29 protein-coding genes, 1 pseudogene and 1 riboswitch are annotated in these 40,477 nt (G+C 73.6%); of the genes and pseudogenes, 18 read left to right on the top strand and 12 right to left on the bottom strand.

From position 1 onward, the window contains the following. The first annotated feature begins 690 nt into the window (after positions 1-690). Entirely contained in the window at positions 691-1,221 is a 531-nt protein-coding gene (locus ACZ4NT_RS30950) for a DoxX family protein (RefSeq protein ID WP_121405561.1), read from the top strand. On the opposite strand, the gene ACZ4NT_RS30945 is transcribed toward ACZ4NT_RS30950, so the two are convergent. Together ACZ4NT_RS30945 and ACZ4NT_RS30940 are read right to left on the bottom strand one after the other, a co-directional pair. Further along, entirely contained in the window at positions 1,218-1,448 is a 231-nt protein-coding gene (locus tag ACZ4NT_RS30945) for a hypothetical protein (protein WP_121405562.1), read from the bottom strand. The two genes, ACZ4NT_RS30950 and ACZ4NT_RS30945, sit on opposite strands and share 4 nt — an antisense overlap. Continuing rightward, positions 1,435-2,808 carry a PspC domain-containing protein gene (locus ACZ4NT_RS30940; protein ID WP_121405563.1) on the bottom strand — a complete coding sequence of 458 codons (1,374 nt, stop codon included), beginning with the start codon at positions 2,806-2,808 and terminating at the stop codon, positions 1,435-1,437. Before ACZ4NT_RS30940 ends, ACZ4NT_RS30945 begins: the two co-directional genes overlap by 14 nt. A gap of 143 nt (positions 2,809-2,951) precedes the next feature. Between ACZ4NT_RS30940 and ACZ4NT_RS30935 the strand changes: the two genes are divergently transcribed. After that, on the top strand, positions 2,952-4,277 hold the full coding sequence (locus ACZ4NT_RS30935; RefSeq protein WP_121405564.1) for an ATP-binding protein: 1,326 nt from the start codon (positions 2,952-2,954) through the stop codon (positions 4,275-4,277). Positions 4,278-4,282: 5 nt separating this feature from the next. Then, positions 4,283-5,044, top strand: a complete 762-nt coding sequence (locus ACZ4NT_RS30930) for a response regulator transcription factor (protein ID WP_121406387.1) — start codon at positions 4,283-4,285, stop codon at positions 5,042-5,044. Between the two features lie 16 nt (positions 5,045-5,060). On the opposite strand, the gene ACZ4NT_RS30925 is transcribed toward ACZ4NT_RS30930, so the two are convergent. Together ACZ4NT_RS30925 and ACZ4NT_RS30920 are read right to left on the bottom strand one after the other, a co-directional pair. Further along, entirely contained in the window at positions 5,061-5,693 is a 633-nt protein-coding gene (locus ACZ4NT_RS30925; protein ID WP_121405565.1) for a hypothetical protein, read from the bottom strand. A 145-nt stretch (positions 5,694-5,838) separates the two neighbouring features. Continuing rightward, complete coding sequence (locus tag ACZ4NT_RS30920) at positions 5,839-6,915, bottom strand: C40 family peptidase (protein WP_121406388.1); 1,077 nt, start codon at positions 6,913-6,915, stop codon at positions 5,839-5,841. A gap of 490 nt (positions 6,916-7,405) precedes the next feature. Between ACZ4NT_RS30920 and ACZ4NT_RS30915 the strand changes: the two genes are divergently transcribed. Beyond that, positions 7,406-7,759 (top strand): hypothetical protein, encoded by a 354-nt coding sequence (locus ACZ4NT_RS30915; RefSeq protein ID WP_121405566.1) that lies wholly within the window; start codon positions 7,406-7,408, stop codon positions 7,757-7,759. 139 nt (positions 7,760-7,898) lie between these two features. Here the strand turns inward: ACZ4NT_RS30915 and ACZ4NT_RS30910 are convergent, their stop codons facing one another. After that, the gene (locus tag ACZ4NT_RS30910; RefSeq protein ID WP_121405567.1) at positions 7,899-9,050 is read right to left on the bottom strand and encodes an NlpC/P60 family protein; all 1,152 of its coding nucleotides are present in this window, start codon (positions 9,048-9,050) and stop codon (positions 7,899-7,901) included. Between the two features lie 8 nt (positions 9,051-9,058). Further along, positions 9,059-9,230: riboswitch (cyclic di-AMP (ydaO/yuaA leader) on the bottom strand. Positions 9,231-9,611: 381 nt separating this feature from the next. On the opposite strand from ACZ4NT_RS30910, the gene pcrA reads away from it, so the two are divergent. Further along, on the top strand, positions 9,612-12,095 hold the full coding sequence (gene pcrA / locus ACZ4NT_RS30905) for a DNA helicase PcrA (protein ID WP_467728458.1): 2,484 nt from the start codon (positions 9,612-9,614) through the stop codon (positions 12,093-12,095). A gap of 181 nt (positions 12,096-12,276) precedes the next feature. Here the strand turns inward: pcrA and ACZ4NT_RS30900 are convergent, their stop codons facing one another. Both ACZ4NT_RS30900 and ACZ4NT_RS30895 read right to left on the bottom strand, forming a co-directional pair. Then, positions 12,277-13,887, bottom strand: a complete 1,611-nt coding sequence (locus ACZ4NT_RS30900; protein WP_467728457.1) for a M23 family metallopeptidase — start codon at positions 13,885-13,887, stop codon at positions 12,277-12,279. A gap of 373 nt (positions 13,888-14,260) precedes the next feature. Beyond that, on the bottom strand, positions 14,261-15,121 hold the full coding sequence (locus ACZ4NT_RS30895) for an alpha/beta fold hydrolase (RefSeq protein WP_121405570.1): 861 nt from the start codon (positions 15,119-15,121) through the stop codon (positions 14,261-14,263). Between the two features lie 507 nt (positions 15,122-15,628). On the opposite strand from ACZ4NT_RS30895, the gene ACZ4NT_RS30890 reads away from it, so the two are divergent. Then, a complete protein-coding gene (locus ACZ4NT_RS30890; protein ID WP_121405571.1) occupies positions 15,629-16,045 on the top strand; it encodes a cobalamin B12-binding domain-containing protein in 417 nt (138 codons plus the stop codon). Between the two features lie 356 nt (positions 16,046-16,401). On the opposite strand, the gene ACZ4NT_RS30885 is transcribed toward ACZ4NT_RS30890, so the two are convergent. Together ACZ4NT_RS30885 and ACZ4NT_RS30880 are read right to left on the bottom strand one after the other, a co-directional pair. Continuing rightward, complete coding sequence (locus ACZ4NT_RS30885) at positions 16,402-18,030, bottom strand: DUF5691 domain-containing protein (RefSeq protein WP_467728456.1); 1,629 nt, start codon at positions 18,028-18,030, stop codon at positions 16,402-16,404. Positions 18,031-18,076: 46 nt separating this feature from the next. Then, positions 18,077-19,429, bottom strand: a complete 1,353-nt coding sequence (locus ACZ4NT_RS30880; protein WP_467728455.1) for an SWIM zinc finger family protein — start codon at positions 19,427-19,429, stop codon at positions 18,077-18,079. A gap of 130 nt (positions 19,430-19,559) precedes the next feature. Here ACZ4NT_RS30880 and ACZ4NT_RS30875 point away from each other — a divergent pair, with 130 nt between their 5' ends. From ACZ4NT_RS30875 to sucD, 6 genes and pseudogenes are all read left to right on the top strand, one after another. Next, positions 19,560-20,723, top strand: a complete 1,164-nt coding sequence (locus tag ACZ4NT_RS30875) for an ATP-binding protein (RefSeq protein ID WP_467728454.1) — start codon at positions 19,560-19,562, stop codon at positions 20,721-20,723. Between the two features lie 173 nt (positions 20,724-20,896). Continuing rightward, positions 20,897-23,257, top strand: a pseudogene (locus ACZ4NT_RS30870) (DUF5682 family protein); the annotation flags it as partial. A gap of 233 nt (positions 23,258-23,490) precedes the next feature. Next, a complete protein-coding gene (locus ACZ4NT_RS30865; RefSeq protein ID WP_467728453.1) occupies positions 23,491-24,696 on the top strand; it encodes a vWA domain-containing protein in 1,206 nt (401 codons plus the stop codon). Positions 24,697-24,911: 215 nt separating this feature from the next. Beyond that, positions 24,912-26,141 (top strand): hypothetical protein, encoded by a 1,230-nt coding sequence (locus ACZ4NT_RS30860; RefSeq protein WP_467728452.1) that lies wholly within the window; start codon positions 24,912-24,914, stop codon positions 26,139-26,141. 797 nt (positions 26,142-26,938) lie between these two features. Next, a complete protein-coding gene (sucC, locus tag ACZ4NT_RS30855) occupies positions 26,939-28,117 on the top strand; it encodes an ADP-forming succinate--CoA ligase subunit beta (RefSeq protein ID WP_121405576.1) in 1,179 nt (392 codons plus the stop codon). Positions 28,118-28,138: 21 nt separating this feature from the next. Then, positions 28,139-29,023 (top strand): succinate--CoA ligase subunit alpha, encoded by an 885-nt coding sequence (sucD, locus tag ACZ4NT_RS30850; RefSeq protein WP_121405577.1) that lies wholly within the window; start codon positions 28,139-28,141, stop codon positions 29,021-29,023. Positions 29,024-29,139: 116 nt separating this feature from the next. Here the strand turns inward: sucD and ACZ4NT_RS30845 are convergent, their stop codons facing one another. After that, positions 29,140-30,468, bottom strand: a complete 1,329-nt coding sequence (locus ACZ4NT_RS30845) for a helix-turn-helix domain-containing protein (protein ID WP_121405578.1) — start codon at positions 30,466-30,468, stop codon at positions 29,140-29,142. Between the two features lie 96 nt (positions 30,469-30,564). On the opposite strand from ACZ4NT_RS30845, the gene ACZ4NT_RS30840 reads away from it, so the two are divergent. Further along, complete coding sequence (locus ACZ4NT_RS30840) at positions 30,565-32,685, top strand: cell division protein PerM (RefSeq protein WP_467728451.1); 2,121 nt, start codon at positions 30,565-30,567, stop codon at positions 32,683-32,685. A gap of 141 nt (positions 32,686-32,826) precedes the next feature. On the opposite strand, the gene ACZ4NT_RS30835 is transcribed toward ACZ4NT_RS30840, so the two are convergent. Further along, positions 32,827-33,684 (bottom strand): hypothetical protein, encoded by an 858-nt coding sequence (locus tag ACZ4NT_RS30835; protein WP_121405580.1) that lies wholly within the window; start codon positions 33,682-33,684, stop codon positions 32,827-32,829. A 614-nt stretch (positions 33,685-34,298) separates the two neighbouring features. On the opposite strand from ACZ4NT_RS30835, the gene purN reads away from it, so the two are divergent. Next, positions 34,299-34,919 carry a phosphoribosylglycinamide formyltransferase gene (purN, locus tag ACZ4NT_RS30830; RefSeq protein ID WP_121405581.1) on the top strand — a complete coding sequence of 207 codons (621 nt, stop codon included), beginning with the start codon at positions 34,299-34,301 and terminating at the stop codon, positions 34,917-34,919. Next, entirely contained in the window at positions 34,916-36,478 is a 1,563-nt protein-coding gene (gene purH / locus ACZ4NT_RS30825; RefSeq protein WP_467728450.1) for a bifunctional phosphoribosylaminoimidazolecarboxamide formyltransferase/IMP cyclohydrolase, read from the top strand. The genes purN and purH overlap by 4 nt, the downstream gene beginning before the upstream one ends. A 183-nt stretch (positions 36,479-36,661) precedes the next feature. On the opposite strand, the gene ACZ4NT_RS30820 is transcribed toward purH, so the two are convergent. Further along, positions 36,662-37,261, bottom strand: coding sequence for a hypothetical protein (locus tag ACZ4NT_RS30820; protein WP_121405583.1), 600 nt, complete (start codon positions 37,259-37,261; stop codon positions 36,662-36,664). A 270-nt stretch (positions 37,262-37,531) separates the two neighbouring features. Here ACZ4NT_RS30820 and ACZ4NT_RS30815 point away from each other — a divergent pair, with 270 nt between their 5' ends. The 3 genes from ACZ4NT_RS30815 to ACZ4NT_RS30805 form a co-directional block, all read left to right on the top strand. Next, the gene (locus ACZ4NT_RS30815) at positions 37,532-38,386 is read left to right on the top strand and encodes a bifunctional methylenetetrahydrofolate dehydrogenase/methenyltetrahydrofolate cyclohydrolase (RefSeq protein WP_121405584.1); all 855 of its coding nucleotides are present in this window, start codon (positions 37,532-37,534) and stop codon (positions 38,384-38,386) included. Positions 38,387-38,630: 244 nt separating this feature from the next. Then, a complete protein-coding gene (locus tag ACZ4NT_RS30810; RefSeq protein ID WP_467728464.1) occupies positions 38,631-39,098 on the top strand; it encodes a DUF3017 domain-containing protein in 468 nt (155 codons plus the stop codon). Positions 39,099-39,847: 749 nt separating this feature from the next. Further along, a partial coding sequence (locus ACZ4NT_RS30805; RefSeq protein WP_467728463.1) for a helix-turn-helix domain-containing protein occupies positions 39,848-40,477 on the top strand: 630 nt, incomplete at its 3' end.

Genomic DNA, 40,477 nt, shown 5'->3' with positions numbered 1-40,477 from the left:
CGGGGCCGTGCCGGTACATCCGCCCGTCGCTGGTCGGGCACCTCTGTCCGTCACCAGCGTTCCTCGGTGGGGTGTGGCCCCGTCTCGACGGGCATGTGATGTACCGGCACGGCCCCTTCCGCCGGAGGGCGGCTGCAGGCTCGTGCCCATTGCCCTGCGGGCCGCCCTAGCTGCGGGCAGGCGGCGCGGGGTGGGGGCTCGGTCGGCCGCTTCAGCTGCGGGCGGGCGTGCGGGAGTGGGGTGGCGCCCGGTCGGCCCTAGCTGCGGGCAGGCGTGCCGCAAGGGGCGGCACGGGTGGGCGCAGGCGGCACCCCGTCGGCGCCGGGCTCGCCGTCCCACCACGGCGCCAGCCGGGATACGGGGTGCTGGTGGGCGCGGGGAGTGGGCCCACCCGGGCGGCTCCCCGTCGGCGTCGGGTTCGCCGTCCCACCCCGGGGCCGGCCGGGATACGAGGTGTTGGTGGGAGTGGGGGAGTGGGCCCACCCGGGCGGGCTCACCAGTGGGGCCGGGTTCGCCGTCCTGCCCCGGCGCGGGCCGGGACGCCGAGGGTCGGGGAACTTGGGGGAGTGGGTTCACCCGGCGGTGGACCCTTGGCGCGCGGCCGCGTCGGACCGCTGAGCGTGACGACCCCGCCGTGCGTATGGTCTGTTGAGAGGTCAACGGCACGGCGGGCGAGAGGCGGCGGCAGCGATGACTCACGGCATTCGCACGGACACGCACGGCACGTACACCGACGGAGGCCGGGGCTGGCGGGACACCGCCACCCGATACGCCCTGCTCCCCCTGCGCGTCTTCCTGGGCGTCACCTTCATCTACGCCGGCCTGGACAAGCTCACCGACAGCGCGTTCATGAAGGACGCCGGAGCCGGTTCCATCGGCGACATGATGCGCTCCGCCCGGAGCTCGTCGGCCATCCCCGCGCTCATCGACCTGGCCCTGAAGAACCCCGTCGGCTTCGGCTACGCCATCGCCCTCGGTGAGCTGGCCGTCGGCATCGGCACCCTCCTCGGTCTGTTCGCCCGGCTGGCCGCACTCGGCGGCGCACTGATCTCCCTCAGCCTGTGGCTGACGGTGAGCTGGGCCTCCGATCCGTACTACTACGGCAACGACCTCGCGTATCTGATGGCCTGGCTGCCCCTCGTCCTCGCCGGCGCCTCGGTCCTTTCCCTGGACGCCGCCCTGCGCGCCCGGCGCCGCCGACGCGGGGGCGGCTACCGCTAGGCGCTCCGGGAACGGCCCGCGTCCGCCCGGGCCGATCTGCGGTGGCGCACCGCATGGGTCAGGAACGCCACCGCGCCCGCCAGACACAGGCCGCCCACGACGATCGGGATCACCGCGAACCACGGGGTCTCCCAGAGCCCGCCCGCGTCACCCGCGTACAGGACGCCCGCGAGGACGAGGAAGCAGCCCGCGACCAGCTTTCCCGGCTGGAACTCATGACGCAGCACGGGCCACCTCCGCCTGTCCGACGCCGACTTCCAGCCGGAGGTCGAACGTGCCGCCGTTCTTGCCGCCGCCCGCCGGCGGCAGGGTCAGATGTCTCGTCCTGCCCGGCTGCACGTCCACGTCCTTGCTGTCCTCGCCCGGCAACTGAATGTCCCCGACGCCCACTTCGATGTCCAGCCGTACGGTCGCGTCCTTGGGGACCACCACCTTGAGCCTGCCGACCCCGACCTCGGCGTGCGTCGACACCTGCTGGTCCTTGCCGAGGTCGACGCGCGTGAGGTCCAGAGTGCCGACGCCCGTACCGAGGTCGTAGGTCGGCCTCACGTCGGAGACCGCCGCCGGGGTCCACCGGGTGCGGACCCAGTGGGTTCCGACGTTGTCGGGGAGAGCCGCGGAACAGGCCAGCAGCCCGGCGGTGACGACGGCCAGGAAGACCGAGCCCGCGCCCGTACGCCCGAGGAAGGCGCTGAGCGCGATGCCGACGCCGAAGACCACGAGCGCGCAGGCGAGCCCGGTCTGCGCGCTGGCGCCGAGAGCGTGGTCGTCCCACGTCAGGCCCGTGCCGAGGGCGCCCGCCGCCAGCGCCGCGAGGAACACCCAGCCGCCGATCCAGCGGGGGCCGCGCGGCTGCGGCTCGACGGCGGCGCGCATGTCCCCGCGGGCGGTGCCGCGGGCGATGTTCACCGCTGCCGCCACGTCCCGGTCCCGGGAGCTCGGGGGACCCCAGAGATACCCGGTGCCGCCGACGTGCGTGCCGTCCTTGACGATCGGGTCGCGCCACCAGGAGGGAGAGGAGTACGGGACGGGCGGCGGCTTGGCCTCGGGCGGGGCGTCGGCCACGGCCTGCGCTGCGAGCGGGTCCGGGTCGGGGGCGCCGCGCTGCTGAGACCAGTACCCGGCACCGGCCAGGAGCAGCGACAGTATGCCGGCGAAGGCGAGCACCCCTCCGTTGTTCAGCATCGAGAGGAAGACTCCGCAGCCGACCAGGGCGAAGAGGACCGCTGCCAGCGCCTGGCCGTCCACCCGGCCGGTCAGCAGCTTGCGGACCTCGTTCTCCTCGTCGTCGTCGAACGGGACGAACAGCCAGGCGAAGCCGTAGAAGATGAGGCCGAGCCCGCCGGTCGCGGCGAGCACCGCGAGCACGATCCGGAAGATCACCGGGTCCATCTCGCACTGCCGCCCCAGCCCGGCGCATACTCCGCCCAGCATCTTCTGCCGCCGGTCGCGCCGGAACCTGTGCGGGGCCCCGGGCACGCCGGACGGGGCCGCGCCCCCGTGCGCCTCGTGCGCGCGCGGCCCGGCACCGGCGGCCGGGCCCCGCCCGGGGTCCGGCTCCGCCGCCGCGTGCTGCTGATCTGTCATGCGTCCATGGTGACGGGCGAGGACGCGTGTGGGGAGCCGGGATGACCCTGGCCCGACCCTGAGATCGTCCCCGAGGCGGCCGGGGGAGCCCCGGCAAAGTAACGCCCCGTCGAAGATCAGGGGACTCTCGGGGGTCGACCCTGATGCTCCGCTCCGCCGGGCGTGTGACCATCGATGGCATGCCGGAAGCCGCAGCAGTGCCCCTCGACGTTCCGCGGCCGCCGCGCAAGCTCTACCGCAGCAGCGACGGCCGCTGGCTCGGGGGTGTCGCGCGGGGGCTCGCCGGGCATCTCGGGCTGCCCGTGGTGTGGGTGCGGCTGGTGTTCGTCGGCCTGTTCATGGCGGACGGGCTGGGGGCGCTGCTGTACGCCGCGTTCTGGTTCTTCGTGCCGCTGGGGGTCGGCGGCGTCGACGCCGGGCGCCCGCCCTCCGTCAGCACCGAGTCCGCGCCCGACGGCCGCCGCAGACTCGTGGCCCGCAAGCCCGACCGCGGCCAGATCGTCGCACTGCTGCTCATGGTCGTCGTGGCCATGGTCTTCGTCGGCAACGTGAATCTCGGCGGGGGAGCCAAGGCCTACCTCTGGCCGACCGTGCTCGTCGGCGCGGGCGTCGCCCTGGTCTGGCGCCAGGCGGACAACGCGCGGCGCGCCCGCTGGATGGAAGTGGGCCGCCGCAGACGCACGCTCACCCTGCTGCGCTCGGCGGCGGGCGTCCTGCTGGTCACCGCGGGCGTCTCGGGCATCTTCGTGCTCCAGGGCTCCGCGGCCCATCTCGGTTCCGTCCTCCAGGCGGCGCTCGCGGTCCTGGTCGGCATAGCGCTCCTCGCCGGCCCGTATCTCGTCCGCATGACCCAGGACCTGTCCGAGGAGCGGCTGATGCGCATCCGCGCCCAGGAGCGGGCGGAGGTCGCCGCCCACGTCCACGACTCGGTGCTGCACACCCTGACCCTGATCCAGCGCAACGCGGAGAACGCGGGCGAGGTCAGGCGCCTGGCCCGCGCCCAGGAGCGGGACCTGCGCGCCTGGCTCTACAAGCCGGAGGGCACCGGCAAGGACGAGGCCGAGGAACCGGACACCCTCGCCGAGGCGGTCCGGCGCAACGCGGCCGAGGTCGAGGACAAGCACGGCGTCCCCATCGAGGTCGTCGTGGTCGGGGACTGCCCGCTCGACGAGGGGCTCGGCGCACAGATGCAGGCCGCGAGGGAAGCGATGGTGAACGCCGCCAAGTACGGTGGCGAGGGCGGCGCCGTACAGGTCTTCGCCGAAGTCGAGGGCAGGACGGTCTTCGTGTCCGTCCGCGACCGCGGCCCCGGCTTCGACCTCGACGCGATACCCGCCGACCGCATGGGCGTCAGAGAATCGATCATCGGCCGCATGGAGCGCAACGGCGGCACGGCGCGACTGCGTGCGGTGCCGGACGGCGGCACGGAGGTCGAGCTGGAGATGGAGAGGGCGGAGAGTACGTCATGAGCGACGTGAGCGGGCCGGACGAGGCCAAGGGGCCCGCAGGGCCCGGAAGTTCTGCCGAAGCGGGCGAACCGGCCGCGGGCGGGCCCACCGAACCGGCCGCGGGTGGGCGCCGGGCGCGGGTCGTCCTCGTCGACGACCACCGCATGTTCCGTACGGGCGTGCAGGCCGAGATCGGGGAGACCGCGCGGACCGGTGTCGAGGTGGTCGGCGAGGCCGCGGACGTCGACCAGGCCGTCACGGTGATCACCGCCACCCGGCCCGAGGTGGTGCTCCTCGACGTCCACCTGCCGGGTGGCGGCGGCGTCGAAGTGCTGCGCCGCTGCGCGCCGTTGATGGCCGACCCCGAGCAGCCGGTGCGCTTCCTCGCGCTCTCCGTCTCGGACGCCGCCGAGGACGTGATCGGGGTGATCCGCGGCGGTGCCCGTGGCTACGTCACCAAGACCATCACCGGCACCGACCTGGTCGACTCCATCTTCCGCGTCCAGGACGGCGACGCGGTCTTCTCGCCCCGCCTGGCCGGCTTCGTCCTCGACGCCTTCGCCTCGACCGACGCCCCGCCCGTCGACGAGGACCTCGACCGGCTCACCCAGCGCGAGCGCGAGGTGCTGCGCCTCATCGCCCGCGGCTATGCGTACAAGGAGATCGCCAAGCAGCTGTTCATCTCCGTCAAGACGGTCGAGTCCCACGTCTCGGCGGTGCTGCGCAAGCTGCAGCTGTCCAACCGCCACGAGCTGACCCGCTGGGCCACGGCACGCCGGCTGGTGTGAGGGGCCGGCCGGCGGTTCACCGGGGCACCCCGGCCGCCGCCGGCCCCAGCACCCGCAGCGCCCACCGGTAGTGACGCACGGCCTTCGCGATCCCGAGCAGACCGGTCAGCCACAGGATCAGACCGGTGCCCAGCCCGAGGACGACGTCGCTGTGGGCGTGGCGGCCGGGTTCGGCCCCGGCCACCGCCGCGAGTGACGCCCACAGACCGATCGCACAGACGCCGGCCGAGGAGAGCAGCCAGAAGAGGCTGAGGCCGGGGGACCGCAGACGGGCGTCCGTCGGCGGATGGCTGTCCAGCACCAGCCAGGCGTCCAGGAGCTGCTGGATCTGCCGGTCGCGGCGCACGGCGACGGCGACCGCCGCGACGGACGGGGCGAGCGAGGCCAGCCCGAGCAGCGCGAAGATCGGCCCCAGGACGACCCCGGTGGGATCCCCCTGCTCGAACTGCTGCAGCGGCAGCACCAGCAGCGCCCAGCCGATGATCGCCACCAGCGACAGCAGCCACAGCAGCATGACCCGGTGCACCCCGAGGCTTCGCGCCCGCAACTCCTCCAGCGCCTGCCCGCGCTCGGCCAGCAGCGCCGTCCGGTCCGGCCAGGTCCGGATCTGCCAGGGCGGCGGAAGCTGCGGGAACAGGGAGGGGGACATCGGGACCTCTCGAACGGCGACGGGCGATGGTGCGGGGCGACGACGGGCGGTACGCGACTGTCGTCGACGCTACCGCGCGAACGTGCCCATGCCATCAGCGCGTACCCGGGTCCGGCCGGAATCCTTCACCTGCCGTACGGGGTCCTCACACCACCCGCGTAGCCCCCGCAAACGGCATCTGGTCGATCGGTGCCAGCCGCACGGGCGCCGACGGGTTGGGGGCGTGGATCATCTGGCCGTGCCCCACATAGATCCCCACATGGCTGATTCCGGAGTAGAAGAAGACCAGGTCCCCCGGCAGGAGTTCGGACCGGGAGACCCGTCGTCCGGTGCCGATCTGGGCGTACGTCGTGCGCGGCAGCGAGACGCCCGCGGCGCGGTACGCGGCCAGGGTGAGCCCCGAGCAGTCGAAGGCGTTGGGGCCGGTGGCGCCCCAGACGTAGGGACTGCCGAGCTTCTGGTAGGCGTACGCGACCGCGGCCGCCGCGCGGGAGTTGGGGGCCGTGGCCGCGGAGGCGCCCGTGGCGGGGCCGGCCTGCAGGGCAGCCGCGTCCCGCGCCGAGGAGCGGGACGCGTGCCCGGTGCCGCCGTCCGCCGAGAGCCGCGCACGCTGCTCGTCGGTGAGCCGGGACAGCAGCTGCCGCGCCTCGCCCAGCTTCCCGTTGATCTTCTTCTTCTGCCGCTTCAGCTCCGCCTGCCGGGACTTGAGGGAGGCGAGCTCGACATGGGCGGCCCCGCGCAGCTGCTCGATCTCCCGCAGCTGCTTGCGCACCCGCGCCACCGCCGACGCCTGCCGGCTCCCGGCGCGTTCGGCGAACGCGGCACCGTCCAGATAGCGGTCGGGGTCGTCGGAGAGTGCGAGCTGCACCGCCGGGTCGAGACCGCCGGTGCGGTACTGCGCGGCGGCGATCGCACCGAGCGCGTCCCGGGCCGAGTTGAGACGGTCGGTCCTGCGGGCCGCCTCGTCGCGCAGTGTCCTGAGCCGCCGTTCCCCCTTGTCGGCCTTCTCCTTCGCCCCGTTGTACTTCTCGGTGGCGACCTCCGCCTCCTGGTACAGCCGGTCGACCTTGGCCCTGACCTGCGCCGGGGACAGCTGGGGCTCGGCGTGGCCCGTTCCCTCGAACGCCGTGGCCGTCGCCGCGCCCGCGAGGGCGAGGGTGGCGGCGGTGCGGGCCGTCTGGCCGCCGAACGAGCGTGGTCCGGGCTTGCGGTGCGATGCCACGAGGGCACACATCCTTTCGCGACGACTCCTCCCGCACGGCCGCCCGAGCGAAAGGCGGTGACGCGTCCGACGGCGCCCGCGCAGGGGGAGCGGGACGCCGCCGGACCTTTCGGCGGAGGTGTCCGGCTGCCGCCCCTGGCCCGGGCGGCGGTGGAGAGCCGGTCACCTGGGGGAGGACGCTAAACCTGGTTGTGACCGGACCGTGACCCCATGTGCGGAAGTGACGCGAGAGGACCGCGAGGTGACCGTATGCGACCGGGATCGTGGCCCGCGGACGTCGGCTTGGCTCGGAGTGCTGACCGATGCGGCGGTTCTCCGGGCGGGGCCCGGGACGCCGGTGCTATGAGCCCACCGACCCGACCCGACCCGACCCGACCCGACCGACCCGGCCTGGTCCGACCTGACCCGTGCTGAACCGGCCCGGGCGGGCGGGCTCGGGGGTGGGGGCGGTGCAGGGGCGCGGCGGGGCCCCCGATTAGGCTCCGGCCCCATGGACGTACTCATCCATCTCTTCGTCGGCCTGCACATCATCGGGATCGCCGCGCTCCTCGGCGGCTTTCTCACCCAGATGAAGGCGATGGGCCGGGGCACGGCCCGGTTCGTCCCCGCGATGCTGCACGGCGCGCTCACCATGCTGGTCACGGGCGTCGTACTGGTCGGCCTCAATCAGGCCGACGACAACTCGCTCGACAACATCAAGATCGGCGTGAAGCTCGCCCTGCTGATCGTGATCCTGGGGCTCGTCTACGTGAAGCGCGACGAGGAGAAGGTCGGGAAGGGCGCCTTCGCCACGGTGGGCCTGCTGACCACGGCGAACATCTTCATCGCGGTGCTCTGGACCTGACCGCCGACCGCCGACCGCCGACCGCCGGTCCCGTTCGCCGGGCCCGGCCTCCGGCTTCGCACCGGACCGGGGCCCGGGCCCGGCGTGACCGTCGGGTCACGCCGGACACGGCCGCGGCGGCCCGCCCGCGGATCCGCCCTCAGGCGGGGCGCACCACGCTGTGGATCGACGACTCGCCGTCGTAGTAGATCGACTCCTCGCGGACGTACGCGCCCGGCTTCGGGGCGTGGATCATCATCCCGTTGCCGACGTACAGCCCGACGTGGCTGATGTCGTCGTAGAAGAAGACCAGGTCACCGGGCTTGATGTCGGAGAGCGGGACCGTGGTGCCCGCGTCGACCTGGTCCCAGGTGGTGCGCGGCAGGGAGACCCCGGCGGCCTTCCAGGCGGCCTGGGTGAGACCGGAGCAGTCGTACGAGTCCGGGCCCGTCGCGCCCCAGACGTACGGCTTGCCGATCTGCGCCCGGGCGAACGCGAGCGCCTTGTCGGCCTTGGTGGCGTACGACGCGTCGTCCGCCGTGCCGCCCGTACTGCCCGCCGTCGACCCCTGGTCCTGCGGGGCGGCCTCCTGGCGCTGCTTCTCCTCCGCGGCCTGCTGCCGGGCCAGTTCCTCGGCCTTGCGCTCGGCCTCGGCCCGCTTCTTCTCCTCGATCGCCGCGAGCCGCGCCTTCTCCTCGGCCGTGAGCTTCGAGAGCAGTCCGCGGGCGTCGGCGAGCTTGCGCTGCACCTCCGCCTTGGTCGACTTCAGCGTCCGCTGCGAGGTGGTCAGCTTCTCCAGGCTCTCGGAGGCCTCCGCCCGCTTCTTCGTCGTGGCCGCCTGCTCGGTGACGTAGTCGTCGACGGCCTCCTTCTGGCGAGTCGTCAGGCGGCTCATCAGCTGGGTCTGGTCGAAGTAGTCCTGCGGGTCGTCCGCGAGCAGGAGGGTCGCGGTGTCGGGGGCGGCGGCTCCCGTGCGGTACTGGGCGGCGGCGTACGAACCCAGTTCCTCGCGCGCGGTGTTGAGCTTCTCGGTGCGCTTGGCCACGTCGTCGAGGAGGGTGTCCACGCGACGGCGCTGCTTGGAGCTCTTCTCCTTGGCCGCGTTGTACTTCTGGGTGGCCGTCTCGGCCTGGTGGTAGAGGTCGTCCACCTTCTTCTGGACTTCCTCCAGGCTCGGCTTGGGCTCGGCCGGCGCGGCGTTCGCCGTCTGCGACAGCAGGGCCACGGAGGTGAGGGCGGCCGTGGCGAGACCCGGGGCCCGTACGCCCGCTACGCGCGTACCCGCGGGACGCCATTTGCGATGCGACGCCAAGAGAGGCGACTCCTTCCATGATCCGCCTACCGAGTTAGCTGTCGGGTTCGGGCGGGTGGTTCGGAAGGGTTGCCCTACGGTCCGCGCCCGACAAGGCGGTCGGACCGATTCACCCCAAAGGTCGGTGGGTCCCCGGCTCCGGCTGGCGCACAGGCGCGCCGGACTCGGCGGAGGCCGCGCGGCCCGGCGACGTTCGCCGGTGGGGGTCGGGCGGCCTGACCGGCACGCTAGCCAACGCGTGTGGCTTCTGTGAAGGTTGATGTTCGATATGCCCGATACATTTCCGTGACCTTTTTCGCGGAGGCCGAGACGAGCCGCCGGTCCGGATCGTTTTCCGGTACTTGTCCCGAATCATCCGGCGTGTTGTGCGTCTCGTTCACGCCATCACCGGAGGTGACAGCGCGGTTCCGGAGGGCGAGAGGGGTGCCGTCCCGCGGCCTCCGTACGCGGGTCCGCCGGCCCGGCGGGGAGCCCCTGCCCGGCCCGCCCTGCTCCCGGAAACCGGCCGAGTTCCGGAGGTGGCCGCGGGGTGTCAGTGGGGCGGCCTAGACTCGGAAGGCGATGAGCAGCCTCTTTGACGACAGCTTCCTGGCGGACCTCAAGCCCTCCGGGGCCCACGAGGGAGAGCCCCCGCCGCCGCCCGAGGACGGGACGCCCGAGCAGCTTCCGGACGACCTGTTCGGCGGCCGCTTCGACGTGCCCCCGAGCCGGGACGGCTACTACCGCGACGGCGCCGTCCGCCCCGCGGTGGACCCGGCGGCGCTGCTCGACGGTCTGAACGAGAACCAGCGCGCGGCCGTGGTGCACGCCGGCTCGCCCCTGCTCATCGTGGCCGGAGCCGGCTCCGGCAAGACCCGCGTGCTCACGCACCGCATCGCCCATCTGCTGGGCGAGCGCCATGTGCACCCCGGCCAGATCCTCGCGATCACCTTCACGAACAAGGCCGCGGGCGAGATGAAGGAGCGCGTCGAGCAGCTCGTCGGCCCCCGCGCGAACGCGATGTGGGTGATGACCTTCCACAGCGCGTGCGTCCGCATCCTGCGCCGCGAGTCGAAGAGGCTCGGCTTCACCTCCTCCTTCTCCATCTACGACGCCGCCGACTCCAAGCGCCTCATGGCCCTGGTCTGCCGCGACCTGGACCTCGACCCCAAGCGCTTCCCGCCCAAGTCCTTCAGCGCCAAGATCTCGAACCTGAAGAACGAGCTGATCGACGAGGAGGACTTCGCCGCCCAGGCCACCGACGGCTTCGAGAAGACCCTCGCCCAGGCCTACGCCATGTACCAGTCGCGCCTGCGCGAGGCCAACGCCCTCGACTTCGACGACCTGATCATGACGACGGTCAATCTGCTGCGCGCCTTCCCCGACGTGGCCGAGCACTACCGCCGCCGCTTCCGCCACGTGCTCGTCGACGAGTACCAGGACACCAACCACGCGCAGTACGCCCTCGTCCGCGAGCTCGTCGGCACCGGCGAGCACCCCGTGGACGTGCCCCCGGCCGAGGGTGACCTGCCGCCCGCCGAGCTGTGCGTCGTCGGTGACGCCGACCAGTCGATCTACGCGTTCCGCGGAGCGACGATCCGCAACATCCTCCAGTTCGAGGAGGACTACCCGGACGCGACCACAATCCTCCTGGAGCAGAACTACCGCTCCACGCAGACGATCCTGAGCGCCGCGAACGCCGTCATCGAGCGCAACGAGAGCCGCCGCCCCAAGAACCTGTGGACCAACGCCGGCGCCGGCGCCCGCATCACCGGCTACGTCGCCGACACCGAGCACGACGAGGCGCAGTTCGTCGCCGACGAGATAGACCGCCTCACCGACGCGGGCGAGGCCAAGGCCGGCGACGTCGCCGTCTTCTACCGGACGAACGCCCAGTCCCGTGTCTTCGAAGAGGTCTTCATCCGCGTCGGCCTGCCGTACAAGGTCGTCGGCGGCGTCCGCTTCTACGAGCGCAAGGAGGTCCGGGACGTCCTCGCGTATCTGCGCGTGCTGTCGAACCCGGAGGACTCGGTCCCGCTGCGCCGCATCATGAACGTGCCCAAGCGCGGCATCGGCGACCGCGCGGAGGCCATGATCGACGCCCTCGCCCAGCGGGAGAAGATCAGCTTCCCGCAGGCGCTGCGCCGCGTCGACGAGGCGTACGGCATGGCCGCCCGCTCGACCAACGCCGTCAAGCGGTTCAACACGCTGATGGAGGACCTGCGGACAATCGTCGAGTCGGGCGCCGGTCCGGCGACCGTCCTGGAAGCCGTCCTCGAACGCACCGGTTATCTGGCCGAGTTGCAGGCCTCGACCGATCCGCAGGACGAGACCCGCATCGAGAACCTCCAGGAACTCGCCGCCGTGGCCCTGGAGTTCGAGCAGGAGGCCGGTGAGGGAGAGGCGGCCGGCAGTCTCTCCGAGTTCCTGGAGCGGGTCGCGCTCGTCGCCGACTCCGACCAGATCCCCGACGAGGAGGACGGCAACGGAGTCATCACCCTGATGACCCTGCACACCGCCAAGGGCCTCGAGTTCCCGGTCGTCTTCCTGACCGGCATGGAGGACGGCGTCTTCCCGCACATGCGCGCACTCGGCCAGCCCAAGGAGCTGGAGGAGGAGCGCCGCCTGGCGTACGTGGGCATCACCCGCGCGCGGGAGCGGCTGTACCTGACGCGTTCCTCCATGCGCAGCGCCTGGGGCCAGCCCTCGTACAACCCGCCGTCCCGCTTCCTGGAGGAGATCCCGGACGCGCACCTGGACTGGAAGCGCACGGGCTCCATGGGCCCGGTGAAGTCGGGTCCGGTCTCGGGTGTGGCGGCCTCGCTCTCCTCGTCCCGCTCGCGTTCCGCGGCCTCGGGGGCGTCCGGTTTCGCGACGCGCCGCGGTGCGGCCGAGAAGCCGGTGGTCTCGCTGGCCGTCGGCGACCGGGTCACCCACGACCAGTTCGGTCTCGGCACGGTGGTCGGCGTGAAGGGCACGGGCGCCAACGCCGAGGCGACGGTCGACTTCGGGGAGCCCAAGCCCAAGCGGCTGCTCCTGCGGTACGCGCCTGTCGAGAAGCTGTAGGAAGGCCCGGTCCGGCGATCACCGCCGGGCCGCCCTCCGGCCCCCGGGCCGCCCGGAAACCGCCGCTCGCGCGCGGAGCCGACGCCGAAGCCGGAGCCCGTGCGGCTCAGTCGGGTTCGCGATGGGGTCGATGAGGGAGCCGGAGCTGCTCAGGTGGAGGCGATGCCGGAGTCGGAGCGGCTCAGGTGGGGTCGATGCCGTGGCTGCGCAGCCAGGGCAGCGGGTCGATCGCCGAGCCGCCGGCCGGCCGGACCTCGAAGTGCAGGTGCGGGCCGGTCGAGTTGCCGGAGTTCCCGGAGAACGCGATCGGGTCCCCGGCCTTCACGGCCGTCCCCGACGCGACCTTGTACGTGGAGAGGTGGCAGTACCACGTCTCCGTACCGTCCTTGGCGGTCACGATCGCCATGTTCCCGTACGCGCTGTTCCACTGCGTCCGTACGGTGCCGTCCGTCGCGGCCATCACCGTCGTGCCGTAGGAGACCGGGAAGTCGATGCCCGTGTGCACGGACATCCAGTTGACACCGGACTGCCCGTAGTAGGCGCTGAGCCCCTTCTGGGCGACCGGAAGGGCGAACTTGGGGCGCAGCCGCTCCTTGCGGGCCGCCTCCTCCGCCGCCTTCTTCTTCTCGGCCTCCTGCTCGGCCTTGAGGTCGATCCGCTCCTGGGTCCGGCTCGCCCGGTCGGCGAAGTCGTCGGCATCGGCGGAGAGGTTCGCGAGCTGGGTGTCCAGCTTGTTGTTGGCGGCGGACGGCTTCACGGAGGCCGTCTTCTCCGGAGCGGCGGCCGTGGTCTCGGTGTTGTCGTCCGCACTCACGCTCACGACGGACGCGGCGGCGATCCCGGCGACCCCCATCACGCACGCGGAGGGCACGGCCACCGTCAGCAGAGCGGACCGTCTTGCCGGGGCGCGGCGCCGGGAACGGTTGCCGGCGCGCGACGCCGCACGCGAACCCGGGACCGCGGCCGGCGTCGCGGTGATCTCCTCGACTCCGTCGAGCAGTATCGGCTCCGGTTCCTGCGCACTGTCCCCGCCGTCTCCGTCGGCGGGGACGAACTCGTCGTCCTGACCGTCGAGTTCGCCCTGCTGCACCTGCTCGAAGGTGGCGGTGGCCTGCTGGTCGAAGGGAACGGCCTGCGGCTGGTCGTACGCCTCGGACGACGAGGCGGCCGAGTCGTACGTCTCGTACGTGTCCTGGCCGCCGTCGGAGTTCCACTGGGTGGCGTCGTACGCACCCGTGTCGAGCACCTGCGTGCCCCACTGCCGGGTGTGGTCGCCGTGGTCGAGCGGGTTGGTCTGCTCGGCCTGGTTCCAGGCGGTCGCGTCCCACTGTCCGGTGGCGTCCTGGCCCTGCGACTGCCCGGGGATTCCGGCGAGTTGCTGGTAGCCGGCGGCCCAGGTGGTGGTGTCGTAAGCACCGGTGTCGTACGCGGCGTGGTGCTGAGCCGCGTACGGGTCGTAACCCGGCGTCTGCCCGTCGGCCGGGGCGGGTGATTGGTGGTGGCCGCCGGCCGAGGCGTGATCGCCGCCAGGGGACCACTGCGTGGTGTCGTACGAACCGGTGGACGCGCCCATGTCGGTGCCGGGCATGTCGCCGAAGAGCGGGTCGGTCGCGAAGCTCGCGGTCCCGTAACTGCCGCCGCCTGATTCAAATCCGGTGGCGGGGTACCCGTCATACGTGGTGAAGTCGCCGTACGGGGCGCCCTGCTGGCCATACGGCGCGTAGTGCGCCGGGGCGGCATCGGGAGCCGGAGCCGGGGGAGTAACGGTCCCCGACGGGTGACGGTCGTTCACCAACTTCTCTTTCGCCTCGACAACAGGGGCTGGCAGAGCAGTGCGGCGACTGTACCCGGCGGTACGCGGGCGCGACAATCTTCGGCAGGTTTCGTGCTGGCGGGAAACGGGCATTCGGCCGTGTTTCGGGGGACTGCGGGCACGACCTTGGCCTGGCGTTCGATGAATGTTCGATATTGGACGACCGTCCGAGGGGTGTCCGGCGGGCGTTCAAGGGCGGTCGGGCCGCCTTCAAGCGCCGTCGAACCGCTGCCGGACCGCCGCCGCGTCACCGCGGGACCGCTGCCGGGGAGCCATCACGTCGCGGGCGGGTTGCCGTCGGATCGCCGTGCCCCGGCGGTCGGGTTGCCGCCGGACCGCTGTCGGATCGCCGTCAGGCCACCGTGAGGCCGCCGCTCCGGGCGACCGCCTGGGCTCCCCTCTCCTCGACGTCGAGCGCCTGGCGTATCCCGGTCGCGACCGCCGGATGGACCGGCAGAGCCAGGTGTCCGATGCCGCTCACCTGCACGTTCTCCACGAGCAGGTCCGGGTGGTCGACGCAGGCGGTCTCCAGGGGGTCCATCAGTTTGTCCAGATCGCTCCAGAAACTGACGAACTGCGTGCGGCAGCCCGGCGCGGGAAGCCGCAGTTCCTCGATCACGGGCGAGTCGGGGCGCATCTGCCGGACGATCGGATGGGCGTTCATCAACGGCGCGACCCGGGTGCCCGAGTGCGGCGTACCGAGCGTGACGAGCGTGCGCACACGGTGGTCCCCGCCGAGGCGCTGCACGTAGTAGCGGGCGATCAGCCCCCCGAGGCTGTGACCGACGACGTCCACCTGCTCGTGGCCCGTGCGCTCGCAGATCTCCTCCAGGTGCCGCCCGAGCAGCTCGGCGGCGGTGCGGATGTCGCACGTCAGCGGGGAGTAGTTGAGCGACTCGACGCGCTGCCTGCCGTGCTGGGCGAGGCTGCGGCGCAGCAGGACGAAGACCGAGCGGTTGTCGATGAAGCCGTGCAGCAGCACCACGGGGGGTTTTGCGTCGGTGGGCAGGGTGGCCGCGTCCGGTGAGGGGAGCGGCGGGGCGACCCGGCGCTCCTGGACGATGCCGGACGGGTAGAGGATCAGATGTCCGGCGAGGATCGTGATCTCCAGGGCGGTCGCCTTCAGGAGGGCGATCGACAGTCCGGCCAGTCTGCCGGGGAGCAGGCGCTGGCAGAGCGGTAGAAGGGGTTGCAGTGCCCAGGTGACCTTCACGGCCGACCTCCCGTCGGCACGCCGGAGGACGCCTCTGTCCCCCGTGTGCCCTCATGGAAAGCCGCGATGCGGTGAGTCGGTGGTGTGTGAGGGTCCCCGCCGCCAGGGCGCCCGGCTCGCGGCGCGCTGGTGCGGCAACTCGAAGCGGCTCTCCTTTGCGCACGCCCCGCTGCGGTGGCTGCCGCAGGTCCGTCGAGGCCCGAGCGGCGGGTGTGCCGCAGGATCTCGGAGACGTGCGCGGCGAACGTGTCCCATCGTGTGATTTCCCCCTCGGTCTCCACCGTGAAACTGCCGGGTGCGGGATGCTGGCGATAACGTTCGTTCACTTCCCCGGTCCGTGCGGCGCGGGGCGCCGTGCCGCAGGTGCATCCGGTGTGGTGAGCGGCGGTGTGTGCGATATCTGCCTGTATCTGCTGCTACGGGTTGTGCGGTGCGCTTTTCTCCGTGCAGGTTGTTGGATACAGGTTGTCCGGTTTCAGATTGTGTAGTCGGTTCATGGAGGCAGTGATGGGTGTGGCAGCCGGTCCGATCCGCGTGGTGGTGGCCAAGCCGGGGCTCGACGGCCACGATCGCGGGGCCAAGGTGATCGCGCGGGCGCTGCGCGACGCCGGTATGGAGGTCATCTACACGGGCCTGCACCAGACCCCTGAGCAGATCGTGGACACCGCGATCCAGGAGGACGCCGACGCGATCGGCCTCTCCATCCTCTCCGGCGCCCACAACACGCTCTTCGCGGCCGTGATCTCCCTGCTCAAGGAGCGCGACGCCGAGGACATCAAGGTCTTCGGCGGCGGCATCATCCCCGAGGCGGACATCGCGCCCCTCAAGGAGAAGGGTGTCGCCGAGATCTTCACGCCCGGCGCGACGACGGCGTCGATCGTGGACTGGGTCCGGGCGAACGTGCGACAGCCCGCGGGGGCATAGCTCTTCGGGCGGGACGCGCCTCCGACGGGGCGCTGCTCCGGCGGTACGACTCCGGCGGAGGGTGCCGTTCGGCGGGGCGAGTCCCCGGCGGGGCGCGCCGCTGGGGGCGCTGAGGCCGCAGGGGGCGGGCGCGCGTCGCCCTCGTTCCGGCGCAGCCCGGCGCCGGGGGGAGTGCGGGCGCGGGCGACTCCTCGTAGGCGCCGTGCCGGTCGAAGGTCCGGTGGTCGTCCTCGCCGGGTCCGCCGTCCCACCCCCAGTCCAGGTGTGCCGGTGTGCCGCGCCGGGGCGGGAACCCGCCAGCCGCGTGCCGGTCGCCGGGCCGCCCGCCGCAGGCACCGGTGCGGCGCGGGGGCCGGTCACGGGGCCGGTTCCCCGAGTTCCGCGGACATGGCCGCTCTGAGGCGCAGGGTCGTCGTCAGGCGCTGGAAGGCCTCGGCCCAGTAGCCGCCGGCTCCCGGCGAGGCGTCCTCCGGCTCGTCCGGAACCGCGGTGAGGCCCTCCAGCCGCCCGGCCTCCTCGGGATCCAGGCAACGCTCCGCCAGCCCCATCACCCCGCTGAAACTCCACGGATAGCTCCCCGCGTCCCGCGCGATGTTGAGCGCGTCCACGACGGCCCGTCCCAGGGGTTCGCTCCATGGCACGGCGCACACCCCGAGCAGCTGAAACGCCTCGGACAGTCCGTGCGTGGCGATGAACCGGGCCACCCACTCGGCCCGCTCGGCCGGGCCCAGCGTCGCGAGCAGCTTCGCCCGCTCGGCCAGTGACACCGCACCCGGCCCCCCGGCCTCCGGAGCGGACGGCGCGCCGAGCAGGGCCCGGGACCAGCCGGCGTCCCGCTGCCGCACCGCCGCCCGGCACCAGGCGGCATGCAGCTCCGCCTGCCAGTCGTCGGCCACCGGCAACGCCACGATCTCCTCCGGTGACCGTCCCCCCAGCCGCCGGGACCAGGTCCCGAGCGGGGCCGCCTCCACCAACTGGCCCAGCCACCAGGACCGTTCACCCCGGCCCGCCGGGGGCTTCGGGATCACGCCGTCGCGCTCCATGCCCGCGTCGCACTGGTGGGGCGCCTCGACGACGATCGCCGGTGCACTGCGCATGCGGTCCACGGCGACGCACGAGGCGGCCCGGTCCGCCATCCGCGCGGCGAGCGCCGAACCGGGCAGCGCGGACAGCAACTCCGCGGCCGTCGCCCGCACATTGCGGCTCCGGTCGGCCAGCGCGCGCTCCAGGAACGGCTCGTCCGCCGCGTCCAGTCCCGTGCGCAGCGAGTCGAGGAACATCAGGCGGTCCTCCGCCCGCTCCGTCGTCCACGTCGTCGACAGCAACTCGCGTGCGCTCGCCGGATCCCGGGCCCGGATCGACGAGAGGAGCGCGACCCGTTCGGCGAACAGTCCCTCCTCCCACAACTCCCTTGTCCGCTCCGGCTCCCCGGGCCCGGGGAGGGACGCACCGCCCCCGGGCGCGGCACGCAGCGCGAACCGCCAGTCCGGGTTCAGCCGCGCCAGCCACAGCGCGCGCGGGCCCGCGAAGGCCAGGGCGGCGGGCCGCAGGTCCGTGCGCCCCCGAGCGGCGTCCAGGAGTGCGGGCAGCGCTTGCGGCGGCGGGGCGAAACCGCGCGCGTTCGCCAGGGCCAGCCACTGCGGGAGCAGCTCCATCAGGTCCGGCGCCGCCCCCCTGCGGCCACCCGACCCCGCGCCGGGCCGGTCCGCCAGCAGCGTCGCGAGGCGCCGGGCCGCGGCGGGTGGCAGGGGCCGGCGGGAATCCTCCGGCGCCGGCTCGGGCCGTGGGGCGGCCGGCGCGGGACACAGCCCCGCCCTGCGCCGCACGGTCTCCACGGCCGCCGCGTCCAGCAGGGCCGCGGGTGCGTCCCGCCCCGGCGTCCACCCCGGTGGCGTACGCCGGTCGGTGCCGAGCAGAGCCGACGTGACGAGCTCCTCCCAGGCCTCACCCGCGAGGCCGTCGGCGGGAGCGGGCGTGCTGTTCATGTGCGTCCTTCCGGTGGCGGATCGGTCGGATGGGGCAGGAGGCGTGTCAGCACAGGGGCACCGCCTCCCCAGGGCCCTCCGGCCAGGCGGTCAGCGGAGTGAAGCCGCGGTGCCCGCACTCGCCGAAGACCGTGACGGGAGCGCCGCCGGAAAGGGCGACCAGGCGCCACAGGCCCGGCCGGGACACCGCGGACGGGGCCAAAGGGAGCGCCAATCCACCCTCGACGTCCGCCAGTTGCCAGGAGTCACCGGCCGGGGTCGGTATGACCCGGCTCAGTGTCACCGCACAGGAGTCCAGCCAGGGGTCGGACCGCAGGGCTTCGCCGTACCGAGCCGTGGCCCGGGATGCGGTCGTGCCCGGCGGACGGACCTCCGTGGGGGCGGGGGGCGTGAAACGCTCGCCCAGGGCCACCCTCGGCTGCCCCGCTCCCACGTACGCCGAGAGCTCCGCCTCGAAGGCCAGCCCGACCGGCAGCGTGGTCTCCGGTGCGCGGCCGGCCGCCCCGTAGGAGAGGAGCAGCGCGATCCTGCCGGAGTCCGCTCCGTACAACCAGATGCGGCGGGTGGTGAGGGCGCCGTCCGCCGTGTCGTACTGGGCGAGGACCAGCCAGTTGTCCCGCACCGGCGGGCCGTCGGCCGACCCCGGCAGCCCCACCCGTGAGCGGACCGTCGCCGCCAGCCCGTCCGGCAGCCGCTCTCGGCGCAGCCAGCCCCGGTCCAGGAGGTGGAGCAGCGCACACTCCTCCAGCAGACGCACCGGCCAGCCCGGACCCGACGCCGGGACGGCCCCCAACTCCCGCACCCGAGCCGCCAGTCCGGGCGCCTGCGCGTCGACCATGCGGGCCGCCGTCTCCTCCCACATCGCGTATCCCGCCTGCTCGGCCTGCGCCAGACCGCCGCGCAGCAGATCGGCCAGCCGCTGCTCCAACTCCGCGGCCCCCGCCGTGATCCGCTCGGCCCGGCGCCCCGCCCGGCGTCTGGCCGCCTCCGGATCGCCCGTGCCCGGAGACCCGGCCGCCCCCTCGGCCCGCTTCTCGTCCGCGCGCTTCCTTCTCCCCTCGAACCACTGCTCCGCCCAGTCCGGCGTCCGCCCCGGCGGCACCGTGCCGTCCCCGCCGGCCCAGAGCAGGAGCAGACCCAGCGCGTGCTTGCACGGGAACTTCCGGCTCGGGCAACTGCACATGAAGGCGGGCCCGGTGGGGTCCGCGAGGTCGACGGCCGTTCGGTACGGCTTGCTTCCGCTCCCCTTGCACAGCCCCCACACCGCCCCCTCGTCCGAACGTCCCGCCTCCGACCACGGCCCCGCCGCGCCGAGCTTGCTCCCCGCCTTGCGTGACGCGGCGTCAGGCGCCAGTGCCAGCACCTGATCCGCAGTCCAGCGCGCCCCCTGCTGAGTCATGTCCTCGAAGGTAGATCCCGCCACTGACAATCGGCCTTCTCGCGGTGTTTGTGCAGGTCAGAGTGATTGTCAGTGGCGTGGTGCACGGTGGAGCCAGATCGAACCGGCCGAGCTGGAGGGGGACCGAGCCATGTCCGTGTCCGTTGACCCGTCGTCCATCAATCCGTCCGCGGAGAGGCTCGCGGGACGGCCCGCGGAGGAGGCGGGCGGGACGGGTGAGGCGCTGCGGCCGCACGCCGAGACCGCTTTCGCCGCCGAACTCGCCGCGCTGGCCGCGCAGGACGACCGGCCCCGGCCGGCCCGCTGGCGGCTGTCGCCCTGGGCCGTCGCGACGTATCTGCTCGGCGGCACCCTGCCGGACGGCACGGTGATCACCCCCAAGTACGTGGGCCCGCGCCGCCTCGTGGAGGTCGCCGTCACCACGCTCGCCACCGACCGGGCCCTGCTGCTGCTCGGCGTGCCGGGCACCGCCAAGACGTGGGTGTCCGAGCATCTGGCCGCGGCCGTCAGCGGTGACTCGACGCTGCTCGTCCAGGGCACGGCGGGCACCCCGGAGGAGGCCATCCGCTACGGCTGGAACTACGCGCAGCTGCTGGCGCACGGGCCCAGCCGCGACGCGCTCGTGCCGAGCCCCGTCATGCGGGCCATGGCCGAGGGCATGACGGCCCGCGTCGAGGAGCTGACCCGGATCCCCGCCGACGTCCAGGACTCGCTGATCACGATCCTGTCGGAGAAGACCCTGCCCGTACCGGAGTTGGGTCAGGAGGTGCAGGCCGTCCGCGGCTTCAACCTGATCGCGACGGCCAACGACCGCGACCGCGGGGTGAACGACCTCTCCAGCGCACTGCGCCGCCGCTTCAACACGGTGGTGCTGCCCCTGCCGGAGAGCGCCGACGCCGAGGTCGAGATCGTGTCGCGCCGCGTCGACCAGATCGGCCGTTCCCTCGACCTGCCGTCCGCCCCCGAGGGGATCGACGAGATCCGTCGCGTCGTCACGGTCTTCCGCGAGCTGCGCGACGGCGTCACGGCGGACGGGCGGACCAAACTGAAGTCCCCCAGCGGCACGCTGTCCACCGCCGAGGCGATCTCCGTCGTCACCAACGGCCTCGCGCTCGCCGCCCATTTCGGCGACGGCGTGCTGCGCCCGGGTGACGTCGCCGCCGGCATCCTCGGCGCCGTCGTCCGCGATCCCGCCGCCGACCGGGTCATCTGGCAGGAGTACCTGGAAGCGGTGGTCCGGGAGCGCGACGGCTGGAAGGACTTCTACCGGGCGTGCCGCGAGGTGAGCGTATGAGCCTGCCGGGCGGGCGGCCGAGGGGGGCCGACGCGGACGAACCGGGTGCGGGCGCCCACGCGGAGCCGCGTGCGGACTCGGCCGCGCACCCTGCCGGGGGAGACAGCGGGACCTCGGGGGAGCGGAGGGACGGGCTTTCACCGGGCCGGAAACAAGGGCCGTTGCTGTTGGGGGTGCGGCACCACGGGCCGGGGTCGGCGCGGGCGGTGCGGGCGGTGCTGGACGAGGCCCGGCCCCGGACGCTGCTGATCGAGGGGCCGCCGGAGGCCGACGCGCTGATCCCGCTCGCCGCCGACCCGGACATGCGGCCGCCCGTGGCGCTGCTCGCCCATGCGGTGGACGAGCCCGGGCGGTCGGCGTTCTGGCCGCTCGCCGAGTTCTCCCCGGAGTGGGTGGCGATCCGCTGGGCGGTGGAGCACGGGGTCCCGGCCCGTTTCATCGACCTGCCGGCCACGCACACGCTGGCGTGGGGGAGGGAGGAGACGGAACCGGACGCCGAGCCGGCCGACGCCGATCCCGAGGCCGAGGGCGGTACCGACCCCGGGGCGGACGCCCTGCGCATCGACCCCCTCGCCGTGCTGGCGGAGACCGCCGGATACGACGACCCGGAGCGGTGGTGGGAGGACGTGGTCGAACACCGGAGCGGAGCAGCGACCGACGTGTACGCGCCCTTCGCCGCGCTCGGCGAGGCGATGACGGCCCTGCGCGAGGCGTACGGCGCAGGTGGCCACGACCGCGACCCGGTGCGGGAGGCGTACATGCGACTCCAGCTGCGCGCGGCGCAGCGGGAGTTCGGGGACGACGTGGCCGTCGTCTGCGGAGCGTGGCACGTGCCGGCGCTGCGCGAGAAGCGCCCGGTCGCCGCCGACCGCGCCCTGCTGAAGGGGCTGCCCAAGGTCAAGGCGGACATGACCTGGGTGCCGTGGACCCACCGCCGGCTGTCCCGGGCGGGCGGGTACGGCGCGGGCATCGACTCGCCCGGCTGGTACGGACACCTCTTCTCCGCCCCCGACCGCCCGGTCGAACGGTGGATGACCAAGGTCGCCGGACTGCTGCGCGACGAGGACCGGATGGTGTCGTCCGCGCACGTCATCGAGGCCGTGCGGCTGGCCGACACGCTCGCCGCGATGCGTGGCCGGCCGCTGCCGGGACTGTCCGAGACCACCGACGCCGTGCGCGCCGTGATGTGCGAGGGCTCGGACGTGCCGCTGGCGCTGGTGCACGACCGGCTGGTCGTCGGGGACGTCCTGGGGGCGGTGCCGGAGTCCGCGCCCGCGGTCCCGTTGCAGCGCGACCTGACCCGCCTGCAGCGGCGGCTGCGGATCAAACCGGAGCCTGCGGAGCGGGAGTTGGAACTCGACCTGCGCAAGGAGACCGACGCCGGGCGGAGCCGACTGCTGCACCGGCTGCGGCTCCTGGACGTCGGCTGGGGCGAGCCGACCGTGTCCCGCGGCAGCACCGGAACCTTCCGGGAGACCTGGCGGCTGCGCTGGGAGCCGGAGCTGTCCGTCCGGGTCGCCGAGGCCGGGGTGTGGGGCACGACCGTCCTGTCCGCGGCGACGGCGCGAGCCGCGTCGGACGCGATCGGCGCGAGCTCCCTGGCGGACGTCACCGAACTCGCCGAGCGCTGTCTGCTCGCCGAGCTGCCGGACGCGCTGCCCGTCGTGATGCGCGTCCTCGCCGACCGCGCCGCGCTCGACGCGGACGTCGGGCATCTGGCTCAGGCACTGCCCGCCCTGGTCCGGTCCCTGCGCTACGGCGATGTGCGCGGCACCGACACGCGGGCTCTCACCGAGGTCGCCGCGGGCCTCGCCGAGCGCGTCTTCGTCGGGTTGCCGCCCGCGTGCACGGCCCTCGACACGGAGGCCGCCGAGGAGATGCGGCGTCATGTGGACGCGGTCCAGGGGGCCGTGGGGCTGCTGGCGGAGGCGCAGGAGCAGGAGGGGACGGGCGGGGAAGCCGGACCGGAGGCGACGCGCAAGGGGGTCCGTGTCCGGGACCGCTGGTCCGCGGTCCTCGGGGTGCTGTCGGAGCGGGACACCGTGCCGGGCGTGATCCGAGGGCGCGCGGTACGGCTGTTGCTGGACGGCGGGCGGTTGGACCAGGAGGAGGCCGCGCGGCTCATGGGGCTCGTGCTCTCGCCGGGTACGGCACCGGCCGACGCGGCCGCGTGGATCGAGGGCTTCGTCGGCGGCGGCTCCGGCGGCGGCATGCTGCTCGTGCACGACGAACGGCTGCTCGGTCTGGTGGACGCCTGGCTGACCGGCGTTCCGGCCGACGCGTTCACCGACGTCCTGCCGCTGCTGCGGCGCACGTTCTCGGCGTACGAGACGGGCGTGCGCAGGACCCTGGGCGAGCTCGTGCGGCGCGGGCCGGGCGCGGGGGCGCGGGTCGCCGCCGGTTCCTCGGCCGTACCGGGGTTCGCTTCCGGCGTCGACACGGAGCGGGCGGACGCCGTACTGCCGGTGCTGCGGCTCCTGCTGGGCCTCGGGGAGCCGGAGGCCGACGGCTCGGCGGACACGGGTCTCGCCGGCGGCCCTCCCGACGGCGGAGGGGGCGCCACCGGCCCCGGTCTCCCCGGCGGTGTCGTCGGTCCCGGCGGACGCCGTCCCGGGACGGGCACCTCTCATGGCACCTCCGGCGCGGGAGACCTCGGCGCCGGGAGCACCGGGAGCGGCGACAGGGGCACCGCCGGCAGGGACGGCCCCGCGGGCGGCCAGGGCGGCCGGGCGAGCGACGACAGGAACGACCTCATGGGGGTGGCCTGATGGCCGGGGGAGTGACGAACACCGCGGGGACGGACGGCCGTTCCGCGACCGGAAGCGGGGCCGCGGCGGACGAGCGGCTGCGGCGGTGGCGGCTGGTCCTGGGGGGAGATGCCGCGGACGGCACCGGCTGCACCCTCGCCGGACAGGACGCGGCGATGGACGGTGCGCTCGCCGCGCTGTACGGCAAGGGGGACCGGGGCCGGCCGGCACGGGAGCGCGGGGCCGGTCTCGGGGCGTCGGCGCCGTCCGTCGCGCGATGGCTCGGGGACATCCGGACGTACTTCCCCTCCTCGGTCGTCCAGGTCATGCAGCGGGACGCCATCGACCGGCTCGGACTGGCCACGCTGCTGCTGGAGCCGGAGATGCTGGAGGCCGTCGAGGCCGACGTCCACCTCGTGGGCACCCTGCTGTCCCTGAACAAGGCCATGCCCGAGACGACGAAGGAGACGGCCAGGGCCGTCGTGCGCAAGGTCGTCGAGGACCTGGAGAAGCGGCTCGCCACCCGTACCCGGGCCACCCTCACCGGTGCGCTCGACCGCAGCGCACGGATCAGCAGGCCCCGGCACCACGACATCGACTGGAACCGCACGATCGCGGCCAACCTCAAGCACTACCTGCCGGAGCACCGCACGATCGTGCCCGAGCGGCTCATCGGCTACGGGCGGGCCTCCCGGTCCGTGAAGAAGGAGGTCGTCCTCTGCGTCGACCAGTCCGGGTCGATGGCGGCATCGGTGGTGTACGCGTCGGTGTTCGGGGCGGTTCTCGCGTCCATGCGGTCCATCGCGACGCGGCTCGTCGTCTTCGACACGGCGGTCGTCGACCTCACCGACCAGCTGGACGATCCGGTCGACGTCCTCTTCGGCACGCAACTCGGCGGCGGTACGGACATCAACAGGGCGCTCGCGTACTGCCAGTCGCAGATCACCCGGCCGGCGGACACGGTCGTCGTGCTGATCAGCGACCTGTACGAGGGAGGGATCCGGAACGAGATGCTGAAGCGGGTCGGCGCGATGAAGGCGTCGGGGGTGCAGTTCGTGACGCTGCTCGCCCTGTCCGACGAAGGGGCGCCGGCCTACGACCGGGAGCACGCGTCGGCTCTCGCGGCCCTCGGGGCTCCGGCGTTCGCCTGTACGCCGGACCTGTTCCCCGAGGTGATGGCGGCGGCGATCGAGAAGCGGCCTTTGCCGATACCGGACAACACGTGAGGAGAGCCGGATTCCGGTCATGAGTACCCATCGGTAACAGGGGACTTGCGCAACCTCCGCAGTCCCGTGCGAGGATCGGCACTCTCTTCGAATTCAGCGGTGTGTGCGCCGTGTTCCGCACCGCGCCGCCGGGTTCCGCCTCGTTCCGCCGCACGGGAGCTCTCGCCGTCTTGCCCCAGTCAGTCGCACCGTCCTTGCCCGGTGCCGCTCGGCGCGTGATGCGCTCGGCGGCCGGGCGGCGTGCGCTGCAACTGGGTCTGCTGGCGAGCGGCTTGTTCGTGCTGGGATTCCTCGGCGGGGGACAGGCCCGTGCGGCGGACTCGGCCCCGCCGGCGCCCACGGGTGCCGTCCGGTCGGTCCACGGAACGGTCGGGCTGCTCCGCGCGGGGGTCGAGTCGGTCGGTGGCGTGGTGCGGCAGACCGTCGGAGCCTCCACGGCCGAGGTGGTGGGGACGCCGGTCCGCACCGCGCACCCCCTCCCGGCCCCCGCCCGCCGGGACGCCCGTGCCACCCCGACGGCCCCGGACGCCTTCACCGCCCCGGCTGCCCCCTCCGCTTCCGGCGCTGCCGAGCAGCGTGCCCCGGTCCGTGCCCCGGGTCGGACCGTCCTCTCCCTCGGTCCCGCCGACCGGACTGCCCCCTCGGCCGCCCCCTCCGGCCGACCCGAGCTCCCTGCCGCCGGCGGCCTCCTCCGCCCGGCGACGGCTCAGCCCGTCCGCCCGGTCACCGGTGGGGCCTTGCGCCCTGTCACCGACCAGATCGTCCGCCCCGTCGCCGACGGAGTCGTGCGTCCCGTCACCGACCGGATCGTCCGCCCGGTCACCGGCCAGGTCCTGCGTCCCGTCGCCGGTGTCGTGCAGCCGGTCGGCGATCTCGTCGGAGGTGTGGTCGGGACGGTCGTCGAGGGGCTGGGTGAAGCTCCGGTGGGATTCCCCGAGTGGTCCGGGCAGCCGTCCGCACCGTCGGATCCCTCCCTCCCGTCGTTGCCGGGGTTCCCGGCTCAGCCGGAGGCGTCGGAGCCGCCCGTGTCGTCGCAGACGGGCCCGCTGCAGGCCGGCCCGCAGGAGACCGGGACCGGTACGACGCGAGCGGCCGCGGCGGGACCCGTGGGACGGGACTCCGGGGACGGAGCCACGCCCGCGTACGGGCCGAGGCCCGCGTGGGCCGGGGTGGCGGACAGCGGCGCCGGTGCGGCGCACGGGCGCCACGCCGACGGCGTACGGACCGTGCAGGCGGCGCCTTCACGGCAGGCGCCCGGCGGTGACCCGACCGACGTGTTCGCCGGCCGTTCGGTCCTGGACAGCGGAGCGCAGCGCCACGGCGACGCGCACGCCGTCACGCCGGACCCCCGGACGCCGCTGCGGCTCGTGCCCGGCGCCACTTCCGCCGTCACCACGGCCGGGACCAGGGACAGGCACCGGGAGATCCCCCGGTTCCCCGGTTAGCAGGCGCCCCTCTTCCCGCGGTGGTCCATCCCGCGGGGCGGCAGGCCGGCGCACCCTCCGGAGAGGGCCCCGGGCCCCGGCGGAAGCCCCGCACCCGGACCCCGTCCAGGAGCCGGCCCCGGGCCCCGTCCGGGAACAGCACGGGCCCGTCCCGGACCCCGGTTGAGGAACCGCACCCGCGCCCGGACCAGGAACCGCCCCGGACCCGGAGTCCCCGGCCCTCACCGGCCCGGACGGGCTCGGGCCGGTGACCTCGGACCACCACGGGGCCCCTGCACCGCGCCGAACCACCGCGTCCCACCCCGTCTCCGCACGATCACGGATCACGGATCACGGATCACGAAGGCGAACACGAACACGAGCCACGCCGTGCCACGGCGTGCCACCGACTCCGCGGGGGCGACAGCCCCGGACGGCCGAAGCCGTCGGTCCGTCCGCCGAGACCCCGCGGCCAGGCCCGCACGGTCCCCATTGGGGTGGGGACCGTGCGGACCGGGCCTCCCCGATCCATGGGGAGGCCGGGCCTCCGAAGCCGTCGGAGGCCCTCCCAGGGCCCTCACCGGGCAAACCCCAGCCCGGTGAGGGCCCGCTTTCGAGCGGATCTGTGACAGGTATCACCGCTCAGGTGTGATCTGCGATTTAGGGACCCACGGCGAGCGGCGATAACCTGCCGGACGGACATGCCGCGCGCTCGGACACCGTGTGCGCCACCCTTGTGACAGCGGACGTCACGTTGCCCTTCGCGGCACGCCCACGCAGACAACGAACCGCGAGATCACTGATAGGGACGGACGCGCGTGGACCTGTTCGAGTACCAGGCGAGGGACCTCTTCGCCAAGCACGGTGTACCGGTGCTGGCCGGTGAAGTCATTGACACGCCTGAGGCAGCCCGCGAGGCGACCGAGCGTCTTGGCGGCAAGTCCGTCGTCAAGGCCCAGGTGAAGGTGGGAGGCCGTGGCAAGGCCGGTGGCGTGAAGCTGGCCGCCACCCCGGACGAGGCCGTCGCCCGGGCGACGGACATCCTCGGGATGGACATCAAGGGCCACACGGTCCACAAGGTGATGATCGCCGAGACGGCTCCCGAGATCCTCGAGGAGTACTACGTCTCGTACCTTCTCGACCGCACCAACCGCACCTTCCTGGCCATGGCCTCGGTGCAGGGCGGCATGGACATCGAGGAGGTCGCGGAGAAGACCCCCGAGGCCCTCGCGAAGGTCCCGGTCGACTCCAACGAGGGCGTCTCGATCGAGAAGGCCCGCGAGATCGTCGCCCAGGCGAAGTTCCCGGCCGAGGTCGCCGAGAAGGTCGCCGAGGTCCTCGTGACCCTCTGGGACACCTTCGTCGCCGAGGACGCGCTCCTCGTCGAGGTGAACCCGCTGGCCAAGGTCGCCTCCGGCGACATCCTGGCCCTGGACGGCAAGGTGTCCCTGGACGCCAACGCCGAGTTCCGTCAGCCGGAGCACGAGGCGCTCGAGGACAAGGACGCGGCCGACCCGCTCGAGGCCGCGGCCAAGGCCAAGAACCTCAACTACGTCAAGCTCGACGGCGAGGTCGGCATCATCGGCAACGGCGCGGGTCTGGTCATGTCGACCCTCGACGTCGTCGCCTACGCCGGTGAGGCCCACGGCGGCGTGAAGCCCGCCAACTTCCTCGACATCGGTGGCGGCGCCTCCGCGCAGGTCATGGCGAACGGCCTGGAGATCATCCTCGGCGACCCGGACGTGAAGTCCGTGTTCGTCAACGTCTTCGGTGGCATCACCGCCTGTGACGAGGTCGCCAACGGCATCGTCCAGGCGCTGCAGCTGCTCGCCGACAAGGGCGAGGAAGTCACCAAGCCGCTGGTCGTCCGTCTCGACGGCAACAACGCGGAGCTGGGTCGCAAGATCCTGTCGGACGCCAACCACCCGCTGGTCCAGCGCGTGGACACCATGGACGGCGCGGCCGACAAGGCCGCCGAGCTCGCGGCCGCGAAGTAAGGGATAGAGGACCAGACCACCATGGCTATCTTCCTCAACAAGGACAGCAAGGTCATCGTCCAGGGCATGACCGGTGCCACGGGCATGAAGCACACCAAGCTCATGCTGGCCGACGGCACGAACATCGTCGGCGGCGTGAACCCGCGCAAGGCCGGCACGTCCGTCGACATCGACGGCAACGAGATCCCGGTCTTCGGCACGGTCGCCGAGGCGATGGAGAAGACCGGCGCCAACGTGTCCGTCCTCTTCGTGCCGCCGGCCTTCGCCAAGGCCGCCGTCGTCGAGGCGATCGACGCGGAGATCCCCCTCGCGGTCGTCATCACCGAGGGCATCGCGGTGCACGACTCCGCCGCCTTCTGGGCGTACGCGAAGGCCAAGGGCAACAAGACCCGCATCATCGGCCCGAACTGCCCCGGCCTCATCACGCCGGGCCAGTCCAACGCCGGCATCATCCCGGGCGACATCACGAAGCCGGGCCGCATCGGCCTGGTCTCGAAGTCCGGCACGCTGACGTACCAGATGATGTACGAGCTCCGGGACATCGGCTTCTCGTCCGCCGTCGGCATCGGTGGCGACCCGGTCATCGGCACCACGCACATCGACGCGCTCGCCGCGTTCGAGGCCGACCCCGACACCGACCTGATCGTGATGATCGGTGAGATCGGCGGCGACGCCGAGGAGCGTGCGGCCGACTTCATCAAGGCCAACGTGTCGAAGCCGGTCGTCGGTTACGTCGCGGGCTTCACCGCGCCCGAGGGCAAGACCATGGGCCACGCCGGCGCCATCGTCTCCGGCTCCTCCGGCACGGCCGCCGCGAAGAAGGAGGCCCTCGAGGCCGCCGGCGTCAAGGTCGGCAAGACGCCGACCGAGACGGCGAAGCTGGCGCGCGAGATCCTCGCGGGCTGACTCCCCGGCTGAACGACCGGGTGGGCCCGTACCCCTGCTGGGGGTACGGGCCCACCGGCGTTCGCGGGAGGGGGCGGGTGCGCTCCGCGGGTTCGGTCCGGCGGCGCCGCCCCCGGTCATCTGCCCTGCGGGACCAGCCGTTCGGGACCGTTCTCGGTCTCGGACCTGAGCTTGGACCGCAGGTCGAGTTCGTCCTCGGAGAGGGTGCCGGGGGCCGCCCGCGGCGGTACTCCGCGCACCGTCTCGCCCGGGGACAGCGGGGGCTCGTAGTGGTCCGGGGCGGTGGCCAGCGTCAGCGTCGTGGTGGTGATGAGGAGAGTCGTGACGGCGATCGCCGCGCGGGTCCAGCGGTGGGCGCGGCGCTCGCTGCCGGTGCGCACCGAGGTGGGCCCGGGGGCGCGCAGCCGCTCCGAGGCCGCCAGTGTGGACAGGCGGCGGTGCAGCTCCTCCGGGGCGGAGAGCTCGGGCAGCCGTGCGGCGACGGCCTCGCGCGCGTGCAGCAGCCGGTTGGCCGTCGCGGGCGTGCTGGCCTCCGTCTCGGCGGCCGTGTCGGGCAGGTCGAGTCCGACGCCGTCGTACAGGAGCAGGGTGCGCCGGTAGACGGGCGGGAGTTCCAGGATGACCGAGAGCAGCGCCCGGTCGGCCGCGTCGGCGGGCGGGGGTTCCGGGTGCCGGTGGCGCAGCCGCAGCCGGTGCCAGGGGGAGAGCGCGTACTCGTACGCCGCTGCCCGGACCCAGCCGGCCGGGTCCCGGTCGACGGCCACCTCGGGCCATCGCTGCCAGGCCAGTTGGAAGGCGCGCTCCACGGACTCGCGGGCCAGCTCGCGTCGCCCGGTGAGCAGGTAGGTCTGTCGTACGAGGGCCGGGGCGCAGAACTCGTAGAGCGCGTCGAAGGCCTGACTGGGCGTCAAGGGGCGCTGTGGGGGCGCGGGTTCGGTCTCTGTCGGGACGTGCGGACCGGCCTCCGTCAGGGGCTCCGCCGGATCGGCGGGCTCCGGGGCGTCCGTTGGCGGAGCGCCGCCCCCGCTCGGGGTGCCGTCCGCATCCGGAGCGCCGTCCGTGGCCGGTGCGCCGTCCGCCGCTCCGGTCGGGTCCGCGGACGGGGGTGCGTCCGCGGCGGCGGTGGCGTCCGGCACGAGGACGAGCTGGGACTGCCGAACGGTCGCCCCGTTCCCCTTCCCGTTCTCGGTCCTGCTTCCGGTACCGGTGCGGGCGGGCACGGCCGCGGACTTGTAGGCCTGCCGGAGTTCCTGTTCGGCCAGCAGCTTCGCGTACGTCTCCCGCTTGCGTCCGCGCGGTGTCGTGCGCCCGGCCTCCCAGGAGCGCACGGTCTCACGGCTGACGCCCACCCGGGACGCGACCTGTGCCTGCGTCAGCCCGGCCGCCTCGCGCAGGCGCCGACGCTGCTTGGGGGGCGGCAGCGGGCTGGCAGGGCTCTGCGTCACCGGGTGCCCCTTCGTACGAAAAAGTACATAAACGTATATTGAGCGACACATCCGGGGTTTGCCTGTTACGGGGATAAAGCGCGTGTCGTTGGCAGCATGGCGTGCGTGACCCATCTGACCGACCGCAGCCCCTCGTTGTCGTCTCTGCGCAGCCGGTGGCGCGACCGATCCCCGGGCCTGGGCACGGGATGCCTGGGCGGTGCCGTCGCGGCCGGCCTCGGGCTCGCCTCGCTCGCCGTGCTCGTGATGGTGCTGTGGATCAGCTCGCCGTACCCCGACAGCGGCCCGAGCAGCGCGCTGCACACGGCTGCGGCCCTGTGGCTGCTGGCCCACGGGGTCGAACTCGTCCGCACCGAGACCCTCTCCGGCACGCCCGCTCCCGTCGGGGTCACCCCGCTGCTGCTGATGGCGCTGCCCGCGTGGCTGCTGTACCGGGCCGCCCGGGACGCCGTGGACTCCGTGCCGGTGCCCCGTACGGCGTGGGCCGGTGTCGTCGGGGGCTATCTCGCCGTCGGCGCCCCGGCCGCGCTGTACGCCTCGGGCGGAGAACTGCGCCCCTCCTGGATCTGGACCCTGCTGTGCCTGCCGATGCTGGCGGTGACCGCCGCCGGGGCCGGCGTGTGGGTCGGGTACGGGCGCCCGGGCGGTCCGTTGCCCCCGGCCGTGCGCCGCGGTCTCGACGCGCTTCCCGCGGGGGTACGACGTCGGGTCGTCGCCGCCGTCCTCACCCCCGCGGCCCGGCGCAGGCTGTCGGCGGCGTCGAGGGCCGCCGGAGCGGGGACCGCGGCCCTCGTCGGCGCGGGCTCGCTGCTCGTCGCGCTTTCCCTGCTGTGGCACGGCGGTGCGGCCCGGGACTCCTTCCTCCAGCTCACGGAGGGGTGGTCGGGGCGCTTCGCCGTCCTGCTGCTGTGCCTGACCCTCGTACCGAACGCGGCGGTGTGGGCGGCGGCGTACGGACTCGGGCCCGGTTTCGTGCTGGGCGCCGGACAGGTGGCGGCGCCGCTGTCCCCCGCCACCGGGGGCCCGCCGCTGCCTGCGTTCCCGCTGCTGGCCGCGGTTCCGGAGGCTGCCGGGTCGCCGCTGGGCTGGGTGGCCGTGGTGGTGCCGGTGACCGGCGGGGTGACGATGGCGTGGTGGGTGGCGAGGACGGCCTCGCGGGAGCGGGCCGCGGCCTGGTCCCGGCGGCGCACCCTGGGCACGGCCTGCCTCGCCGCGGGCCTGTGCGGCGTCGCCTTCGCGCTGCTCGCCGCGGCGGCGGGAGGACCGCTCGGCGTCGCCGCCCTGGCCCGGTTCGGGCCGGTGTGGTGGCAGGTTGGGGGCGCTGCCGCCGGATGGACGGCGGTGGTCGGGGCGCCGGTGGCGTGGGCACTGCGGTGGTGGTGGCTGCGGGTGCCGCGGGCGCGGAAGCCGGAACCGGTCGTCCCCGCACCCGAGCCGAGCACGAACACCGGTACCCCCGCCAAGCTCCGGCGCAAGACCAGGACCAAGACCAAACCCGAGGTCGAGTCCGAGGCCGCGGGGAGGCGCAGGTCCGAGCCCGTGGCGGAGCCCGGGGCGGTACGGGACTCGGAGGTCCGGGTCCCGGCGGTACGGGGCGCCGAGGGGCCGGTCCCGGGGGTGTCCGACGCGGCGGATCCCGGTGAGCGGGCGCCGGCGGAGGGGGACGCCGGATCCGACGGCGGCACCGGTGACGCGGCGGTACCGGAAGCGGATACCGGCGATGCGGCGGGGGCGGGCTCGGGCGCTCCGGGCGCGGACGTCGGCGACGGTCGGTCCGAGGAGGCGGAGGGCGTGGGGACTCGGACGTCGGGCGGCGGTGAGCCGACCGGGACGGAGCAGCCGGCACCCGCGTCGGCGGCGGGGGAGCCGGGCGAGGACGCGGCCCGGCCGGGGGAGCCGGACGCGACCGAGGACCCTGGAGGACGCGGTCCGCGGGTGGCCCTGGCCTCGGCCGGTGCCCTCCTCTCGCGGCTGAGGACCTCCCGGCGGGAACGCCGGGACCGCCGTGACCGGGACGGCGGACGGGACCCGGAGCGCGACGCACCGCGCCCGACCCCCGCGACGGCATCCGTGCAAGCGGCCGAGGACCCCGACCTCGCGCCGTACGACCTGCTGCCCTCCGACGCGCCGGGCTGGCACGACGACGCGTCGCGGGCGTCCCGCTGGGCGGCCCTGAAGGAAGCGGCGGCCCCCGCGGACCCGCCTCCTGGCACGTGATCCGATCTGCCGGCGGACCCGCCCCCCCCGGGACGTGACCTGACCGGACGGCGGACCCGCGACCCGACGGCGCGTCCCCGGGATCCGGACGGCGGACCCGTCACCCGGGACCCGACGGCGCGGGCGTCCCCGGGAGTGGGATCAGCCGGTGCCCAGCACGTCCCGCAGCGGTCCGGGCAGCTTGTTCTCGCAGGACTGCTCGGCCGCGGTGGTGAGCGCGTCCTTCGTGCACGTGTAGTAGTCGCTGTAGACCAGCTGGGCGGTGAAGGTGAGGGCGACCATGGCGAGCGCCAGGGAGGCGGTGACCAGGCCGCTCACCGCGGCGCTGGTCTGGGGCCGGGCACCGGGGTCGGGGGCCGGGGCGCCCGGTTCCGGCGTACGGGGCTTGGCGCGCACCGAGCTGACGCCCCAGTACATGGCCAGCGCGCCGAGCAGCAGCGCCACGTAGGGCCAGCTGAAGAGGGCGAAGAAGAAGGCCCACATGCCGGCGAGCAGCGAGTAGCGCGCGCGGCGCTGGGCCGGGTCCGCCGGGTCCCAGCGCATGCCGGTGCCGGGCCCACCGGTGCCGCCCTCCCGGCCCTCGCCGGGGCCGCTCTGCCCGTTGGGTGCGCCGGGGCGGTCGCCGAAGCCGCCGCCACCGGGACCGGGCTGGCGGTCGCTCCACTGGCTGCCCCAGGGCGAGTTCTGCTGGTCGTCGGAGCCTTCTCCGCGGTCCCCGCCGGCCGGCCGCCGCGGCTGCCACGGCTGGTCCGGGGTGCCCTCGGGCGGCGGCGCGAACGGGTTGTGATCGGCGTCGGACCCCGGAGCGGAGCCGGCGCCCGCGGAGTCGCGCCCGTCCGAGGAGTCGCGTCCCGAGGAGTCGCGCCCGTCCGAGGAGTCGCCTCCGCCGGCGGACCCGGACCCGTTCCCGGGTGCGTTCCCGTTCTCCTGCGGCGGCGTAGGCGAAGGGCGCCGCTCGCGCAGCAGCAGCGGAGGGAGTCGGAGACTGCGGTCCGGCATCAGGTGTGCGTCTTCCCCTTGGTGGGTCTGGCGGGCGGCGTGGTCACGAGCTCCTGCGCTCGCGGCACCCGCCCCGGGTGTTCGAGGCCGGGGCTCGCGCTCCGGCCTTCCGGGCCCGGGACACGCGCCCCGGGGTGTTCGTCCGGGGTTTGCACCCGGTGGTCGTGCGGTCCGGGGCTCGCGCCCCGGGTGTTCGTGCGGGGTGTGCACCCCGTGGTCGTGCGGTCCCGGGGCTCGCGCCCCGAGGGTGTTCGTGCGGGGCTCGCGCCCCGAGGTGTGCCGTCCGGGCCCGCGTCCCGGTGCCCGGAACTCGTGCCCCGAGTCGGCGCGGCCAAGGCACGCGTCCCCGAAGCGGCGCCGGGACCCGTGCCCGGGTGTGCCCGCTCGTCCAGGTCAACGTCCCGCGAACGCGGGGCGTTCCCCCCGGGTGAGCGGCGTTCCCCGGCGGATCCTCACCAGACGCTACCTTCCGGCCACGCCCCCGTCCCGTGGGGGCCGCCCGGTGTGCCGGTATCGTTGCTGCCGGTCGGCCGCTTCGTAGACTTCCCCGTATCCCGGGGCGCGACGCATTCGTACGACCGTACAAAAACGCTCCCCCGAGAAAGGGCCCCGTCGTGGCCAAGGCCAAGCGCCTCGTCGTGCTGGTCTCCGGATCAGGCACGAATCTGCAGGCACTGCTCGACGCCGTCGCGGCCGAGGGCGCCGAGGCCTACGGAGCCGAGATCGTGGCCGTCGGCGCGGACCGGGACGGCATCGTCGGCCTGGAGCGCGCACGGCAGGCCGGACTGGCGACCTTCGTCTGCCGGGTCAAGGACCACGGGACCCGCGAGGCGTGGGACGCCGCGCTCGCCGAGGCCACGGCCGCGTACGAGCCCGACCTGGTCGTCTCCGCCGGGTTCATGAAGATCGTGGGCAAGGAATTCCTCGCCCGGTTCGGCGGCCGGTTCGTCAACACCCACCCCGCGCTGCTGCCCAGTTTCCCGGGAGCCCACGGTGTCCGCGACGCACTCGCGTACGGCGCGAAGGTCACCGGATGCACCGTCCACTTCGTCGACGACGGCGTCGACACCGGCCCGATCATCGCCCAGGGCGTGGTCGAGGTGCGGGACGAGGACGAGGAAGCCGCTCTTCACGAGCGCATCAAGGAAGTCGAGCGAAGGCTGCTCGTCGATGTCGTGGGGCGGCTCGCCCGCAACGGCTATCGCATTGAGGGACGAAAGGTAGTTATCCAGTGACCGCCGAGAGCAACAAGCGGCCCCTTCGCCGGGCGCTCGTCAGCGTCTACGACAAGACCGGCCTGGAAGAGCTGGCCCGCGGGCTGCACGAGGCCGGGGTCGAGCTCGTCTCCACCGGCTCCACCGCATCGAGGATCGCCGCGTCCGGAGTCCCGGTCACCAAGGTCGAGGAGCTCACCGGCTTCCCCGAGTGCCTGGACGGCCGCGTCAAGACGCTGCACCCCAAGGTCCACGCGGGCATCCTCGCCGACCTGCGCCTCGAGGACCACCGCCGGCAGCTCGCCGAGCTGGGCGTGGAGCCGTTCGACCTCGTCGTGGTCAACCTCTACCCGTTCCGCGAGACCGTCGCGTCCGGCGCGTCGCCCGACGAGTGCGTCGAGCAGATCGACATCGGCGGCCCGTCCATGGTCCGCGCCGCCGCCAAGAACCACCCGTCGGTCGCCGTCGTCACGAGCCCTGCCCGGTACGGCGACGTCCTGGCCGCCGTCAAGGACGGCGGCTTCGACCTCGCCACCCGCAAGCGGCTCGCCGCCGAGGCGTTCCGTCACACCGCCGCGTACGACGTGGCGGTCGCCTCCTGGTTCGCCGACGGGTACGCGCCCGCCGACGACAGCGGCTTCCCCGAGTTCCTCGGCCACACCTACGAGCGCAAGAACACCCTGCGCTACGGCGAGAACCCGCACCAGGGCGCCGCGCTGTACGTGGACGGCACGGGCGGTCTCGCCGAGGCGGAGCAGCTGCACGGCAAGGAGATGTCGTACAACAACTTCACCGACACGGACGCCGCGCGCCGTGCCGCGTACGACCACGACGAGCCCTGCGTCGCGATCATCAAGCACGCCAACCCGTGCGGTATCGCGGTCGGCGCGGACGTCGCCGAGGCGCACCGCAAGGCGCACGCCTGCGACCCGCTCTCCGCGTTCGGCGGCGTGATCGCCGTCAACCGTCCGGTCTCCAAGGAGATGGCGGAGCAGGTCGCCGAGATCTTCACCGAGGTCATCGTGGCGCCCGGCTACGAGGAGGGCGCGCTGGAGACGCTCACCAAGAAGAAGAACATCCGCGTGCTGCGCGCGGACCGCGCGCCGTCCAACCCGGTCGAGGTCAAGCCGATCGACGGCGGCGCACTGCTCCAGGTCACCGACCGCCTCCAGGCCGACGGCGACGACCCGGCGAACTGGACCCTCGCGACCGGTGAGGCGCTGAGCGCGGACGAGCTCGCCGAGCTGTCCTTCGCGTGGAAGGCGTGCCGCGCGGTGAAGTCGAACGCGATCCTGCTCGCCAAGGACGGCGGCTCGGTCGGTGTCGGCATGGGCCAGGTCAACCGCGTCGACTCCGCGAAGCTGGCGGTGGAGCGGGCGGGCGCCGAGCGCGCGCAGGGCTCCTACGCCGCCTCGGACGCGTTCTTCCCGTTCCCCGACGGCCTGGAGATCCTCACCGCGGCCGGCGTCAAGGCCGTCGTCCAGCCCGGCGGCTCGGTCCGCGACGAGCTGGTGGTCGAGGCCGCGCAGAAGGCGGGCGTCACGATGTACTTCACGGGGACGCGCCACTTCTTCCACTGATTCCATCGAGGGCAATGCGGTCACTGAGGTGCCGCGGCACCGGTCGGCGCCGCGGCGCGGGCCGCACGGCCGCGTCACCCGCGCACGGCACGACGGCGGCCTCCGGCCCCCTGACGAAGGGGGGCGGAGGCCGCCGTCGTGTGCGCGTGCCCCGTACCGCGGGCGGGCCGGTGCCGCCGCCCGTCAGTACCGCGGGCGGTTGAACCAGGCGGCGCCGTCCTCCTTGCCGACGAACACCGCGATGAGGATGGCCATGACGGTGTGCGCCAGACCGATGACGACGAACGGGTAGATGCCGAGGATCGCCGTCAGGATGCCGAAGACCAGGATGGTCACGCGGATGCCGTTGCCGCCGCTGCCGACCTTCACGCCCAGCCAGATGGCGAGGATGCCCCAGGCGAGCACCGCGACGGTGACGCCCCACAGCACGCCGGCCGAGTAGTCGGCGAGCTGCTGGAACTGGACGTCGTCCTTGAGGGTCTCGTCGTTCTTCGCCGCCGAGACCGCCACCGCGGACAGCGCGATGAGGATGGCGCCGAGGACCTGCAGACCGCCGATGACGAAGAGCATCACGCGCGCGGCCTTCACCCCGCCCGGGATCACGGCCGGGCCGCCGGGGTAGCCGCCCGGGTAGCCGCCGCCGTACTGCTGCTGCTGGAGCGGCGGGGCCTGCGGGTAGCCGTAGCCGGGCTGCTGCGGCGCTCCGCCCTGGGGGTAGCCGTAGCCGGGCTGCTGACCGCCCTGCGGGGGGCCGTAGGGGTTGTTCGGGTCGCCGAAGCTCATGGCGGGTTTCCTCCGATGCCTGATGCGGGGACTACGCGCGGCACGGTTCGGAGGAGAGTTCTACAGAGCGGTCCGTCCCCCCGGTACTGCCCGCGGCACTGTGCCGCTCATCGTTCTAAATCTTTCGCTCATTTGTCCAGCGGTCATCCATATGTGTTGTGCAAGTGCAACATCCATGATCTTGGCGGTCATGCGTGGTAGAAGGAGCCCCGGGTCCCTGATCGTGGACCGGATTGGAACCGGGGCCGGGTCATCCGCGAGGATGGGGCCATGACCGCCCAGATTCTCGATGGCAAGGCCACCGCAGCCGCGATCAAGTCCGATCTGACCGCCCGCGTGGCGGCCCTCAAGGAGAAGGGCGTCACGCCCGGCCTGGGGACCGTCCTCGTCGGCGAGGACGCCGGCAGCCAGAAGTACGTCGCGGGCAAGCACCGCGACTGCGCCCAGGTCGGCATCGCCTCCATCCAGCGCGAACTGCCCGCGACCGCCACGCAGGAGGAGATCGAGGCGGTCGTCCGCGAACTGAACGAGGACCCCGCCTGCACCGGCTACATCGTCCAGCTCCCGCTGCCCAAGGGCATCGACGAGAACCGCATCCTGGAGCTGATGGACCCCGACAAGGACGCCGACGGCCTCCACCCGATGAACCTCGGTCGGCTGGTCCTGAACGAGCCGGCGCCGCTGCCCTGCACCCCGAACGGCGTCCTCACCCTGCTGCGCCGGTACGGGGTCGAGATCAAGGGTGCGGAGGTCGTGGTCGTCGGCCGCGGCGTGACCATCGGGCGCCCGATGCCGCTGCTGCTCACCCGCCGCTCGGAGAACGCCACGGTGACCCAGTGCCACACCGGCACCCGTGACCTGTCGGCGCACCTGAAGCGTGCCGACATCATCATCGCCGCGGCCGGTTCCGCACACCTGATCCGGCCCGAGGACGTGAAGCCCGGCGCCGCCGTGCTCGACGTCGGCGTCTCGCGCAGCGCCGAGGGCAAGATCGTGGGCGACGTCCACCCGGGTGTCGCCGAGGTGGCGGGCTGGATCTCCCCGAACCCGGGCGGTGTCGGTCCGATGACCCGCGCGCAGCTGCTCGTCAACGTGGTCGAGGCGGCGGAGCGCAGTGTCGGCTGACGGCGGCCCCAAGGACACCGCGGCCACCGGGAACCCCGCGGCGGGTCCGGCGGACGCGGCCGGCACGGACACCCCGGCGGGTCCGGACATCCCGGCGGGCCCGGACATCCCGGCGGGTACGGACGCCTCCGCGGGTGAGGCCCCCCGGGACGCGGACGGGACCGGTGAGGACACCCCCGCCGGTACGGACGCCCGGGACGCGGACGCGGCCGGCACGGACAGCCGGGACGTCGCGGATGTGAGCATCGACGACGTGGTCGGCACCAGCGCGGAGCCGACCGTGCGGGACGCGGTCAGCGCGCCCGACGCGCAGGGCAGGCCGCGCCGCACCACGCGCCGCTTCCCCCTCTTCACACGGGACACCGCGCGCCCCGAGGGCGGTGGCCGGGCGGCCCCCGGGGACGCCCCGGCGCCCGCCCGGCAGTGGCCGATCCTGGTCGTGCTGACGGGCGTCGGCCTCGGGCTGCTGCTGACCGCGCTGGACGTGTTCCGGGTCGGCACCATCCTGATCGGCGTGGCCCTGCTGGCCGGCGGTGCGCTGCGCTGGACGGTCCCCGACGTGGGCATGCTCGCGGTGCGCTCCCGCTTCACGGACATGGTCACGTACGGCGTGCTGGGTGTGGCCATCGTGCTGCTCGCGATGATGGCGCAGCCCCAGCCGCTGCTGGAGATCCCGTTCCTGGACGACACGCTGCACTTCACCATCCAGTGAACGCACGGTGGCCCGCAGCTCCCCCGGAGGGTGCGGGCCACCGTGCGTCGGCCCCGTGGCGGGGGCGTCCACCACCGTGCCGGCCGGGGTTCCCCGGCCGGCGACGGTCTGCTCTGGTGACCGCGGCCCATCCTCTCCCCCGAGTAAGGACGAGCCGCGGTCCGGGCGATCGCTCCGCCCGGGGTCAACACTCACGCACGGTGAACAGCCTGTTCAACACCTGGCAGCCCCCTGTGGCACGGAAGTGACCATTCCGCTACGGTGTCCGCGCCCCGCAACGGGAACCGGCCTCCCGGCGGCCGCCGGAGGCCCTCCCGGCCGACCGCGCGGGCCCCTACTCGGCGCCGGTCGTGCCCCCGACTCCCCGATGCATCCGGTCACTTCCGCGACCCGAGTGAGCGCCGGCGCGCCCCGGTTGTGCCGAGGTACGGACACATTCGGAATCCGCCGCCAAGACCCTCCCCGCTGTGTCTAGCGTGTCCGACCGGGACGGTCCGGACCTCCCTGCGGCGACAGCGGTCCGGCCGCCGGGGCACGGACGCGGGCAGGGACTCTGGACCGCGGCCCGACAGCGTGCGACGGTGCAGGAGCGGCGCCGAACGCTCCCGTGCGCCCCCTTCCCGGGAACTGAGAGCCTCGCCCGGCGCATCCCTCCGGGTAGCCGGAACGGGGACTCGGCAGCGGACGCCACGTGCGGGGAAGGCGCGGGGGAAGAGTCAGGCACGTACGGGGGGAAAGAGGGGGAAGCAATGCCTCGTTGGAAGGCCTTGCCGGATGAACTCGATCCGCAGGTCAGGGAGTTCGCCGGGCAGCTGCGCAGGCTCGTCGACCGCGGCGGGCTGAGCGTCGCCGCGGTGGCGGACCGCACCGGCTACAGCAAGACGTCCTGGGAGCGTTACCTGAACGGCCGGCTGCTCGCGCCGAAGGGCGCCATCGTCGCGCTGGCCGAGGTGACCGGGACCAGTCCCCTGCACCTCGTCACCATGTGGGAGCTGGCCGAGCGGGCCTGGAGTCGCTCGGAGATGCGCCACGACATGACCATGGAGGCGATCCGCATCTCCCAGGCGCGCGCCGCGCTGGGGGAGTTCGGGCCGCCGCCGGCTGCTCCGGGAGGCAGGCAGACCCGCAGGCGCGGCAGCGCGACGGCGACGCCGGGGATCGCGGGCCCCGCCGGGGTGATGCCCTCGGTGCCGCCCCAGCCGTCGTCCAGGGATGTGGAGGACTCGTCGTACGGGTCCGCGGGAGGCGGGGGCGGGGGGGGGGGGGAGGGGGGGGGGGGGGGGGTGGGAGGGGGGGGGGGGGGGGGGGGGGGGGGGGGGGTGGGGGGGGGGGGGGGAGGGGGTACCGGGAGAGGTGATCGGTGTGTTCGGGATGGTGCC

It is taken from the genome of Streptomyces sp. NPDC026417, assembly GCF_055567695.1.
The sequence above is the reverse complement of the archived record's forward strand: the minus strand, read 5'-3'. Positions and strand labels throughout refer to the sequence as shown.

Bases quoted from the DNA above. Each gene is read 5' to 3' on its own strand.
- ACZ4NT_RS30940 (WP_121405563.1), bottom strand. From the start codon at position 2,808: ATGACAGATCAGCAGCACGCGGCGGCGGAGCCGGACCCCGGGCGGGGC.
- ACZ4NT_RS30935 (WP_121405564.1), top strand. From the start codon at position 2,952: ATGCTCCGCTCCGCCGGGCGTGTGACCATCGATGGCATGCCGGAAGCC.
- ACZ4NT_RS30840 (WP_467728451.1), top strand. From the start codon at position 30,565: ATGGCGTGCGTGACCCATCTGACCGACCGCAGCCCCTCGTTGTCGTCT.
- ACZ4NT_RS30890 (WP_121405571.1), top strand. From the start codon at position 15,629: ATGGGTGTGGCAGCCGGTCCGATCCGCGTGGTGGTGGCCAAGCCGGGG.
- pcrA (WP_467728458.1), top strand. From the start codon at position 9,612: ATGAGCAGCCTCTTTGACGACAGCTTCCTGGCGGACCTCAAGCCCTCC.
- ACZ4NT_RS30820 (WP_121405583.1), bottom strand. From the start codon at position 37,261: ATGAGCTTCGGCGACCCGAACAACCCCTACGGCCCCCCGCAGGGCGGT.
- sucD (WP_121405577.1), top strand. From the start codon at position 28,139: ATGGCTATCTTCCTCAACAAGGACAGCAAGGTCATCGTCCAGGGCATG.
- ACZ4NT_RS30925 (WP_121405565.1), bottom strand. From the start codon at position 5,693: ATGTCCCCCTCCCTGTTCCCGCAGCTTCCGCCGCCCTGGCAGATCCGG.
- ACZ4NT_RS30875 (WP_467728454.1), top strand. From the start codon at position 19,560: ATGTCCGTGTCCGTTGACCCGTCGTCCATCAATCCGTCCGCGGAGAGG.
- ACZ4NT_RS30835 (WP_121405580.1), bottom strand. From the start codon at position 33,684: ATGCCGGACCGCAGTCTCCGACTCCCTCCGCTGCTGCTGCGCGAGCGG.
- ACZ4NT_RS30885 (WP_467728456.1), bottom strand. From the start codon at position 18,030: ATGAACAGCACGCCCGCTCCCGCCGACGGCCTCGCGGGTGAGGCCTGG.
- ACZ4NT_RS30880 (WP_467728455.1), bottom strand. From the start codon at position 19,429: ATGACTCAGCAGGGGGCGCGCTGGACTGCGGATCAGGTGCTGGCACTG.
- ACZ4NT_RS30950 (WP_121405561.1), top strand. From the start codon at position 691: ATGACTCACGGCATTCGCACGGACACGCACGGCACGTACACCGACGGA.
- ACZ4NT_RS30815 (WP_121405584.1), top strand. From the start codon at position 37,532: ATGACCGCCCAGATTCTCGATGGCAAGGCCACCGCAGCCGCGATCAAG.
- ACZ4NT_RS30865 (WP_467728453.1), top strand. From the start codon at position 23,491: ATGGCCGGGGGAGTGACGAACACCGCGGGGACGGACGGCCGTTCCGCG.
- ACZ4NT_RS30915 (WP_121405566.1), top strand. From the start codon at position 7,406: ATGGACGTACTCATCCATCTCTTCGTCGGCCTGCACATCATCGGGATC.